Genomic DNA, 57,671 nt, shown 5'->3' with positions numbered 1-57,671 from the left:
CCTCACTATCGTACAGAGTTGCTAGAGGCCCTTGAGCAGGACTACGACGATGCTGCTTCCTGGTTAGATGAAGAAATACCGGAACACATTCCAGGCCAGTTCTTCTCGCAGGTGTTGAACACACGCGCTACGGTCACCGACTCATTGCGCTTCTGGCAAATCAGCGAGATGGTCTTGAAACAGGCCCTTGCCCAATTGGACGTACACGGACAGGGCATGTCCATCACGCTGGCGCAGTGTATGCCGCCCTCTTCCGGCGGGAAAATTCGCAGCCTGCGCGAGCGCCTTGGAAAAGGTACACCACCCTGGCCAGAAGACCTGCAACACCTGGCGGCCTTTCTCGGTATCGAATCGCTCGCGGGTTACGTTGTACAAACGCGCCGCCCGGCAAGTATTGAAGACCTGAGCAAAGAACACCTGCTTCCAGGATATCAAACCGAATTTGAGGTAAGCGCAGCTGCCTACCCCATCTGGCAAGAAGGGCGTATTGCCGGTTGCCTGCTCGCTTCAAGCACGCAGATTGGCCATTTTACCGAACAACGCCTGTCGCTCCTCGGCACATTCAGTGATATCATCTCCCTGGCATTCAACAAAGAAGATTTTTACGACCCCGATCTTATTGCATTCCGCGCTATGCCCCTGGCGCCTGAACAACGCCCATATCTGTCCTCATTCCGTCAGAAGGTGGCCCAGACGATCATCCGGGCAAGCCAGGATCACCGGCATATCGACAATTTCGAGGCCGAACGCATCGTATGGCAAGAATTGGAAGCAGGGTTTTTGTCCTTTCCCGATCACTCAATGTGATATTTGCGCATCAAGTAGCGGAGCTGGTCAACTTTCGCGAGGCCTAGAAGTTCGGCAGCCCGCGCGCGATTATAGCCGGCGGACTCTAGCGCCCGGCGCACAAAATACCGCTCTACCCGTTCGTTGACCTCTTCAAGCGAAATCTGGCCGGGGGGATGCAAACGCAGCCATTGCTCCCAGGGGTCGATCTGGCTACCACGTTCATCATCGATAGTCCCTACAATTTCACGCGGCAAGTGGGAAGGCAAAAGTTCATCACCGGCGCTAAGAATCATCGCGCGCTCGATCACATTTTTCAGTTCGCGCACGTTGCCCGGCCACCGGTAGGCAAGCAGCAGGCGCTGTGTTTCTGGCGCGATACGCCGCACATTTCTCCCCAGAGACCTGTTAAAATCGTCCACAAAACGCGAGGCGAAGAGGAGAATATCGCCGGGACGTTCGCGTAGCGGCGGAAGTGCGATACGCAATACCGCCAGGCGAAAGAAAAGATCGGCGCGAAATTTACCCTCCTGCATGGCCGCTTCAAGGTCGCGATTAGTCGCCGCCAGCACGCGCACATTGATCTTGACCTCCCTATTGCCGCCAAGACGATAAAATGACCTGGTTTCTAGCACGCGTAAGAGCTTGGCCTGCATGTCGAGCGGCATTTCGCCAATTTCGTCAAGAAAGAGCGTTCCCCCATCTGCCAGTTCGAGCAACCCACGCTTTTGCTTTTTCGCATCGGTGAAGGCGTATTGCTCGTAGCCGAATAATTCGCTTTCAAGCAGGTTATTGGCAATGGCAGCGCAATTGAGGGGATGGAATGGGCCGGAAGCACGCAAGCTCTGATCATGAATGGCACGAGCGACAACTTCTTTACCGGTGCCACTTTCGCCGGTGATCAGAACCGAGGCTGTATCGCTTCTCGCGACTCGCGCTACCAGGTCAAACACTTCGCGCATACGCTCGCTGTGCCCGACGAGATAGTTGAAGTGGTAGTTGTCGCTGCGCTCGCGCCGCAACTGGCGCAATTCACGATACATCGCGCTCATCTCCAGCGCACGCTGGACGGCCAGCAATAGTTCGTCGAGATCAAAGCCTTTGATAAGATAGTCAGAGGCTCCCAATTTCATGGCGGCTACTGCCGTTTGCACATCTCCATAGGCAGTAAGCATGATGACCGGCAACTCTTGATCGCTTTCGCGAATGCGCGTCAATACATCCAGGCCTCCGAGATGAGGCAGACGCACGTCGAGCAGTACCAGGTCAATGCTGCTTTTTTGCAATTCCGCCAGGCCTGTTTCCCCATCAGGCGCCGTATAAACCTCGTAGCCATGCTTTCTCAGGTAGCGCGCGAACTGATGCGGCAGATTAGGTTCATCATCGATAATGAGAATGGTTAAACTCACTTCCAACCCCCTATGCATGTCATTCTGAGCCAGGCATGTCATTCTGAGTGCAACGAAGAATCTCTGCCTCGTTGCACTGAGATTCTTCGCTTCGCTCAGAATGACACAGCTCGCTCGAAGGTACATTCCACGAAGAATCTATACCAACGGCAGGCGAACTATGAATGTGGCGCCATACCCATGCTGGCTCTGCACCTGAATAGACCCGCCGTGATCCTCGATGAACCGGCGCGTTATTGGCAAGCCGAGTCCAATGCCGTGGGCTTTTGTAGTAAAGAATGGTTGAAAAATTCGTTCGAGTTCACCAGGCGCTATTCCTGTACCGGTATCGCTGATAGAGATTTCAAGATTACCCTGTTGCTCGTCAGGTGAAACACCCGCTGCACCAACTCTAAGGGACTGAGTGGATACCGTGGGTACCACCTGGCAGGAAACGGTGAGTAGTCCGCCGCCGGGCATCGCGTGAATAGCGTTCAGCACCAGGTTCAGCAGGACCTGCTCCATTTGCGCCACATCTACCTGTACTGCTGGAACTTCATGAAAGGCTCGCTGGATGACTATCCCTGCCTCCTGGCATTGAGGTTGTATCACCTGCACTACGCGCTCGATCAATTCCAGCATATTGCACTCTATCCTGTGCAACTGGCGAGGGCGAGAAAAGAGCAAGAGATCATGGACAATCGCATCTAGCCGCTCGACCTCCTGAAGTACAACGGAGATCGCTTCTTGCGCTTCAGCCAGAACGAACTGCGTATCTTGATCGACACGCGAGAGATCATCCAGCAGCATTTGCATGGATGTTTTAATAGCGGCAAGGGGATTACGAACTTCATGGGCCATATTCGCGGCCATCTGTCCAAGCGCTGCCAGCCGGTCAAGGCGGCGTTTCTCTTCCTCCAGCCGGCGCATAGTCGTTACGTCGGTAAATGTTAAAAGCACGCCTACCTGCTTGCCCCGATCATCACACAAGGGCAGCAACGTGGCGTCGAGTACTATTTCCTGGCTCCTGTAATCATTTGTGACGACGGTTTCATTCTGCGCTATACCCGCCTGTACAACAGTTTGCACCGTCTGGAGAGGGAGAAACTTTTGTAAGGGTTGTCCCTCGACCTCAAATGAATGATAGCCGGTTATCTCTTGCGCGGCACGATTGAACGTGGTGATCCGGCCATCCAGGTCGATGGTGATTAAGCCGGCAGGTATGCTTTCCAGAATCAACTGCTTCAACTTCTGATCTTCTAAGACCTGGCGTAATAATTTGCGTGCCTCGTTGCGCGCCTCTATGACGGCTTCTACGAGCGCGATGTTTTCCAGAACCGCGCCGGCCTGGTCTGCTACGACTTGAAGCAAAATAAGTTCCTCACGGCGTAATTTCCACGGCCTTTGAAAGGCGCCCACGATTATCCCTAATACACGCTTTGTCTGTGGAGGCGTTGGCGCTACCGGCTGTACTGTCCTGGCGGTACCTGCCGTCTCCATGGGCACAGCAGTGAAATGTGCTGTCTCTCCATACCGGTTCAATATGCTCATGCGCGTTCCTATCTCTCTGGCGAGTAAAGGAATGGCAAAAAAGGTCTTGATCGCTTGCGGTAGCTGATCCAGGTAGCCTGCCGATTCACTATCACCGGGTCGTTCGAGAATGAGAGGCGCTGAATTGACATCGTGCTGGCTGCTAAAATGCTGCCAGAGCATAGCCTGTAAGGTTGGTGAGAGCCAGGGCAGCGTATCCGCTGGCGTAGACGAGAGCAGCAGGCCGCACATATCGGCAGCGGAAATCTCCCTGGTACGCTGCGTGACGATTGCCTGCAGGCGGTTCAGGTCGTGCATCGAACCGTTCACCTGGCTGCTAATGCTGTTAAGGAGCGAAAGTTCACGAATGCGGTCGCGCTCACGCTCGAGCAAGCGCGTATTCTCCAGTTGCATGGCAATGATATTGGCAGCCGTCTCTACAACCTGCACGTCATTTGTAGTCCAGTGTGCAGGCGACCGAGCCTGAGATGTTTCGTCAAGCACAAGCGGCTGTGTTTCCGGCGTGTTGTTGCGGATTGCGACGAGAACGCCGGTAACGCGCTGCCGGTAGACAAGAGGGACGGCGATTATCGTTGGCTGCATGCTATGCGGTGGTGAGGTGACAGCATGACGTATACGCCAGGCCTGAGCCTCAAGCGTATTCCCTTTGAGGTCGATGGGATTGATATGGGCGACTGCCAGCAAAGAGGCCGACCAGCCGGGGTGATCGTCGTAGCTACCCGCTGCGAATTGCAAGGTTTCTCCTATGCGTTGATACAGCAGCACGCAGCGGCAATGAAATAAATGAGCAAGGCGCCGGGGCAAACTATCGCGCAGCGTGCGATAATCTGTAATGGCGCTGAATTCTTGAAGGATGGCGTTAAATACTTGAGTAGCGTGCAGATGAGAGACCTGTTGCTCCACTTCCATCATTCCAAACACTCCCCCACGATGTTGAACGACCGCAAAGATCATCCAACGTTGGCTTACCTGCAAATGTTGATGATGCTGTACTATACCAGAAGCAGGGCATTTTTGCACGTTACAAGCTCTTTTGTGAGAAGATTGTAATCTTTGAGAAGAGGGCGACCTCAAGGGTACACCCTTACTAAAACCACGACACGATTCCAGAGATAAGCCAGCTTGTATTTTCCAGTACCGGTGAGTACAATAGAGCAATGGATCGCGCGGATAGAGAAAAATGGGCAAGACATATGAGCCAGGTGAATAAAACACAAGAAACGAGTACGAACGAGACTGGCGATTTCTCTAAAAAGAAGTTGATGCGGGCACATATGTTGCCCCGATGGACAGCCTTGATTGGGATCTTAGCGACAGGTGTGATCTACCTGTTTCTACCAGAAAAGCTGATTATCGGGCCAAGCTGGTTGCTGCTGGCGATTGAGGGGGTGCTGATAGCGCCTTTCGCTGTAGCATGGCTGGCGGGCTATCATCTGCCGCACTTTACTATCCGGCTGCTGGCTTTAGTCTTGCTGGGCGTGGTAACGATTGTGCTGGCGATAGGGCTGGCACTATTGATACAGACGCTGCCTGAGAACAATCATGCGATCAACTTGTTGCAGTCGGCCGGGCTGCTGTGGGGATTAAATGTGCTGGTGTTTGCTTTGTGGTATTTTGAAATTGATGGCGGCGGGCCTTTAAAACGCCACCTGGCCGGGTATAAGCCGGTCGATTTCGTGTTTCCACAACAGCAGGACCAACCATTCAACACAGATGAACACTGGTGCCCGCTCTTCTTTGATTATCTTTTTCTGGCGTTTACCGGGGCTACAGCTCTCAGCCCGGCGGACACGTTTCCATTGACGCGCAGGGCTAAAATGCTGATGATGGTCGAGGCGCTGCTCTCGATGACGATCATTATATTGTTAGCGGCGCGCGCAGTGAATATTTTGTAGGGACGACTATAGGTGCCCACACAATGGAAACGGGGGAACTACCAGGGCGACCGGTAGAGAGCCGATTGATCGCGCTCGTGGTCGCCCCTACCCTATGCGAGCCGGCGATAGTATCCCATCACGGGCGATAGGTGACCTCTTTTCCTTCCTCATCTCCTGTTCTCTTGACAATGCTCCGGGCGGGAGTGGTGAATGCGACTTCGCGACCATTTTTGAAGACGTGCAGGCGGGCCGGGATGAGTCGCAGGCTTTCGAAGGCCGAGGGTGCATCGAGGATAAGGAAGCTGGCCGGTTTGTCCTCTTCGATGCCATAGCCATCCTGGATGCGCAATGTTCTGGCGGCATTGGTGGTAATCAGGTCAAGTACGTCGTTGATCTCTTCGTAACCGCTCATGTGGCAGAGGAAGAGCGCAAGCTGGGCGGCGGCGAGCATATCGCCCCTGCCGAGCGGGAACCAGGGGTCCATGATCGAATCGTGCCCAAGGGCGACGTTGACGCCGGCGGCGAGTAATTCTTTAACACGCGCGATGCCGCGGCGCCTGGGATAGGTGTCGAAGCGACCTTGCAGGACGACATTATCGAACGGGTTGGCGACGATGTTGACCTGGGCGCGGGCCAGCAGGCGAATGAGCTTGAAGGCGTAGGCATTGTCATAGGAGTGCATGGCGGTGCAGTGACTGGACGTGACACGTCCCTGCCAGCTCTGCTCAAGGGTATCGGCAGCCATTACCTCGGTGAAACGCGAATGGGGGTCATCGGTTTCGTCGCAATGGCAGTCGATGTCGCGATTGAACTCCCTGGCCAGTTGAAAAACATAATGAACATCCTCGACGCCCATATCACGCGTCCACTCGTAGTGCGGAATGCCCCCTACTACATCACAGCCGAGTTCCATAGCCTTGCGCATCAATTCGCGCCCGTTGGGGAACGAGAGAATGCCATCCTGGGGAAAGGCGACGAGCTGCAGGTCGCAGATATCGCGCACCTCTTCACGCACCTCGAGCAAGGCACGCAGGGCAGTCAGATTGGGGTCGCAGACATCGACGTGGCTGCGAATGTGCAATGTGCCCTGTGCAACCTCCCAGCGAATCTCTTCAAGGGCGCGTTTCCTGGTATCCTCGACGGTCAGGCTCGGCTTGCGCTCGCTCCAGATCTGAATACCTTCCAGCAGCGTGCCGGTCGAATTATAGCGGGGTTGCCCGACCGTGAGTACCGCATCGAGATGCACATGAGCATCGATAAACGGGGGTGAGACGAGTCGACCTCCGGCATCGATCTCGCGGGTAGCGGTAGCTGTGGAAAGGTCGTTGGCGATACTGGCAAAGAGTCCATCCTTGACGGCGATATCGACGAGGCCCTGACGGCGATGAAGTTGTGCGTGACGCACGAGAAGATCATATTGCATGAAACGTTCCTCTTTTTTATGTTGAAAAGTAAAGGAAGCAGGCAGTCGATGGCGACTGCCTGCTTCTGTTCCTACTGCTTAGCGGCAAAACTACTTACCGCCAACTGCTGCCGCCTCGTCTAAACCGACTCTATCGCGTGCAGTCCGCACATCGATGGCGCGCAGGATGAGGTAGGAGATACCGGCAAGCACCAGGCCCAGTTCGAAGCCTATATCCATGCCACCATTGACCAGACCTCCTAACACACCTGTAATCCCAAACGTACAGACACCACCGGAACAACCGAACGGCGTTACGGTGACGCCGGGGATCGCACCCAGAGTGTTCGAGGTAAGAACCAGGGCTTGAGAAAACCCGAGATAGGCGCCTACCAGACCGATGATCATCGCCACGATAGCGGCCCAGCCCGTTGGTAGCAGGCTGGCCGTGTTCCAACCATCGACATTATAGCGCCCCCTGCGGAACACAAAGTGTTCGATGACGAGAATAATCGCGTAGGGTCCCAGCCAGTAGGCTACAAGCAGCATGAAACTGTTCAGCGTGTCGTTAAAGCTGCTGGTGAACGTGACAAGCAGAATCGCGACGACGATGTACACCACTGCTCCGATGAGCGTCCAGACGTAGCGCGGAACTCGCATGAATGCTTTGCCGAGAACCTGCATGGAAAGGCCCAGGCTATAGTCGTTCGGAATATTGTTAGCGACCGTGCTGAGCGCGAGCAACGCTACAAGGATGCTTCCAAAGGTACCTAACGGCGCGGCAACACCGGCGAGCAAAGCGCCACCACTACTATTTGATATCCAGCTCGTAAAGGCCATCCCCAGTGTCTCTAACAGCACACAGGGGATGAACACTCCCAGGAAGGTGAGCCAGAAGACACGAGCAGCCGCTGTGTTCTCCGGCTGGTTGACGTTATAGTCTGCCGCGTAAGAGCTCCACCCGGTCGCGAAGCCGTAGATCGCGCCACCAAACGAGATGAATCCGGCGATTTCAGCGGCTCCGAATACAGGCGTTGGAATAATTTTCATGTGCGGCACGGCGACAATGAACAGGATCAGGAAAATGATGGCCATCGGTATCCAGGAATAGCGTTCGTAGCGATGTACATACCTGTAGCCATAAATACTGACCAGGGTGGTGAGAATTGCGATCACAAGAATGCCTGCCCAGACGGGAATAGCGCCATTAGACAAGGAATTTACCAGCTGGCCACCAATGATGACGTTGACAGTAGACCAGCCAAGACAGGCGGCGACATTGAAAAGCGCCATGATAATGCCACCTACCCAGCCGAAAGCGAAACGTGTAATCGTCATCTGGCGCAAGCCGAGCTTGGGACCGAGCGTCGAGAAAAATGCGACCGGCAAAACACCAAGGGCATTGAAGATGATGATAACCGCCAGACCATCCCAGAAACCGAGGCGAAAAATCGGGTTGGCTATCGCTCCGAGCGCGACGGTTGAAATGACCAGATTGGCGGAAAGCCACATGGTGAAATTGTCGACGATACGAATATGACTACGGGTAGAGGGGGAGACGCGTTCTATACCATGCGTCTCTATTCCACGTTCTTCAGGGATTGCCACAACATCGGAAGCCATGGTGTTGTACTCCTACTCCTTCAGAAAACTACTAAAAACCAATAATTACGATGTACTGTACGAGCAACCTTTGTGAGCAGTCCATCGACCGGCCTGTCTCACCTTATCAGGGATGCCTGCCTCCAGAAGTTCTCCATGCCCCTGAGAATTTCCCTGATAATACGTTTCCAATCCGGCAAATGACGACTCATGCTGCATGTTCTGAGAACAACGCACACAACACATAAATGCCGGGAAATATTTTACGCCTCAAGTATATCAGAATCAAGGTGATCTTACCAGTAGTTTTCTCTGGTTGGAACAGCTTGATGATAAATTTTATGGAATTTTTATTGTTTAGTATCCGGGGCAGGCACAAGACCTGTCCCTAATGAATTTTTCCAATCGAAGCGGGGAATCTCGGTCTCGTTGCACTCAGATTCTTCGCTGCGCTCAGAATGACACGGCCTGGGTCGCTCAGATTACCAAAGGTTTGCGATGAATGTTGATCTATAGGCATTATGTTACGAAGTAGCACTTAAAAACCGTCGATAAGCAAGGAAAATCGCAGTATAGAGACGAACATTGGTAGGAATTAGCAAAAGGGGAGGGCAAAACCCTAGACGCGAGGGAGGAAAACAGGTACAATGCCCATCATATATGGTGTATGCAGGAAAAGATCAGGAGGTCGGCATGTCTTCCAAACTGGTTTCGCCGGAAGATGGTGCAGGTCATGTGCCTGAGCGCACAATCGATGAGCTTCTGCGAGAAATTGCTGAGCTGCGGGCGGCACTTGATGCGCGCACACAGGAAAACACCTTGCTGAACGAGGTAATCTCAACAGTAGGATCGACTCTGAAGCTTGATGTAGTACTGCGCCACCTGGTGGACACGCTTGTGCGCGCCATTTCCTGTCACGCTGCTTTCATTTACCTCTTTAATCGGGATAAAGAACGCCTGATTCTGGCCAGTACGAGCGAGCCATACTCGCACCTGGTGGGCAAGATCGAACTGGCTCTCGGCGAGGGGATTACGGGCTGGGTTGGCATGACATTGCAACCGGTGATCCTGAAAGAAGAGGCCATGAACGACCCACGCTTCCGCTATTTTCCAGAATTAGAGGAAGAGAAGTTCCAGTCAACAATGACCGTGCCTATCGTTGCCAAAGATCGCCACCTGATCGGCATCATTACGATGCACACTGCCGCGCCATACGAGTTTACTGAACAACACCAGGTGTTTGTGAGCAATACGGCGGCTCTGGCTGCCAGAGCCATTGAGAATGCACAGCTGTACGAAAGTACACAGAGGAAGCTGAACATTTTAACGAATCTCTCAGTGTTGAGCCAGACGATCAGTTCGGGCCAATATCTCGATGATATGCTGCGCTCGCTTGCAACCCTGACGGCGCAGATCATAGAAGTTGATCTTTGTGTGATCATGTTGCTCGACTCGACTCGCGGGCGCCTGACGGTACGCGCCTCATCGCCTCATCTAAGCGATCGCGCGCTAAGCTTTCGAACAATTGACATTGATCGACAGGCCTGGGATAAGTTGCGAGTAGCCCCGGTCCAGGGCGCGATAGAATTGAAAGGTGCTCCGCAAGCTTCACTCGCGGCCTCTACATCCCCCCAGGGACAACTATCCGAGACGAGCACGCACGTACTGGAACACCTGAATCCCGTAAAAGATTCGCATTATAAGTCGTTGCTCTCCCTGCCATTAATCGCCGGGACTGAACATCTCGGGCTGATCAATTGTTATTCGAGTAAGGCACGACGCTATACAGCAGAAGATTCGACGCTGTTAAGCACCATCGCCAACCAGGTAGCGCTGGCAATTAAGAACAGCCACCTGGTGGATTTGCTGGCGCAGAAGAATCTCATCAAGGGCTTCTTTGATGATCTGGCGCAAGGGACATATGATTCAGAAGATACGCTACGCCAGCGCGCAAACTTTCTCGGCTGTGATCTATCCAGGCCTCATGCTATTGTGACGATTGAAATCGCGCATGTTGATGCCGGTGATGGCGAAGAGTATGGATACAGTACAGCACAACATACACAGTCGCGGGAATCAAGCGGGCGGGGAGTTCACCTGGAAGAACAGCGGGGCGCGAGAGAATGGAAAGGCGCTCCGCAAGCTCCACATCTCAGAGCGGAGCAGGCTTCCCAGGTCGGAGCAAGCTCCTCTACCCGCCAGGTTCCCACTCCCGCCACTACTGATCGGCTCGAGACGCACAAACGTATTAGCGGGCAGATACGGCGGCGGCTTCTGGATAATTTTCCTGGATCATTAGTGTATGAGCGGGAGAATCTGCTTACCTGCATCGTTTGCCTCAGTAAGGATCCATCAGGTTCGCGTTTGAAAACGTGGCTGCGCGACTTGTTCCAGCAGATGCGCAACGAGCATAAAGTACATCTCTCGGCAGGCATCGGCAATATATGCCGCAATGCGAGCGACTACCGGCGCGGCTTCGCCGAGGCTGGCGAGGCGTTGCAAATGGGGCAGAGTCTGAACCGCGAAGGAGACGTAACGCATTTCAACGATTTAGGGGTCTATCGCTACCTGTATAAGATCGCGCGCATGGATGACTTACGCGATATGTATCAGGACCAGGTCGGGCGCATCGCCAACTACGACGCACGCAAGGGAACTGATTTGTTGGATACGCTGGAAACCTACCTCGAGTGCGCCGGAAATCTCACACGCACCTCCAACCGGTTGTATGTCCATCGCAATACGCTCATCCAGCGCCTGGATCGCCTGCAATCGTTATGTGATATCGATCTGCAAGAACGCAGCAACTGGCTCACCCTGCAAGTTGCTATCAAAGTGTACAAACTGCGCAATGGAGCGTAGGGGCCGATAATGAATTTTTATCATCACAATCGGGAAGCGCCCCATGCCGTGTCATTCTGAGCGCAGCGAAGAATCCGTGTCCAGCGCGCCAGGGATTCTTCGCTGCGCTCAGAATGACACGGCTAAGACCACTTAGATTATCGGTTTTGTTCGTGAAAATTCATCACCGGCCTGGGGCCAGACCCGCTAACGTAGCCCGGCAAAGCGGTAGCCGATCATCTTATAGACCAGTTTGGCGGCCAGGAAATCGGCTCGTACCTGTCCCGGCATCGGACAGAGTTCAACTACATCCATACCAACTATGGTAGTGCGGCGGCAGATTTCTCGGAAGAGATCAAGGAGTTGATACCAGTGCAGGCCGCCAGGTTCGGGGGTTCCAACGGCGGGCATTTCTGAGGGATCGAGCGCGTCGAGGTCAATGGTGACATAGGTGTGCTTGCTCAGGCGCTCCCAGGGGATAATTGCCGTTCCATTAGCCATCTGGTAGCCCCAGACAATCGCCACATTGGGCCGCGTCTTCATGAACTCGGCCTCTTCAGGGCTGAAACTGCGAATACCGATTTCTGTCAGAGGAATGCCCATATCTACCACACGTCTTTCAATCGAGGCATGAGAAAGAGGTGTGCCTTCATACTGATCGCGCAAATCACCATGGGCATCGATGTGAACAACCATGAGATCAGGGAAATAATTATGTACGGCGGCAATAACAGGCGCGGAGAGAGAATGCTCGCCGCCGATCGTCAATGGAAGCTGCCCGCGCTGCAAGACTTCACGCGCGGCATCGCCGGTCGCTTTCAGGGCAGCGCTATGATCCATGCCGCTGTAATCGAGGGATGGGCGAGTATAAATACCAGCTTCGATGGGACACCAATCAAGTTCCTCATCGTATAATTCCATCTGGCTTGAGGCATTAAGAATCGCCTGTGGCCCGTGTTCGGTCCCTTTTATGTAGCATACGCTATATTCCAGCGGAGCCGGAATGATCGTCACATGGGCGGTAGCCGGGTCGCAATAGGGCGCATCAGGGGCACCAAACTGGGTCACAAGCGGTTCATTCATAGCATCAATGTCCTTCTTTTTAGCGCACCGCCATTTTCGCCATGCGAGCGGCCATGGCAGCTTCATAGCGCTCTGGATCGGGCGTTTCCGGTCGCAGAGAGCGGTTGCCGCGTACAACGAAATGCGACTCTACGTCGTCGGTCTGAAACATCTCTTTCGCGAAAGCAATAGCGTCTTCCTGGCTGAACTCCTTGCACGAACAGATGTCGATATCGACTTCACCGTACTCGGGCCAGGCATGCAGGCTGATATGGCTCTGCGCGATCACCACGAAACCGGATAAACCGGCATCCAGCGGGTTAGACGTTTCAATCTGATACAGGTGTACAGGGCTGACCTTCTCCATCTGTACGCGCTCTGGATACTCATCCAGTACGCGCCTCACGAGGAGTTCGTTGGTCAGGAGTTCCCGATCACACCCATAGAGTTCCAGCATCAAATGCACAAGCATCGAACAAACCTCCATTGTTACTAGACTATAAGCTGGTTTGCCATTCTGCTACTCCACCGTTCCTACAGGTTCCCCACCAGTAGCATTGTCCATGTACGACATAGGCAAATTTTCGCACACCAGGGTATTATACATTAGATTGTCAAGCTAATGCAAATTAACGTATGCGCATCTTGTATCTAATAACCAGGCTGCCTCCATCTAATGGCAATCTGTTAATCCACCTAATGTCGGAGATCGGTTCGATCTAATCGCAACAGTAGTTACAAGCCATCAATCCCTTTCACGCTCTTACCCGGTAATGTGGTTGCGCAAAGTAAGATGGCCAGGCTGTCAATCCGATGTATTGGCGGTGGGCGCGAAGGATTGATATGGACTTCACTTCGTTACGCTCAGCTCCTACGGCCTCATCTCTTTTCCCTTCATATACGCCTCATGCAACTCTTGTAAGAGTTTTTCTCGCTGCACAAACAATTCTTTGCGCGGGCGCCGTTGGGCTTTACTTACCGCGTAAGCTGTGAGGAGAGGTAAAGCAATAGTGGAATCACCATAGATGACAACCGTGCTATTGAGCTGATCCGGCTTGATCTTGCCCCATGAGACAGCTTCGGATGGTGTCGCGCCGGAGAGACCACCCCAATGGGGTGCGTCAGCCGTGATCTGAATAAAGAAGTCATGCCCACCTTTCTGGATGCCCAGGACTTCCCACAATTGAGGCTGTGTTTGCAGGTAGAAGTTCTTGGGGCTGCCGCCACCGAGAATGATAACACCGTTCCGCGTGGCATGATGCACAATTGCCGTCGTCTCATTAACGTCGGCCAGGGGATCGAGCGTCAGCCGGCTTCCGTCAAGGGCGTTACGCGCTACATTCATGCCAATAGACGAATCGCCCGGCGATGAGGTGTAGATCGGAACATTCCAGGCCGCGGCCTGGGCCAGCACCGAATACTCAGGGTTCACACCGGCCTTGAGCAATTGTGTACCGAGGTGATAATGCAGTTCCGACGTTGAGATGGGTCGATTGGGCAAACTTTTTAAGGATTCGCGCACGAACGCATCGGTATCGAGCAATACCCGGTCTGAGAAGAGGATATCATAAATGCGAATCACCCCCTCTTCCTGTAATTTCGTATCATCCAGGCGAAAATCTCCACGGTGCAGTGCCATGGCGAGCGCGTAATGCATATCGTGGTACAGATTCGCACCCGTGCTGATGATGAAATCAACGAATCCATAGTCCATCAAGGTCAGGATGCATCCACCCAGACCGGCGGGAGTAAGCGCGCCGGCCATAGTGAGGCCGATGGTGACATCATTTTCAAGCGCCAGCATTTGCTCGACATAGAGCCGCGCAGCTTCATTGAGCCGGGCGGCGTTATATGCCTGGTACTGTTGATCAATCAGTTCGGCAACGGTCATATTGGGATGAACGCGCCGTGGCAGTATTTGCGGCCCGCTCAGGTAGTCACTCTGGGTAGGTTGATGGTGATCCGGCATATGATCGTGATGGTCATGAGCCATGGATGGTTGTCCTTTCTGGGAAAATGTGATCGGCAGGTGCCAGCAACTACTATTGTACCATCTGGTGTATTTTCTGGTAGCCTGAGTACTCTGGTGATTCCCCATAAGTCCCTCGGTTCAGCTGAGGTGGCTCAGCTGCATGAAAGGGACGAGAGATTCTTCGTTGCACTCAGAATGACATGTCCACCATGTCATTCTGAGTGCAACGAAGAATCTCTCGTCCGCTTATAGGGAATCACCAGTGAGTACTTTCGTTCGCCCGAAAAGCAAATTCTCCTGCTAGACTGCCTGAGATCACTTTAAAACCTAAGCCCTGGATGGTACAATACTGCGAAGTAAGGATCTGTATCGATTGAAAGACGACACTGGAGAGTATCTCATGCAATCCCAACCCACCCACACAATCCAGGTCGAGCGCAATGTACCCATCCCCATGCGTGATGGCACCGTCCTGCGCGCGGATGTGTACCGGCCACAGCTAGAGGGGCGCTATCCCGTCATTCTTGAGCGCGTTGCCTATGAATTGACGCAGCGCTGCCAGTATAAAGGTGAATATTTCGCCAGTCGTGGATATGTATTCATTGGGCAAAATGTGCGCGGGCGCTACGCATCAGAGGGAAAATTCGAGGTGTTTCGCGATGATGCCTGGGGCGAACACCAGGATGGCTATGATACCATCGAATGGGCCGGGACACAGCCGTGGTCGAATGGCAACGTAGGAATGGTCGATGGCTCCTACTCTGGCTTCACACAATACCTGGTCGCGCCAACACGCCCGCCACACTTAAAGGCGCTCTTTGTCCGCGAAGGTGGCTCAGATCATTATCGTGATTTTCTCTACCGCTATGGCGCATTCCAACTCGCTCTCAATCTTGGTTGGACGCTGCAAGAGATACTGGCCGGCTTGAAGCATGAAACAGCTCCTCCAGGTATGGAGGCACAGCGAGAAGGTCTCGAGGATGCCGTGGCGAATATGGATGACTGGTTTCGTCACCTGCCCCTCAAATCCTGCCCACCATTGGAAGAGCTTGCCGGCTGGTATTTCGAGGACTTGAACCACCCGGAAGATGGACTGTACTGGTGGCCTATGAACCTCTCGCTCAAGTATTCAGAGGTGGATGTACCAATTCTGCATTTAGGAGGCTGGTTCGATTGCTTTCTCGATGGCACATTGCGCAGTTTCCAGGGCATCCGGGCGCATGGGAGAACACCAGAATGCCGTGCCAACCAGCGGCTGATCATCGGCCCCTGGATTCATGGCCCCACTAACATCGGTAAAAGTGAGGTGGGTGAACTGGATTTCGGGCCGGAAGCCGCTTTCGACCTGTATGACTATCGATTGCGCTGGTACGACTACTGGCTCAAGGGCATAGAGAACGGCATCATGAATGATCCGCCGGTGCGTATCTTCCTGATGGGCGCGAACCGCTGGCTGGAGATGCAAGCATGGCCGCCGGAGAACATAACCTATCGCCCGTTATACTTCCGCGGAGGCGCAGGCAAAAGCGAAACCTCACTGAACAGCGGCCACCTCTCTTTTGAGCCGCCGGAGCATTCCGAGGCGGAAGATAGCTACGAATATGACCCTGAAGACCCGGTACCCAGCCTGCTCACCTATCCTGAACTGGGACCCAAGGACCATCGCCCGGTTGAGGGCCGGATGCTCACCTACACGACCCAGCCACTCAAACAGGATTTAACCATCATTGGCCCCGTAAAAGCCGTCCTTTACGGCATGTCAACTGCTCCTGATACAGACTGGGTCGTGCGCCTATGCGATGTCTGGCCGGATGGCCGCTCGATGTCCGTCTGCGATGGTATTCTACGCGCCAGATTTCGCAATTCGTTGGAACGAACCGAGCTGATGGTGCCGGGAGAGGTCTATACGTTTGAGATAGATTTGTGGTCGACGGCTCAGGTGTTTCAGGCCGGACACCGCCTGCGGGTAGAGGTGACGAGCAGCGATTTCCCGCGCTATGACCGCAACCTGAATACTGGTGGTATGTTTGGAGAGGAAACCCAGGGACAGGTCGCAACAAATACTGTGCTACATAATGAGATACATGCTTCGCATATCTTGCTGCCAATTATTGAATAGTCTTGCTGAGGGAGAAGTTGCACTCATGCCACAGAGCGGCCATCTTTACAGTTACATCAGCCCATATTGGCGCGCGAGATACCTTGCTGCTCATGGGATTGTTAGGGGTGCTGATGACTGTCACTGGCATCTTCACTCCCGCGCGTCACCGCTCTCTTGAAAGAACTGCTCGAAGTTTACACACGCAGGCACAGCCTACTCAACATGAAGAAATTATAGAGATGCCCAGGCCTTGATAAATTCTTTCACACCCTCTGGCCCGCGGATGTCCAGAAGGATTCTCTATTCGACCATGGCCCGCCGGATCTCAATAATCTGGTCGCGCAGTTGTGCCGCCTTCTCAAATTCTAGCTGCTTGGCCGCGTTACGCATCTGTGATTCCAGGTCCCGAATCAAGCGCAGCGCCTCTTCCTTCGGAATGGTCGCGAGAACCGTTGCCACTGCCTTACTATCGGCAGCTTCGGCATTCGCGCCGCTCATCGCCTTGATGCGCTCGGATAGGGTCTTCACGTCCTTCTTGATGCCACGAGGCGTAATATTGTTGCGCTCATTGAAAGCAGTCTGAATTTTGCGACGGCGGTTCGTCTCGTCGATAGCGCGCTGCATCGACTTTGTGACCGTATCGGCATACATGATTACGCTGCCCTCGACGTGGCGCGCGGCACGCCCAATCATCTGAATCAGCGAACCCTCCGAACGCAAGAAGCCCTCTTTATCGGCATCGAGAATGGCCACCAGCGAGACCTCGGGTAGATCCAATCCCTCGCGCAGCAGGTTGATGCCGACAACCACGTCGTAAACGCCCAGTCGCAGGTCGCGCAAAATCTCAACACGCTCAATCGTATCGATTTCAGAGTGCAGGTAATGTACCTTGATGCTTAGCTCTTGCAGGTAGTCCGCGAGGTCCTCGGCCATCTTCTTGGTCAAGGTCGTTACCAGGACGCGCTGTCCCTTGGAGACACGGTTGCGTATCTCTACGATCAGATCATCGATCTGGCCCCGGGTCGGGCGCACGCTGATCTGCGGGTCGAGCAGGCCCGTCGGGCGAATGACCTGTTCCACGACTGCCTGGCTATGCTCGTACTCGTATGGCCCAGGCGTGGCCGAGACGAAGAGCGCCTGGTTGATCTGGCGCTCGAACTCGGCAAAGGTCAGTGGGCGGTTATCCAGGGCCGAGGGCAGGCGGAAACCGTAATCGACCAGCACCTGCTTGCGCGAGCGGTCGCCGGCATACATACCGCGCACCTGCGGCAGTGCCACGTGCGACTCGTCTACGACCAGCAGGTAATCGTCCGGCAGGTAGTCCATCAGCGTCCAGGGCTGCTCGCCCGCCGCACGGCCCGCCAGGTGGCGCGAATAGTTCTCAACGCCCGAACAGAAGCCGGTTTCGCGCAACATTTCGATATCGAAGTTGGTACGCTGCTTCAAACGCGCCGCCTCAAGCACTTTGCCCTCGGCTTCCAGTTGCGCCAGGCGTTCTTCTAATTCGGCCTCGATCAGTTCAATGGCGTGATTCAATCGTTCCTGCGTCGTCACCCAGTGTTTGGCGGGGTAGATATCCAGGCGCTGCCTCTTGCCCAGCACCTCGCCGGTCAGTGGGTCGATCTCGGTCATGCGCTCGATCTCATCGCCAAAAAACTCGATACGCACGGCGACATCCTCGTAGGCCGGGAAGATTTCAAGCACATCGCCGCGCACGCGGAAGCGCCCGCGAATGAAGTTGGAGTCGTTGCGCTCGTATTGGATGTCCGTCAGGTGGCGCAGTATTTTGTCTCTACGACGTTCCTCACCCACCTTCAGCGTCAGCACGACCTCTCCATATTCCTCTGGACTGCCCAGGCCGTAGATGCAGGAGACCGAGGCGACTATCAGAACATCCCTACGTTCGAACAGGCTGCGCGTCGTCGAAAGGCGCAGTTTTTCGATCTCCTCGTTCAGCATGCTCTCTTTTTCGACATAGGTGTCTGTGCGCGGGATGTATGCTTCTGGCTGGTAGTAGTCGTAGTAAGAGACGAAATACTCTACCGCGTTGTTGGGGAAAAACTCCTTGAATTCGCTGTATAGCTGCGCCGCGAGCGTCTTATTCGGCGCCAGTACCAGCGTTGGCTTCTGCACCTGCTCGATGATTTTCGCGACTGTATACGTTTTGCCGCTGCCCGTCACGCCCAGCAGCGTCTGCATCTTATACCCCTTGCGAATTCCCTCGGCCAGTTGCTCAATGGCTTCCGGCTGATCGCCCGTCGGATAAAATGGTGCCTCCACCTTGAATTCTGGCATGCCGTTCCGTCCTTTAACATGCTTTTCATAGAATATTCTTTCCAATAACCTTACTATTATACCACGAAATTGGCACAGCAGCATCAGTTTCGTCCCGGTGATTCCTCAGAAGTAGGCTGAGCGACACAAGTCGGAGCGGCTGCACAGCTTCTTGCCAGAGATTCTTCGCTGCGCTCAGAATGACAGGCCCGGAGTGTCATTCTGAGCGCAGCGAAGAATCTCTCGTGCCCCTTCATGCAGCCAGGTCATCACATATGAGCTGATGAACTTCTGGACAACCACCTGTTTCATCACGAAATTCATGCATTTTCCCCTTGATAAGGCCCAAAAATTGGGCTATAATTGTGCCAAATAGAGGAGGTGAACGTAAATTGGACGAGAAGCAAACAACACAACACCGGCAGCACTTTAATCTCAGCGAATCAGCCAAGCAAAAACTCGAAGAATTGACGGCCAGGCGCTACCCTGGCAAGCAGCGGCGGCAGAGCCAGCTGGTTGAAGACCTGATTACGGAAGCTTTCATGAAGGAGCAAGGAATGAATAATGTGACAACGGGCATGCAAGAACCCGACCCTGATTGGCTCTTACCGGTGCGCAACGTATTGCGCTTCGCGGAACTGGCCGCGCTGGATATGGGCGCGAGAGCAGTATCTCCAGAGCATCTCTTACTGAGCCTTCTCCGCTCAAACGACGATGGAGTAAACAGGATATTGGGCGTATTAGGATTGGATGCAGAGGCTATACTCGCGCGTGCAGCCGAGGTTTTCGATACTCGTACGTTTGTAGATGCTCCCAATAGCCCTTTACCACTTACTATTGAGGCGCAGGAGTGTATCGATTGGGCCATTACCGGCGCGATGCTCTACCAGATACCATCTGTCAATCCCGACCACCTGCTTTTGAGCGTTTTAAGCCATCACCGCGTGCAGGCGTTCCTTGGCTCGCTGCTGCCATCACCCGACGTTCTGCTGTCCCGCCTCATGGAAGGCATGGGGCCTGTTTACGCTGGTTACATGGATCAGTTGCTGCTGAATGGCATGCGCAGTCCCAGCATCGTCACCGTGCAGTTTGGGAATTCCAGGCGCATTCTCAAAACGTTCGAGCGTCCCACTATGACCTTCGCAGATCTCCCTGGATTGGACGAGGTCAAAAGCAATCTGCAAGACGTGGTCGATTTTCTGAAGCTGCCACGGGATACGGAGGCTACAAATCGTCTAGCGCCATCCGGCGTGCTGCTGATCGGGCCGCGCACAAGCGAAAGGACCCTGCTTGTACGGGCACTGGCGGGAGAGGCGAATGTGCCTTTGCTCACACTCTCCGCGCAGACGATGCTTGAGATTATTCGCGAAGTCGAACGGGACAACAGGCGTATCGAAGACTTCAATCTTCCCGTTCGAGATTACAACTCCCTGAAAAGCGGGCGCGGCCTGATACGCGGGCTCTTCGACCAGACAAAATCTTCACCATGTGTCATCCTGATCGACGACCTGGATACTTTTGTTCCAACGATGAATCGGGAGACGGGAGAACATTTGCTGAAACCACTGTTTGAGGAGATGTCGAGGCTCAACGCGAGCCAGCAAAAAGTGGTGGTTATAACAGCCAATGAACTGAATGATCGCGGTCGCTGGATGCTGGCTCCGAACCGCATGGGAGGGCGTTTGAAAGTAGTTTACCTCGATTCGGCCGCTCGACCACAAACTACCGTATCGGGACGATTACATGTACAGCCGATTGCTACTCCCAGCATCAACATTACTGCGCAAGCAAGCCTGTGTCCGGCCTGCAAGCGTCCCGTTCAGCTCAATTGGAAGCATTGCGTCTTCTGTGGGGCATCGTTAGCGAGAGCCTGTCCCAAATGTGGCGCTCCGCGCCCACAAATCGAGGGGGCACGGTTCTGCTTCGAGTGTGGAAGCTCATTGGAGGAACAGTAATATGAGCGACAGCGTCAATTGGATGCAACAGATTCCTGAGCCTGGTAAATTAGCTCTCACAACCCGTTACGCGCTGCTAGCGGCTCAATCGAACGCCGCGATTATGCGAGCAAAAGAAATTTTGCCGGAACATATCTTGATGGGGCTTATTAAACAGAATGACGCCAGAGTAGTACACATGTCGGCTTCTCTCAACCTGGATTTAACCGCGATCCACATGCATTCTTATCTATACGCTCAATATCCGTTTCTTGAGAAGAGGTCCCAACCTGATTTTTTTCAGTATTATCTCGTGGCAGAACGGAGAGCTTATCAAGAGTGGCAACTACAACGTCGCGAAAAACTCATAGCAGAATTACAGCCCGGTGAAATCCGTCGCGGTGTGGTTAGCAATATCGCCAGCTTTGGTCTCTTTGTAGACCTGGGAGGAGTAGAGGGTCTGATGCATGTCAGCCAGCTATCCTGGAATCCTGTTAATCACCCTGGTGAACTGTTCAAGATTGGGCAGGAGGTGGAAGTACAGGTATTGAGCGTCGATAAGGAGAAAAAGAAAATCGCGCTGTCGATTAAACGCGCGCAGGCGAATCCCTGGAAAACGGTAGAGCAGCGCTATAAAGTTGGCCAGGTCGTCACCGGCACCATTACCAGAATTGCTCCTTTTGGTGTATTTGCCCGCATCGAGGACGGCATCGAGGGGCTTATTCACTTATCAGAGCTGGCTCCCGACATGGTTCCTGGAAACAACTTGCACGAGGGACAGCAGCTCCGCATGCGTATCCTGCGCCTTGATCCGGCTCGTCGACGCCTGGGTTTGAGCCTCAGACAGGTCGATGAGGTGGATATTGAAGATGAACCAGGAGAGGAAGATGAGAAAAATCGTATCGAAGATGATGTCTCATCTCCATTTGACGAAACCCTCAATGCTTCGGGGTTCACAACAGTATCTGGCAGCAAAGAAACAGATCAGATGCGGCCATTTTCACAAGAATCGCTGGAATGCCTTGATTGGGCGATATCCTTTGCAAATCAAATCCACTCAACGCTTGTCTATCCAGACCACTTACTTTTGAGCATCTTGCTACGCAACCGCATTCAATCGTACCTGGCACCGCTTTTACCATCATCTGAGGCACTATTAGCATACTTTACCGGCGAAAAACGGTATGACGAGGAGATGGCACCAGGGCAGGCTAGCACATGTCCCGCGTGCAAACAATCAATCTTACCCGGCTGGAAACATTGCGTCTATTGTGGGGCATCTTTAATGAAGGCCTGTCCAAAGTGCGGCGCTCCTTATCCAGAGATTGAAGGGGCACGGTTCTGTTTTGAATGTGGTGAGGAATTGGAGTAGTATTATTATATCTCGGATAACCTCGCTGGGATCAGGAATTTGAATAGTGATTACGACATCCTCATTCAGATAAAAGGAAGATTCTATGAACATGGTCATAACTGAGATTCGTTTCCCCATCACGCTTGACATAGATCGACTGGCAACCTCTACCCGCGAAGCAATCCAGCTGGCACAACAAGAAGCTGTACGCATGCAGGCCCCGGAGGTCTATCCAGAACATCTCTTGCTCGGCGCTCTCAGGCAAGGCGATGGCGAAGCCAGGAAGATACTGCGGGAACTGGGCATAGACCCCCGGGCGGCTAGCGCCGGGTTATCCATCGTTCTCGCATCAGATGGTTATTATGGGCCGGATGATGTCAACTGGCCGCTCTCAGTTGATGCGCTGGCATGCCTGAATTGGGCTTCTACCTTCGCTATGTATATAGGCTCGGAGCAAATACTGCCCGCCCATCTCTTGTTGAGTACGATGCGCCATCCATCGACCCATGCGCTTATGGTGTTGCTCTTATCTACCGATGCTCTGCAGACAACGCCGATACTTACCGTAACGGGCGCCGACTACACCGTTTTCATGGACCAGCTTATTTACTCTCGCATCCGCGAACAGGTCATAGTCAGCTTCAGCACAGGCGCTGCCCGGCGCGTGCTTACCGCGTTTGAGCGTCCTACCATCACCTATGCCGATATACAGGGCATGGATGCAGCGAAGGCACAATTGCGCGAAGTTGCCTCTTATCTAAGACATCCAGTGCTATATAACAGGACGAAAAGAGAATACCTGTTCGGAACATTGCTGGTTGGTCATCCCTGCACTGACCGGACGCTGCTCGTCAAGGCCACGGCATCCGAAGCAGCAGTCGCGCTGATCTCTTTATCTATGGCGACTCTCGTTGCTATGCTCAACGCGCTCGACTCCGGCGCGATGACTCTTGAGGATTTTGATCTGCCGCTCCATGAGTACAACTTGCTCAAGGACAGCAAAGCCGACCAGGTAGGGCGCAAAGTGATTCATCGTAGCTTCGAACAGCTAAGGGCTGTCTCTCCGCGCATCCTTTTCATCGATGATCTGGATGCCCTGGCAGAAATCCGCAACCCTGAAGTGCGCGCCCAGTGCTGGAAACAGGTGCTGGTTGAGATGGATGCTTTCGACTACAATCCAACAGTCACCGTTATCGCCACAACGAAAAGTATCGAGGGGATTAACAGGGAAGCGCTCTATCCTACCCGTTTCAGCCGGCAGGTGCGTATTGGTGATGGTTTCTTTGCCGATCTCGCAGCGCAAAGCAGGCTCTGCCTCTCATGCAAACGCGAGGGGCTGCCTGGCTGGCGCTATTGCATATATTGTGGCACAGAGTTAACGCAGTTGTGTGCTGTTTGCGGCTCGCCGAGCATACAGGCCTCTGGAGAGCGCTTCTGCTATCAATGCGGAAGCGCAAGAGCGCCTGAACCATAAGCTGTTCAGACCTCCTCTTCAGCAGCATCTTGCTTTTGAACTGATTTTCATGCTTGCACCGTGATAGAAGAAGAAACTTCTACGAGTGTTTGCTTCATTTCAGCATCACTAGTATGACTGCTTTGGAGGTTGAATTCGTGAATGCAGGGACGCATCGAAATACATTGTTCCACAATAGACCCGGTCATCTCGTAATGGCCGGGCTGGTCTTGCTCTTTTTGCTGGTTCCCTTTTTAGCCAGCTGCGGCCCAACGGCTATTGAGATGGTGCCGGTAGATTTAGGGATACCACAGGCGGCTCTCAACTCGCCGGTAGCAGGGCCCTTGCCCGATAATACGCAGTTGCATGTTCGGGTCACGTTCAAGGTGAATCAGAGCATCATCAATAAACTGGAAGGACAGAAAGGCCGCCCGGGACAACCTTCGCACCTGGAAAACCTGGCCAATCAAATCGGCATCAGTGACAGCACGTATCAGAAAATTAAAGACTTCTTTAACCTGCAAGGGATCGCGCTCAGCCTGAGCAAGCTGCGCACGAACCTTTCTATTAATGCCAAAGCCAGCACCTTTGCGAAGCTCTTGCAGACTCACTTTGTTGTGCATAAGTATAACGGTCGCACCTTCTACGCGCCTGCCACAGCGCCAAAACTGCCGAAGTTTATTGTGGACTCGATGGTGGCTATCACCGGGTTGGATAACTACAGCCCGCAACCACAGCACGATATGATTCTGTCGGGTTTCAATCTGCCGCGGCCCAACAACCACTCCAGGCAGGATTGTTATCCACTCGATCAAACATTGCTGCCGAAAGATGTGGCGCATGCTTATGGCTACGATCAGCTCTGGGCGCATGGATGGCACGGCGAAAATATGACGGTGAACCTTGTTGAGATAGACGGATTTTATGGTTCCGATGTTCAGAACTACTTCGACTGCATCAACTTCCAGGGGCACTTGAGCATTGTCAACGTGGATGGCGCTCCTACCGATGCCCTGGGAGAAACGACGCTGGATATCGAAATGATAGCAGGACTCGCGCGCTCGATCAATATCGTTGACTATCAAACGGATGGCAACGCCGATTATGACATCTGGTCGCAGGTCAACGACGAGCTCCAGCAAATCATCAGTGATAACACGAATAATGCGAATGCGGGTAGTTTAGTGAGCATCAGCCTTGGCTCAACCGAGACCGATCTGACAGGCAACGACCGTGCCGCAATTGATCAGAGCCTGCAATTGCTCACGAACGTGGAGCACATGCGAGTTTTTATTGCCAGTGGCGACTGTGGAGCCTTTACAGATGGAATTTACAGGAGCCTCTCAGTAAGTTTCCCTGCCAGCGATCCCTGGGCAACGGCGGTCGGTGGCACAATGCTTAGCATCTACCAGAATCAGACCCGCGCCAATGAAATTGCCTGGTCCGATTCTTCGAATCTTTCCCGCTGTAAAAACCAGTGGGGTACCGGCGGCGGCAACAGCGAGATGTATGCTCGCCCGGGCTGGCAGAGCGCGGCAGGAGTCAATAATCAGTATTCGGATGGCAACCATCGCCAGATTCCAGATATCGCCGCGGCCGCCTACGCGCTGGCCGTGTACTTTCAGGGACAATGGGGAGCAGTTGGTGGTACCAGTGCTGCCGCGCCAATCTGGTCGGCGGGCCTGGCGCTGGTCAATGAAGGCTTGATGCAGCAAATTGAGAAATTTACTGCATCCCCACAGATGTTCTATGTCGTTGCTGATAATGCCGGCAGCCTGCATCCCTACTTCGATGTGACGCGTGGCAATAACCTCTATTATCCCGCGACTCCGGGCTGGGATTATACAACTGGGCTTGGCACGCCGAACCTGTGGGATTTCTACCAGGTACTCTACGGTCAACTGGCGGGTCGATGAATCGGCCCCTGGCAAATTATGCCGTCTGTGAGTTAGTTCACAGTCACCTGCGCCAACTGTGCTACAATCAAAATAAAACAATCATTCAGAGAGGCTTGTATTCTGGAAAGGTCGCACGTCGAAGCATGACACAGGTTCTTCCGCGCAATTGCCCGCGTTGCGGTGTGCCAATAGTCCCAGGCCAGCGATTCTGTGCCAACTGTGGTCTTAGTAGTGAATCAATGCAGGCCGGACAACCGCCGCTCAAGAATCAGCAAGCCACTTCACAGTACCCAGAGCCTCCACAGTCAAAGGTGACACACGACTTTTCGCAGAAGCGAGCGCCACGAAAGAGGCCGCGCGGAATCGCAATGCTATTACTTGCCCTTTCATTGGTGCTGATTGTAGTAGCTATCCTGGTGGTCGTCCTGCCATCCGGCCTGCATCTGCCCAGCATGGGTGGCAGTGCATCGCAGTCTCCTATCACCACCATGCCTCTCGATGCAACTGTTACCTATGCCGGAGTTGAAGTTACTGTTGTGAATGCGCAGCAGTCGCAGAGTTTTCTCGACGATCCGAAGACGAGTACAGATGGCATGGTACGCCTGAACCTGCAAGAACAAAATAAGACTGGCGTAAAGGTGAGTTGGAGCTACTATACGATCGCGCAATTGCTCTTGCCCGGAAAAAGCAGCATCGGACCCAGCTATGTCAAAGAGCAGCCAGCTATTGCTCCTGGCGCGACACAGAGCGCCGTCATTGATTTTGCCGTACCCGCCAGCGATAAAATCAGCCAGCTGACGCTACAATTGGGCGCGGCAAACCAGGCCCAGATGGATATTCCTTTAACGGGCAAAGCAGACTTGAGCAAGTATGCGCCTAAAACGACGAAACTGAATGGGCAGATGGTCTATTTTGGGCTGAATTACACCCTTACAAGTGCGACCAGTAGCTTGAGCATCAGCGGCCAGCAGGCCAGTAAGGGGAAGCGCTATCTCACGCTGACGCTGTCGGTGGATAATACGCTCTCTCAAGAGGCGATTGCAGGTTCTCCCTATGACTACATACGCTTACAGTCCGGCAACACCACCTTTTCCCCCATTGCTTCGACGCTGCCGGTCTCTTTTGCCACGGGAGAGAGTGGCAAAACCGGAATGGTGACATTCCTCGTACCGCAAAATAGTACGAACTTCACCCTGATCCTCTTAGCACAGGCGCAAAACCCTGGGGATCAAGCTTCTACGGATTTTCAAATAGCAAACTAAAGCCAACAACCAGGGGCGACCACAAGGGTAGGGGCGCCCCTACCCTTGTGGTCGCCCCTGGTTCTTTATTCCAGCAAAAAACTGCCCATTAGTTCACGCCGCAGCATTGCTTTTTCTGCTTCGTCTATCTCAGTCGCTCTGGATGCCGGACCTGACCAGGCGGCCATCTGATCACCGGCTGCCGAGGTAAACTCTTCGAGCAGCATATCTTCCAACATGATCGGAGAGGCCGCGGGAGTTGAGGGGGAAGTATCTTCAGGCGATTCTTCTATAACCGCGTCTATATCAGGTATCGGAGTCTCTGGCATGGCAGGCATAACCGTCTCGACGGTAGATATATTTGGAATAGCCGATGTTTCCATTGAAGAAAGATCGCTCTGTGGACCTGGCACATCTTTCTGGGAGACAATCACAGGCTCTCCGACCAACGAAAAGCGCTGGCCTTCAATTTCTAGCACGATACCTCGCCCGGCGCGCAAATCGGCAAGCTGGCGATGCAGCTCTTTATTTTCCGCTTCCAAATCTTCCAGAATTTGTTTTTGTTTGAGCAATTCCTCCATGATCTGCTCAAAACCACTGCCGCTGGATTTCATGAGTCCTCCTTAGTATATTCACACTTGACCTTTTCGGTTTTGATGTGTATCCTCTCGCTCTGGGAGCGGCAGGCGTCACATCCTTTCATGACCCGAAGAGGACAGGGACAGGTCGCTGTCCCTACACAGGGCTTACAAAATCGTGAGCCATCGGCCCCCCATTACCAACCGGCCATTGGCATGCGAGTGTACCATTATATAGAAGAACGATGATTGTCTCCATCTTTGTGTGAAAAACGTACCAACCTGTCTGAAGTAACAATAGTTGTGTTCTCCACTGCTTGTATAGCAGCCAAATTTTTGAGAAAAACCAGGGGCAACGCGCATAAGGCTCTATGAGCAAGCCATTTTTCTTGCTACTACCATATCGCTATGCTAAACTATTTGCAGGTTGAACTGACTCTTAATGGTCAGTTCCGACCGTGTTATATTAAGGAAATATGCCTATCATGGCCCTATCATAGAAAAGGAACGCTATGGCACAGGAATCTGTGGCGCAGGAATCATCGCATTCGACGAAAGGGGACGAGCATAGCTCAGATAGAAATCTGCTCGGTCCCATTCTTTGTTGGGCAGTAGTCTTTGCGGATATAGGTACTTCCGTTTACTATACCCCTGGTATCCTCTATGGAACAGTAGGGAGACTGGCCGGTTTTTTTGTTTTCCTGACGATGACCGTATTTGTATTGCTCACTTTAAAGTATGCAGAGGTCACCGAGCGTTTCCCACAGGGTGGCGGTGTGGTGACAGTAGCGGCTCAGGCCATTAATCACTGGGTTGGCGCCCTGGGTGGCATGTTCATCCTGGTTGATTACTTCCTGACTGCCGCTATCAGCAGCCTTTCAGGAATGTTGTACTTGAGCGTAGTAATACCGGCCATGGGTCCATTCGCGCTGGAGATTACCATTGTTATTCTGGTTTTATTAGGTATTCTCAACTGGGTGGGGGTGAGCGAGAGCGCGAAAGTGAGCCTGGTTGGTGCTATCATAGCCTTCTTAAGTGATATCGCAATCCTTGTCACAGTGTTTACTCATATTTCTCTACCGGAGTTTTTCGCGCTATTCGGTTCGATGTTTGCACATGATGCGCTCACGCCGGTCTCTCTCCTGACCGGATTTGCGGGTTCGTTCCTCGCGTTTTCAGGTCTTGAGAGTATTTCGCAGCTTTCCCCGGTCATGAAGACTCCTCGCAAGAGGGTGGCAGGAATCGCACTCCTGCTCGTTGTTTTGACCATCGGGTTGACCAGCCCACTGCTGACTATGCTCTCAACGTTGTTATTGCCGAAGAGCGTCGTTGATAGTCCAGTACTATCCGCGCAAGTCATCTCTTTGCTTGGCGGCAAATGGGGAGGAATCATCCTACAGACGGAAGTGGCTATTAGCGCGAGTGCGCTCCTGGTTTTTGCCAGCAATACGGCCATTATTGGCTCCTATCACGTGTTTATGGCCCTTTCGCGCATGGAATTCTTTCCAGCATTTGTACTCAAACGTAATAAGTTACGCGGTACTCCTCACTACTCCATTGCCCTGGCCACAGGCGTTCCTATCGCGGTACTCATCATCGTGAGAGGCAATATTAACATCCTGGGTGACATGTATGCTTTTGGTCTGCTTGGGGCTTTCACTCTTACCTGTCTCGGCCTGGATATTGTACGCCGGCGCGAACGCAAGATGGCGCGGGAAATAGCCAGGCACTTACCCCCCACTGATGGGAATACACAGGCATCCACCGAAGACGTAGTCAACAAGGCCAGGAAATTAAGTGAGGAATATACACATTCTAATGGTTCCGAAGCCGCGAAAGGAGTTGAGCCGGATACTATCGCGATTATGGCCGCTCCAACACGTTCGTGGCGAATAAGGCTGCATAATCTCTGGTACAATCTCGATTTCTGGCTAGGCGTGCTCACCACGCTGCTGGTAGCCACAGCATGGTGTACCAATTTAGTCGCAAAACCGCTTGCGACGGCATTTGGCGGGACTGTAGCAGGTATAGGAATGCTTGTGGCCTACATCAACTATTCGCAGCATAGGAGGGCCGGGCGTTTGCCTGTTGTTACCACCGGTATCGAGGGCCGTTTGCCGGGTTCTATTATGGCTGTGCTGACGGCAAACAATGGGCAAAATGAGGCAGTGATACGGACGGCCCTTAACGAAGCGGATGGTCATCCTGTCGTCTTCCTGTATGTCGGCAAGAGCAGGCCAGGTCGAATGCCCAGCATGTTCGAGGTGTACGACCCTTATCTTGATGACCAGCAGGCGAAAGAATATTTCGGTAAAGCCGAACACCTGGCGCAACGCGCGAAAGTTCCAACTCGTTATGTGTACCGGCAGGAGGAGCCGGGCACTGTTGCCAGTGTCTGGCAGATAGTTCATCCTCACGATACAGTCGTCGCGGCCAAAAATACGTCGGAAATTGAGGATGTCAATCCTGACCGTATCCGCTACGATGTCACGCCCGATGGCAAAGTTGCACACCTTTTGAAGTCCTGGTGAGATTCTTCCCCGTTCCTGCGCTCAGGGCTTCGGCTTCTTTCGCTCAGAATGACATGGCCAGGTGATACAATACAAAGAGATCAGGCAATTGGATCTCCTGTCATATTGCCAGGTGAAGATAGGACAAGGCTCAAGAAAAGAGAAAGAAAGGAACAAGAGAGATGAACGACCGGGTTCGTGAAATTTTAAGCTGGTACGCCAGCGAAAATCCAGGTGTGCGAGCCAATCTCGCGCGTATGCTGAATCATGGCCGGCTGGCAGGCACCGGAAAAATGGTCATCCTGCCTGTAGACCAGGGCTTTGAACATGGCCCGGCGCGTAGTTTCGCGCCCAACCCCGCCGGTTATGACCCGCGCTATTTTTTCCAGCTTGCTATTGAAGCGGGCTGCAATGCCTATGCCGCTCCACTGGGTTTGTTGGAAGCCGGTGTCTCCGATTACGTCGGCGAAGTGCCCTTGATTCTGAAGTGCAACAACCACGACCTGTTGCACGATGACAAAGACCCCATTTCAGCGATTACTGCCGGTGTTGGCGATGCGCTGCGCCTGGGCTGTGCCGCCGTCGGTTTCACCATCTACCCCGGCTCCGCCCAGGCTACCACCATGTACGAGGAACTGCGCGAACTGGCCGAGGAAGCCAAGGCCAGCGGACTCGCGGTCGTCGTCTGGTCGTACCCGCGCGGCAGCGGCCTGAGCAAAGAGGGCGAGACGGCGGTTGATGTCGTAGCCTATGCCGCCCAGATCGCGGCCCAACTGGGCGCGGATATCATCAAGGTCAAACTGCCCAGCGCGAAAGTGGAACTGGCGGAAGCGCAAAAAGTCTACCAGAAGTATGAAATCCCCATTTCGACCCTGGCCGAGCGAGTCCACCATGTCGTGCAGAGCGCGTTCGACGGGCGCAGGATCGTCATTTTCTCCGGCGGGACGTATGCCGCCGACGAGGAGTTCTTCGAGGAAGCCCGAGCCATTCGCGATGGCGGCGGTTTCGGCTCCATCATTGGCCGCAACTCGTTCCAGCGCAAGAAGGACGACGCGATCAAGTTCCTCAGCACCGTTATGGGCATCTACGAGGGGTCAATTAAGTAATGTTTGAAGAGCATGCGATATAACGAAAGAGGGGCGCAGGCCTGCGCCCCTCTTTCGTTATATCGCATGCTCTTCAAACGTAAAAGTAAAAGCTATAGAAAGGTTCCCCATGACAGCAACCCGCAAACTTTCTTACGATGATCTCTGGCAATTTAAAGAAATGGGCAATATTGCACTTTCCCCGGATGGCAGGCGTGTCGCATTCGTGATGCAGAGCAAGGATAAAGCAAAAGATAGCAGGCAGAATGCCATCTGGCTGCTCCATCTCGATGAGCATGGATATGCAGTGGGAACGGCGCGCCAGCTGACAAGCGGCAGCAAAAATGACCTGAATCCCACCTGGGCACCCGATAGCCTGCGTCTGCTGTTCATTTCCAACCGCGAAGAAGAAAAGAAGCAATTATGGGTGATTAATACAGATGGCGGCGAGGCATGCAAACTCACGAATATGCTGCATGGAATCAACGAGGCTGCCTGGTCGCCTGATGGGCAGTGGATCGCTTTCACTGCCATTGCTGCTCCAGACGATGACGATGAGATTCTAATGGGGCGTAAAACGCTGGAGGGGGCCGATAAGAAGAAATACGAGGATGCGGAACGTTATCGCCAACGTATCATCAACAAAATCTGGTATCGCCTCGATGGACGCGGTATCTTTGAAAATTTCTCCCAGCTTTTTGTGATACCCGCGCCCACTGCTGACGATATTACGCTTGATGCGGCTGCCGTTCGACGCCTCACCTCCGGCGACTATGACCATGCCCTGCCGTGCTGGCTGCCCGATAGCAAAGAAATATCTGTATTATGCAACCGGAATGAAGATCGAGACCGCTCGCTGGTCACTGACGTGTGGCTAATCAACCGCGAGACGGGAGACGCTCATTGCATTACTGATGGTGCATTGCAGATAGCCAGCTATGCGTGGTCACCCGACGGTCAGCGCGTGATCCTGGTTGCCGATCAAGATATGCGCAAAGGAGAGGTTTGTAACGAGCGCCTGTATCTTGTGGCGCGCGAAGGCGGCAAGATCGAGACGCTGGCGGATGAAATTGATAATAACGCCTTTCCTCCAACCGTCTCCAATTTCGGACTGCCCGGCCCATACCGTCCACAATGGAGCAGGGATGGAAAATATGTCTATTTTCTCGTCAATGAACGTGGTTCTGCCAATGTCTATTGCCTGGATATGGCGCAAAATGCATCTACTCGCCTCACGAATGACGACTATCTGACCACCCACCTGTCTTTGCTGCCCAATGAGCAGGGGTTATTGTTGGCGCAGTCGCATCTGCTTCATCCATGGGAAATCTACCTGTTACCTCTAAAGGGCGAAGATGACGAAGTACGCGTATCCGGGGAGATAGAGCCTTTGACGCATCTTCACGACCGCCAGCTGGAGCAGTTTGTCTGGAGCATACCGGAGCGCATTACCTATGCGGGAGCCAATGGAGATGAAATCGATGGCTGGATTGTACGGCCAATCGGGGCGCGAGAGGGCGTGCGCTACCCTCTACTGGTGAGCATTCATGGCGGTCCACACAGCACATTCACTACAGGCATGAGTCCGTTCTTCCAGTACCTTGCTGCGCAGGGCTTTGCCAGTTTCTACTGTAACCCGCACGGCAGTAGCGGGCGCGGGCAGGACTTTATGCGCCAGGTGGTGGGCGACTGGGGCGGTTGGGATTTTCAAGATATCATGCTTGGCGTTGACGCATGTATTGCGCGCGGCATTGCGGACCCGGAGCGCCTTGTGGTAACCGGTTATAGCTACGGTGGCTACATGACCATGTATGTCATCGGACAGACTGACCGCTTCAAGGCCGCCGTTCCTATGGCCGGTATCTCCAACCTGTCCAGTTTCGTCGGCACCTCAGATATCGGCTTCTGGATGGTAAAGGAAGCGCAGGGCTATCCCTGGAACCCCGAACGCGAAGCCTATTACCGCGAGCGCTCGCCCCTCACTTACGCCGCGCGCGTCACCACGCCCACGTGTATCATCCATCCCGAAAATGACCTGCGCTGTCCCATCGAGCAGTCGGAACAGTTCTATATGGCGCTCAAGATGATGGGCAGGGTTCCCGTCGAGTTCGTGCGCGGCCCGGCCTCGTGGCACATGAATACCACAAAGCAAAGCCAGTTCTACGGACGGTGGCAAACGATGCTGGAATGGTTCTTGAAATATGTGGAGATTCGACCGGAGGAGTACGATTAAACGAAGTAGCAAGAAGCCCGGCACCTCGCGCGAGGTGCCGGGCTTCTTGCTACTTCACGCCTTTCACCTGGTAAATCACCAGCGTTCCCAGCGCAAAGTACACAATCGTCACCAGGAAAAGCGAGGTGTAGCCGAAGTGATTGGGCAGACTGCGCAAGGCTTGCAGGATGAGCGCGCCGATAGTAATGCCGATAACCTGTGGTAGAATGCCCATCGCCGACCAGATGCCCAGGAATTTACCCGCCTCATCGGTTGGTGGTAAGGCGTCGGCCGCCAGCGCCCAGTCTACACTGGTATACGCCCCATAGCCAATACCGAAGAAGATACCGGCGATTAATGCTCCATATTGACTTTGAAAGAGGATAAAGATGAGGCAGACAACCGTCATCATCGTGCCCGAAAGGTAGACCAGCCCTTTGCGTCCTATACGATCGGAGATCCAACCTGCGATAATCGAGGTGGGCAGCGCAGCTACGAGCAGGATGGGCAGGAACAACGTGCCGGAGAATTGCTCGCCGGAGAATTGCGAGCCGAAGATGATAGTCTTCACCCCAGGCCCTCCCAGCACGTCATCGAAATAATACTGGAGAAAGTAGAAGACACCCCAGATTCCCATCATCACCAGCAGGCGCGCGAGCAACACCCACGAGAGGTCTGGATAGCGCGAAGGTTTGAAGAAAAACCTCTTAAGGGCAGTGCTCAGTTGAAACGTTCTGCCCTCCCTTAAAGGCAATGGCGTCTCTTTGACGGTGAGCGCTGTATAGGCAACAAAAACGATTTGCACAACCGCGATGAGCAAGAAGATTTCTACGATTCCGTTGCGATACACAGGGAGGGGATTGTTCTTGTTGACGATAATACCGGCCACTACCGAGCCCAGAATCGTGCCAAGCAGAGTGAAGAGGCCAAAGAGTCCGGCTGTTACGCCGCGTTGATTCTGCGGGACTTTGTCGGCGATGATCGCTCCCCAGGGAGCATTGGCGAAGTTGTTGCTAAACTGTAACAATAAGAACAGGAGAATAAAGGTAACAAGAAGCCCCGTAGACGAAAACCAGAATGGGGAGAACGCGAACAATACCAGTACGATGACGTTGAGAATAGTACCGATAATTAAAAAGGGACGGCGGCGCCCGATGCGGAAGGTGGCATAGTCGGAGATGGCTCCGACCAGCGGGTTGACGACGAAAGCAACAAGCGTGCCCCACACGACGACCAGCGCCAGGTTGATGTCCTTGTTGGCATTGCCCAGGAAGTAGACCACCATACTGGGAATGACGATGGCGAGCAATGCCTGCCAGTGAAAATTGTTGGCAATCCAGAAGACATTGATGTTGATCTGGTCGAAGAGGGAAACGCGCCGCTGCGTTGCGGTTCCGGGAGGGCTAATCGCAACCCCGCCTGGATTCTCGGTAACATCCATGTGTATCGACCCCCTCTCATAAAAACCGGGAGCTTACATTTTATCGCCTATAAATCAGGCTTGAGGTAAATTATACTGGTATACGATTCCTATGACAAGTACCGGTTTGAGAAGCGGAACCGAAAATGCCAGGGAAACAACGCTTGTGGTTGTTTCCCTGGCATTTTCGGTTCCGCTTCTCAAATTAAAATTTAGTTCCAGTTTTCTACGCCGACATCCTCGCCCTGGCTTTCGAGCCAGCGTTCCAGATCGATGGCGGCGCGACAACCATCACCCGCGGCGGTAACTGCCTGGCGATAGCGGTGGTCGGTGACATCACCGGCGGCAAAGACACCGGGAATATTCGTCATTGTATACTCAGCGGGAACAATATAGCCCTTTTCATCCATGTCGATGAAGCCCTTGAACAGGCCGGTATTCGGCTCGTGTCCAATCGCCAGGAACAGCCCCTGCGCTGGCAGGACATTTTCCTCGCCATTTTTCACATTGCGCAGTCGTACCCCGTTCACGGCATCATCGCCCAGGACCTCAACCACTTCCGTATCCCAGATAAAGCTGATCTTTGGATTCTTGAAGGCGCGGTCCTGCATAATCTTGCTGGCGCGCAGGCTATCGCGTCGATGTATGACCGTGACATGGCTGGCATAGCGCGTCAGGAACGTCGCCTCTTCCAGCGCCGTATCGCCGCCGCCGACGACTACTACATCCTTGTTGCGGAAGAAAAATCCATCACAGGTCGCGCAGGCGCTGACGCCGCGTCCCTGCAAGCGAGTCTCGCTTGGCAGGCCCAACCATTTCGCGCTCGCTCCAGTGGCAATAATGATGGCGCGAGCTGCATAATCGCCCGAATCGGCAGTAACTTTAAATGGCCGCTTACTGAAGTCGACCGCGCTCACATCTTCGGGGATCATCTCGGTACCGAAGCGCCTGGCCTGCATCTCGAATTTTTCCATCATCGGCGGTCCCAGAATGCCCTCTTCAAAGCCCGGATAATTCTCTACCTCGCTGGTCAGCATCAACTGCCCGCCTACCTGGTAGCCCTGAAACATCAACACCGACAGGTTAGCGCGCGCGGCATAAATCCCCGCGGTATAGCCAGCCGGCCCAGAACCAATAATGATAACGTCATATATTTTTGCCATAGTAGGATGACCTCTTTTCTCTCCCCATATATCCGCTCTGCTTATAGTAACAGGAACGGGCAAAGGATTATTCCTTTTGGGCAACTTGCCTCATCTTCCCGGTTACCGCGTTGTAAATCAGGAGCAGGATAAGCAGTGGTATCAGGCTTACTATAGTATTCAGAGTGAGGCCGACTAATTCGGGTCCAAAGCTGCTTTGGAGGTATGAATAGATTCTACTGTCGCCGAAAATACCTATAAGGAAATAAAGAAATATGGCGACTGCGCTCATAAACAGGGCAATAAAAAAACTACTGAGTTTGTTGTAGCGGCCCCGAGTGATGGCCAGAGAGAGCCCCGCGACGAAACCCAGAACAGCAATCGCCACGTACCAGTACCACTGCAGGCCAAAGTAGTCGCGGTAGGTAGAGATAGTATCGGCAAGCCAGCTCCCACCTGCTGCTACAATGATTCCAACCCACGGGCCAAACTCTACAGCAAAGAACAGGGGAATGACGAAAATCAGTCCATTCAGGAGACCACCCAGGGTTAAGTAGCCCAAAAAGCTTCCCGATAATGATGGGAAAATAGGATTGAACAGTGTGGATGACGAACTTGAGCCAGTATGGACATAAAGGGTGTCGATAGCATAGCCGGCGACAGTAAAGAGCGCTGTTCCTATGAGCATTGCAATAACCTGTCGCAAGCCAATGCTCCATATTTTCACCTTCTGAGCAGGTGACTGCCGGGTTGGCCTCTGCGCATCCTGCTGCGGATAGGATGCATATTGCTGAGGTGAATAAGAAGGATAAGATGGGTAGGAATAACCCGATACCGGTGGTGGAGGTGGTGGAATAGGGGTGGATTGCTGCGGGGGAATAGAGGATTGTAGCGACGCTGAGGGAGATGCGGCTAAGGTTGGTGGAACAGATGATACTGGCTTAGGAGGGGGTGGCGGAGTTGGAGCTTTCACATATGTTTCGCTTGATTGCTCTATTTTGCTCGCCTGCTCCAGCGCATTGGCAAACGCCTGCACGCTCCCAAAGCGCTGCTTGTAGTCTTTTGCGAGTGCCATAGATACGACCTGCTCAACGAGTGGATGAATTGCCGGAACCTTCTCCCGCAACGGTGGGGGCGCGGCAAACATATGCTGCGTGCATAACTCGGTAAATGAGCCATGAAAGGGACGGTCTCCACTCAGCCATTCGTAGACGACAACGCCCAGGGAATACTGATCGCTCGCCGGTCGCGGTTTCCCCTGAATCTGTTCTGGAGACATGTAGGCGACTGTTCCCACTACATCCTGCGTATTCTGGTAACGCGAACTTTGAGCGACCAGGGCCACACCAAAATCACTCAACAAAATTTCGTTTTTTCGCCCAAGCAGCATGTTTTCTGGTTTTATATCGCGATGGATCAGCTTTTCGTCATGCGCGTATTGCAGGGCTACTGCTACCTGTTTCACATAGGTTACAATCGTGGGCAGCGGCAGAACCGAGCCTTTTGGGTGGCGCTGGCGTAACGTGCCATTGGACGCATAGTCCATAACGAGATAGGGTGTTTCACCATCCACACCGAAGTCGGTGACGCGCACGATATTGGGATGAATCAGGCGAGCAATGGTCTGGGCCTCTTGAAGGAAGCCTTTCATATCGTCTTCGCTCGATACCCGCGTCTGTAGTAGCTTGATGGCGACCTGCGTTTTGAGGTAGATATGCTCGGCGAGATAGACTTCGGCGAATCCACCGCGCCCGATGAGGCGAACGATGTGGTAGTTGCCAAGCCGCTGGTTTGTCCGGTCCGCCATCATTGCACCTCTTTCGGGAAAAGATGTATTCGAACATGGTACTTTGTTTTAATGGATTTATTGTAGAGGCTTGTAGAGGATATGTCAAGGGGATAAACCGCTGATCCTTCAGATGTTGGCCGGGGGATTCTTCGTTGCACTCAGAATGACATCGCTGACTGGCTAAGGCTATCATTAGACAGAACCACCTCTCAGAAATGAGGGGTGAGGGTATAGAATGACATCGCTGACTGATTAAGGCTATCATCAGGCGCTGACCGGGGGATTCTTTGCTGCGCTCAGAATGACATGCCCCGGACACACCTGGATGTGTCTGGGGCATGTCATTCTGAGCGCAGCGAAGAATCCCCCCCTCGCATTATGGATAATCATCAAGGAAAGTGAAAGCAACAAAAAGTAAGACAAGGGCATTAAGCTCGCCTGCTCCCTCTCGTCAGCAGATTGTAAATCGCCAGCAGGATCGGTAAAAGGATGAGACTACAGACCAGTTCAAGCAGGGTGAAGATGACAAAGTTTATGGCGGCGCTTTTCATATTGGCATTCGAGACCCAGATACTACCGCAATCAACGATTCCCTCGCCAACAATGATGCCGAAAATGCTGAACAATATGGCGGTCGCAATAGCTCGAAATTTCCCATAATACCCACCCGTCCTGAGCATGGCCAGACCGGCGATGAGGCCTGTCAGCGCGATTCCAAGGCCATTATTCCAGTAAGCAGGATTACCACTCAGGTAATGTCCCATCAAGTAACCGCCGCCGCCGCTGACAAGACCAACCAGGGGACCAAATACCACGCCAAAGAAAATCGGAATAACCACCGTCAAACTGAACAGGGCATACCCCGCCAGTTCGTTGTTATGGCCCGCCAGCGTCCCAATGAATGTATACGCGCACCCGTAAAGCACAAGACCGATGACCATACCGGCTATTTGACGCGAAACACTGCTCTTCCTTGTCGTTCCCTGCAAATCTCCTGAAGGAACGAGCTTGCTATGAGGCAACTCGCTTGCAGGTTTACTCTTCCTCACAACATGATTATTCGCCTGTTGCTGAGAAGCCATACTGGATTGCCATTGCTGAGGAGCGGGAGATGTTCTTGTTGGGCCTGGGGATGGTAAGAACATGGCAGGCTGCGTTGAATAAGCTTGAGGTTGGGGCGGCGAAACCGGCCGCAATACCCTTTCAGGATATTTTCTTGCCTGGGTGGATTGCTCAAGGGCATTGGCGAAAGCCTCTACCGTGGCAAAGCGGTCGTGCGGATTCTTTGCCAGCGCCATCATCACGGCTTCTTCAAGGTCAGGTGAAATCTCAGGGACTTTGGCTCGTAACGACGGCGGCGGGGTCGATAGCTGCTGCGTGACGACTTCGGTGAGCGACCCGTTAAATGGACGTTCTCCGCATAGCCATTCGTAGACAGTTATACCTAATGCATACTGGTCGCTGGCCGGGCGGGGCTTGCCTTCTATTTGCTCAGGAGCCATATATGCGGCGGTGCCGACGGTATCCTGGGTATCTTGTGAAGAAGAGTTTTGAGCAACGAGCGCAATGCCAAAATCGCTCAACAGGATTTCATCATGCGCTCCTATCAGCATATTGCCCGGTTTGACATCCCGGTGTACGAAATGTTGATCGTGCGCGTATTGCAAAGCCGAGGCAACCTGCTTCACGTAGATAAGAATGGTGGCAAGTGGCAGGCGCGTGCCGCTGGGATGGCGTTCCCGCAAGGTGCCGTTGGGCGCGTAATCCATCACCAGGAAAGGCGTGTAACCCTCTACGCCGAAATCCAGCACGCGAATGATATGGGGGTGAATTAAATGCGCGATGGTTCGTGCCTCATTGAGGAAATTATTGCGCTGCTCATTGTCCACCTCCATTTTGAGAACTTTAATAGCTGCCTGCGTTTTGAGATAGACATGCTCGCCAAGATATACATCGGCAAAGCCGCCATGTCCAAGCAGTTTGACCAGCTGATAATTGCCGAGTTGTTGTCCCACCCGCTCAGGCATCTCCATACCCTTTCCAGGCATCACGCGCTATTCCTCTAGCCTGCTCGATAAATCACGTGTGGGAGCATACCTTTTAGAACCTTTTGTATGCCCTTTATCTAACACGCTAGAGGAACATATTATGGTGCCAGAAAGTGCGGGATTCCCTGGGTATGTAAAACGTGCAAAAATCCATAGGTATAGAAACTGCCAAGGATGTTAAGAGCAGTAATGACAAGGAAGGCGACAATCGCGAAGGTGATGAGTATGCGATCAACCGGCTTTGCATGCAACTTTACGAGCCAGCTACGCTTGCCAACACCAAAGCAGCGCAGTTCCATTGCGCTGATGATATCTTCCGCCCCCACCACGGAGCCAATGACAACAGGCACAACCATAGGCGCCAGACGCGCAATCTTGCTGAAAATTCCCCCTTGCAGCTTGTCAATTTCAAAGCCACGGGCACGCTGCGCATCGAGCGTCGTGCCGAAGTCGCGCGCTACTGTCGGTAAAAAACGGAATGAGAGGTCGATGGCATAGGCAAATCTATCCGGCAGGCCCAATCCCTTGAAAGCCACGCCGATATGTCCAGGATTGGTGGTATACGGTATGGGTACGGCTAGCAGCGCGATGCTGAAATTTCGCAACCCTTGCGTAATCATAAATGTAACGCTTTCGACACTGAAGACTAATGGTCCCAGCCCAATAAAGGGGAAATGCCCTTTTAGCGCCAGAAATGGCAGGGTAAAGAGAATATGCGGGTGCGTAAGGTCTACTCCCTGAACGACATTGCCCCCTGAAAGAAAATAGTTCACGAAAATGATCATCACATTGAGGGCAATAATAAGATACCAGGCCCGTTTTGTCTCTGACCACTTCAGGTGAGCCTGCCTATAGTAGAAAGCCGCGCCAATAAATCCCGCCAAAATGACCCAGAAATTAGAAGTCTGCGCCACCGCGAAACCAAGGGCCAGCAATAACACGAACTTGGTTCGCGGGTCCAGGCGATGAATGGGTGTATCACGTTGGATATAAGGAAAATTAATGAGCATCGATGATCTCTTTCATCCAGCAGGGACAGGTGAGAAGCATAGATAAATCATGCTTCTCACCTTATTTTTGCCAGATTACTGACAAGGGACTTACCCGCGCCCGGCGCGTCTCATTGCTGCATTGTACGCAACGAGCAGGATGGGAAGCAGGATCAATCCATTGACCAGGTCGGACAGGGTTGCCGGTACGAAGTTGCCGGTCGATGCGGCAACCGTATACTTTGAAACCCAGATATCGCTATAGGCGGCAAAGCCGATGCCAACCACAACGCCAACAGCGGCGAAGATCTCCGCAATGATAATCTTCATCGAGGTATTGTAGCGTCCCCACGTCAGATACATAGCAAGCCCGGCAATAAAGCCGATCAAGGCGTTACCAAGGTCCCAGTTCCAGTAAACCCCATAGCCTGAAATATAGTCTCCAAGGAAGTTGCCGACACCGCCGGTGAAGAGGCCAACCCAGGGACCAAAGACGGCTCCAAAGAACAAAGGAATAACAATAGCCGGACGAAATGAAACGTTACTGGTAGCGGGAAGCTGCAAGATATTGGTGAGATAGCTCAAGCCACCATAAAGCGCCGCGCCAAGCGCCATGAACACGATATGGCGCACGCCGACGCTCCAGATCTTTGTATTGAGACTCTCTCGTTTTTCTGCGACTGCCATGTGTGGAACTCCTTTCTGACAGCTAAACAACCGGCGTCAGGGAAAAAGATGAATATAAAGGAACTAAAAACTGAGAAGTGCGCAAACCTCCTTTCGTAGCTATCGTCGTTTATGCGACGGCATTCCGTTCGGCAAGCAAGAAATGCAGCAGAGAGGTCGGGCGCAGATTGCATGCATCCAGCAGCGCCGGATCAGCCAGCACCTGCAACGGCGGACCATCTGCCACCAGGTTGCCTTCTTTTAGCAGCAAAACACGTTGTGTGAAACGCAGCGCGAGGTCGAGATCATGCGTGATGAAGAGCAGCGCGTCCAGTTCCGGCAGGCTGCGCAAATATTCCATGAAAGAGATATAGGAGCGGTAATCCTGACCCGCCGTTGGCTCATCGAGCAGCAGGATTTTGCTCTGCATCGAAAGCACGGAAGCAATGGCCGTCCTTTTCTGCTGGCCGAAGCTCAGGGAAAACGGCGAACGCGCATCGAACTGCTCTAAATTCATGGCTTTTTCCGCCTCCTGCACGACCGTCGCAATACGCTCACGCGGAAAGCGCAGGTTCTCAGGCCCGAAGCTCAATTCCTTGCGCACTGTGGGAGCAAAGAGCATGGCGCTGGGACTCTGAAAAACATAGCCGATGCGCGAGGCGAGTTGCGCAACACTCAAATCGCGCGTATCCTCTCCATAGAGCCGTACCGTGCCTGAGTTGGGCCTCAGCAAGCCAAGCGCCTGCTTCACCAGTGTCGTCTTGCCCGAACCATTGGGTCCCAGCAGCGCAATCGTCTCGCCGCGATGTATTTCAAAGGAGATGCCATGCAGGATTTCCTCGGAGAATGAGTTGTAGCGAAAATGCACATTCTCGAAAGCAAGGATGGTCTCACCGGCTTCTTTCTGGCGGCTGTGTGCAGTGATAATTGGTCTGACAAGCAGGTTGAAAGCTTCCCGCGGGTCATTTAAAGTGCGCAGCATGGATTCGACAGGCAGTTTGACCTGTGTAGGATCGGCAATCTTTAGAAATTCCTCTGTATCGCCGAAGAAGACCTGGCGTCCATCGCGCATGAGCAATACTTTGTTCGGCTGCAATCGCAGCGCCTCCTCGACACGATGCTCGACGATAATGACGGTACGTCCTTTTGCCAGCAGGCCTTTAATCAGTTGCTCTAGTTCGTCTACCGCCCTGGCATCGAGGTTCGCGAATGGCTCGTCGAAGAGGAAAATAGACGGCTGCATGACCAGGATACCGGCGGCGGCGACCTGCTGCCGCTGACCGCCAGAGAGCGCGAATGTTGGCTGCCCCACATAGTGTTCCAGGTGCAGCTGCTCCAGCACATCTGCGATGCGGCGCTGCATTTCTTCCCGCGGCGTGTTCATATTCTCCAGGCCGAAGGCGATTTCCTGCTCGACGGTGCTGCCCAGTATCTGTTTGTCGGGATCTTGCAGCATGGTGCCGACCTGTTGCGCGAGGTCACGCAGCGACAGGCCGGGAATCGAACGGCCCTCGAGTTGTATCTCGCCGCTCAGTGTTCCCTTATAGCTATTGGGAATAAGCCCGTTCAGGCATTTCAGCAGGGTGCTTTTGCCGCAGCCGCTTGGACCGGCAATCAGCAATAATTGACCGGCGGGCAGGGAAAAGGAAATATCCTCAATGGCATTCGCCTGCTCGGGTGGCTGTTGATCTGGACGGTTCGGCTTCCTGCGGGCTTCCGGCTCCTCGTCGAGCGTGCGATAGCGAAAGCTCAATCCATGAACAAATACGGCTGGCGCAGGCGTTGTGTTGGGATGTGTGGTCATAGATAGTTCTATACCTCTCGCACCCGGCAACTATGGGCAAGGATGAAAATAGGGTTTGTTGTTATGTTAATTCTAATGGGACAGGTAGGGGTTTGTCAATGCTGAGTGAGCTGGTGATTATCCATAAGCGGGCCAGAGATTCTTCGCTGCACTCAGAATGACAGGGCCTGAACCAATCGGATGGCCGATTTTGCTCGTGGAAGTTCATAATCGGCCCCTATGCGGCTTTGCCACAATATTTTACGCGCCTAGCGCTTCGCGGCTAATTCCAGCACTTTCAATGTATCCTCCACTACCTGCTCTAATGGAGCCAGGGCAACATACTCCTCTGTCGAATGCTCATTGACCACGCCGGTTGAAATCGTAAAGGCCTTGACGCGAGGGCGGAATGCGCTGGTGTCGCTGCCGATGAATGTTGGACGCATCTGCATCTCAACTCCGCGCTGGGCCAGCACCTGGCGATAGAGCGCGAGCAAGGGTTCGTCTTCGCCGACTTCGTAGCTGGTACAATGGGGATCGTAGGTTATCTCAACGCTTCCGCCCAGGCGTTCTGCCGCCCGCTGGAATGCTTCTCGAATGGCCTCTTTGTAGCGTTGTCGCGCCTCCACCGGTTCAAAGCTGCGCATTTCCCCTTCGAGGTGAACGCTGTCCGGTACGGCATTGCGCGCGCTGCCTCCAGCAATACGCCCGATCAGGATGCGCGTTTGATCGTTTGCCAGCGAGCCATGTGGGTAGTTAGCTTCGTGAAAGATTTCGATAGCGTTTACCGTCCGCGATAAATCTTTGCCAGGATGCCCGGTGCGACCTCGAATCTCCACGTCGAACGCCTCATACATAGCCCCTCGCGAGACGACGACGCCTGCCTCGAATGCATTGTCGAAGACAATGCCATCAGTAACATGCCAGGGTGCCGGATCGAAGGCGTTTGCTCCTTTCAATCCTACCTCTTCCTGCACGGTGAAGACGACCACGATAGGTGGATGGGGCAACCGGCGCTCGATGACGCGCTTCAGCACCTCCAAAATAATCGTGATGCCGGCAGCGTCATCTGCCCCCAGATTGGTCGTTCCGTCGCTGTAAAGTATGCCGTCTCGCAGCACTGGTTGGTGACCGAGACCGGGCGGAACGCGATCCATATGCGCGTTGAGCAGCACTGCCTTACCCTCGCCGGCAAGCGTACCTATCAGATTGCCAGCTTCATCAGTCTGAGACGAAATCCCAAGCTTGTTTAATTGGTGCTCCAGGTAAGCGCGAATAGATTCTTCGTGGCCCGATGTGCTGGGAATGGCGGCGAGTTGTATCAATGTATTGCAAAGACGGTCAAAAGACATGGGATAGAGCCTCCTTTGTTCGCGATTATGAAAGGCATTTTTTAGCAATTATACCAGCCAGAGAGCCAGGGGTAATTCGAGGACAATTGCCGATTGCTAGTTTCCCCAGGTTCAGGTATAATGCGTTAATGTGAGAATCACGCGCAAAGAACGATTTACCTGAGACATAACAGGTAGCTCACAGATGCGTGCATTCGAAACAATTTGCGGATAGGGGGAATTCGTGCATGTCTCGCAATTCCATCGAAGAGCTGATGGGCACACCTGATGAATTATTTAACTGGGTCACGGGCGAAATGGTGGTAGTGGTTCGCCTGCACAGGCGTCCCGCGGATGAAGTCATCGATATTCTGATCGAACAGGTACGCAACCAGCTGAACGCGCTCCTTTCACCATATGAAATTTTTCTGGAACCGTATGGCACACAGGGCCGGTGGCGCGATGTTCCAGGAATGCCGCCCATACGTCGCCGCGCCTTCTTGTTTGGCCTTCACAGGCAGCAACCTCTGATCGCTATCTTTTATCATGTGCGACAAGATAATTCCGCGCTGCAGGACCCGGTACCGATGGCTCTTGCTCATATACAGGGACAGCTTGAACAACTGGCACAGGCCGGGTTGCACGTGGTTTCCGCTATGCCGAACTGGTTGGTAACCGCGGCTCCATTGTATTATAGCGATGGTGGGCCTGCAGCGCCCCCCCGTCCTGCACCGAGGGTCGATATCCCGACTTCCGGCGGCGTTCCACTCGGTTGGCATACCTCGTTCGTCGACCAGGGCTTACTGCTAGACCCTAACGGGGCCGAAGATGTGATGGTGGCCGTGCTCGATACGGCTTATCCTCCCGATAGAATTCTCAATGCCGCTGTGCGACCAGAGTTTCGCCGCAACGCACTATTACAGCGTATCGCTGCCGACCTGCGCAGCGAAAATGGCAGCTTCGAGATCGAATATGATCGCTACCCGGTCACCAACGAAGTACGCACCGGTCGCACAAACAACGGTGAATCGCGCTACTACTTTATGCCGGACCACGGCATATTCGTCGCCGGACTTATTCGTGATATCGCCCCCGGCGCGCGGATTCGCCTTATTCGCATACTGAACGATTTCGGCGGCTGCGACCTGTATAATCTCTTCGCCGCGCTGACGGACCTGGAGCTGGATATGGTATCGGGCGCAATTCACCGCCTCGTTATCAACCTGAGCCTGACCGTCATGCCCGATATCCGGCGGCTCCCCTACGTCTGGTTTGATCACCGGCAATGGCCTACTACGCAACTCGCCGGCGCTTTCCGTGTCCTCACACATATCGAGGATGGCCTGCGCCTGCTCTTCGAAAGCCTGTATGCTCACGGCGCGCTGGTTGTAGCAGCCGCGGGCAATGATTCGACCTCTTTTTTAAGGCAGGGGCAGAAACCGCGCCCTCCACGCACTCCGGCGCGTTTCGATACGGTACTCAGTGTGACCTCGGTCAACAGCCGCTTCCTGCCATCACAATTCGCAAATCTGGCCTGCCTGCCGCCGGTGAATGCGGGCGTCGCTACCTTTGGCGGCGATAGCTCTGGCATAACGGATATGAATGGTTTACCGGATGCTGTGCGTGGAATCTATATCGCGCCGACCTTCCCACAAGGGGAGCAAAATATATCCGGCTGGGCAGACTGGAGCGGAACCTCGTTTGCGACCCCCATTATCAGTGGGCTGGGCGCGCACCTGCTGGCACAGGGCTGGTCGGCATCCAACGCCATCACCCGTATCGCGGCAGGCAAGGAGCGGCGTACCGAAAAACTCTTCGGTTCCAGTCCCGATGTACCGGACCTGCTTGCAAACGTTATCCGCGTGCAGCAGCGTTTTGGAACTTAAGGCAAGGTTCAATTTTGACGAAGGGTGCTTGACAGTTGCAACACGCCAGCCATGTCATGCTGAGCGCAGAAGCCGCAAGCCCTGAGCGGAGCGAATGGAGAAGAATCTCGGTGCCGGGCGAGGCAGATTCTTCGCTGCGCTCAGCATGACACGCCAGCCATGTCATGCTGAGCTGCGCTCAGCATGACATGGCTGGCGTGTCACATGCATTTGAACCATGCCTAAGAAAGAAAGGAATCCAGGGAACAACTTCACATCTCACCGGGTAAGCGCTTCATTTTGTGAAGTATTGAGTGCCGGAAGCCTTGACGCTTCACTTTTTGGAGTATATAATACTGGTGAACGGGTTTCAATCCCCAACGGGTTTGGGAGTGGGCCTGGCTCCTGCTGCTTCGCTTGTGGGGGCAATATAGCGGCCAAACCTGAAAATATCAAGCGCAAATGTATTAGAGAGGCAAAAAACATGATTGAGCAAACCCCGCAATCTGCGGTTGAGACAAGCGTCGTAACTCTGACGGCTGTCGCAGCGAACAAAGTACGCGAACTGCTACAACAGGAGAATGATCCAAGCCTTGGCCTGCGTATCTTCGTCGCAGGTGGTGGGTGTTCTGGTCTCCAGTACGGTATGACCCTTGACGAACAGCAGGAAGGCGATACCATCATCTCCCAGGGCGACTTCAACGTGCTGGTCGATGAAATGAGCCTGGGGTATATTAGCGGCAGCGAAGTTGACTATGTTGACAGCTTGATGGGCGCCGGCTTTACCGTCAATAATCCCAATGCTGTCTCCAGCTGCGGATGTGGGCATTCCTTCAGAACTGCTGATGGCGGCGGTGAGGCACGCGGCTGCGCCTGCGGTCACTAATACATCACAACATGCTGAACTGCTGCATCGATATATGCATGCACGAGAATAATTTGGTCTTTCCTACGTAATATACAGTAGGGAAGACCTCTTTTTGTCTTGTCGATTGTTCCGTCAATCATAAGGAGACTAAATGAGCAGACGCATTGCATATCGCCCGCGTTACCATCAAATGCGGCCTGTACCGCATCCCTCACTTCGTTCTCACAAAGATTTTCTTCGCAATCGTTGGACCTACCGGCATCAAACTATCCGCTATCAAAAGCACTTACCCGGGCAAGGACTCTTGCTCATTCCCTGGGGCTATCGTTTGATGCGAGGCATGCTGAGTCATTGACGCTATGCCGTATCTTCCGCGTCATCAAGGGATGATGCAGCCGGTTCGTTAATCATACGCTGTACCAATCCCGGCATATCGCTGCTAAATTTAGAATTTGCTACGACACGTCCGGCTCCTGCCTGGAGAGCTTTCGCGCGTGCCTCTAAATCCATATGCGAACCGAAAGCAAGTACGGGATAACCGGAAGCGCGCGCCTGCCGAATAGCAGTTTCCCAGTCAACGCCCTGGGTAGCGATATTCACGATCACCAGCGCGGGCTTTTCATCTCCGCCCGCCGCCAGTCCCTGCTCGAAAGCGGCCAGCGAGCGCACGGTCTTTACTTCCATGTCGTGATGGCGCAACGTATCGCGCATCTTCACGGCGAAGAAAAGGTCTTTTTCCAGCGCGAGAATATGCGTTGTCATACCTGTCCGATCCTAATCTTCCGGCGACTCGTGAACCGGCCTGCGGAAGAGGTCACCCAGTTCTTCGTTAACGATATCGATATTGGTATAGAGGTCGCGCGTCAGCACGTGGTGGGTGCCTGTGCAATAGGGTTTGTTGCATTTGCGAGCGTGGCTGGTCTCGAAGAGCAGGTTACCATCCTCTACGCTGACCCAGATGTGTTTGCGCGAATAACCATCGCCCCATTTCAGCAGCAGTCCGCCCTGGTATTCATCGAACCGCCCCTGGCCATAGAGATAATCGCGATTAAACATCTGCAAGATGATACGCACGCGGCTATCCGCGATCACCTGTTCGGCTTCGGGTGTCATATGTGTAGTAGCTTCCTGCGCCAGGTCTTCCTGCGGAATATATAGTTCGCGCGCCGAGTTCTGCTGCTCGCGAATCATCTGCTGGATCATCTGCCCTTCGAGGTCAGAGAGGCTGTGGCTTTGCCCAAGGATAGGGGCTTTCCTACGATTCTGGTTGCCACGATTGAATTTTCCGGCCACGATATGCTCCTTGCTAGTTTGTTTGAATGTATGTCTCTTCTTACTGTACCACGTTGGAAAGGGCAAATGCTAGAAGAGAACCTATTCCCCAATGACCCCTGATGATGTTAAAGTAGTTACTGATGACTAACGATGGTTCCTACTAAAACATGGAACGGGAAAATTTATGCCTCCAGCAGCATTAGGTCTATTGCTCATAGCAGCTGTATTGCACGCGACGTGGAATCTGTTTGTCAAGCGTGCCAGGGAAAAGCAGATTTTCACCGCGTGCGCGCTGTTGGTTGGAGCGATCTGTTTCGCACCCTTGCTTGCGCAGGTTGCATCGTTTCCCTTGCGCATATGGCCCTATGTTATCTTCAGCTCCATTTTTGAGTCTGCCTACTTTATCGTGCTGATACGCGCCTATGCGAACGGCGATTTTTCGCTTGTCTACCCCATGGCCCGTGGTACCGCACCGGCATTGCTGACCGTCTGGGCCGTCCTGTTTCTTGGCGAGCGACCGCGCCTCTATGGCCTGATCGGCATAGGCATCCTGGTATGCGGCCTGGTCATTGTGGGCGGTAAATCGTGGTGGACATTACGTACATTGCGAAAGCGATCAGCGTTGAGCAGCAGCGCGCTCATCCTTGCGCTTGGCGTTGCCTGCTGTATCTCCATCTATTCGGCCATCGATGGAGCGGCAGTCCAGCAGGTTGCGCCGCTGCCCTATACGGTGCTGGTTATGGGACTCACAAGTCTTCTTATTGCCCCGACTGTGATCGTGCGTTATGGGGGTCCGGCCGTTATCGCGGAATGGCGGGCAAACTGGCCGCGTATCATCCTGGTTGGCATTCTGAGCCTCTTGAGCTATATGCTCGTACTTGTGGCGTACTCTATTTCGCAGGTCAGCTATGCCGGGTCTATTCGCGAGGTCAGTGTGGTCATTGGAGCTTTTCTAGGATGGCGCTTGCTGGGAGAAGAGTTTGGCGTGATACGTGTGATCGGAGCCGCTTTTATTTTCGCGGGCATTCTCGTGATAGCTGTGGCGGGTTAGGAGGGCCGTGATATACTACCAATGATGCAAGACAAGGCTATTCCTGTCATAGTTATTGATGATACGCCCGTCAAACGGCGTGGGGTGTGCGATTTTGTGGAAGAGACGCCACAATTATGCCTGTATGCCCAGGCGGGCAACGCTGCCGGCGCCATGGAAGTGGTAGAGACTGCCGGCAAGGAAAATTCCGGCGATCCGGCGCTGACGGACTGGCTCGTGCTCTCCGATCTGCGACTCGGCAATGAGAACGGCGTGGAATTGGGGCGAGCTCTGCTCGAAATTGCCCCCGGGTTGCGCGTCGTCATCTACACCCAGGACCCCAGCTGGACGCTGGCGGCTGAGGTTTTCCGGCGTGAATATACCAGGCGCGGCATACCGAAACGCGCGGGCGGCAAACAGCAGGGCCTGCATGGCTACGCGCTTTTCAGCAACATGGAGCCTGGCTATCTCGAGCATATAGCTACTATTATTGTGCGCCGTCACGAGACGTTCGTCGATCCAGAAGTGCTGAATTACTTGCTGAAGAAGCTCCGCGGCCAGCGCCTGACGCCGCGCCAGGAAGAGTGTGCCTCACTCATTGCGATGGGCCTGAGCAATGACGAAATCGCGCTGCGTATGGGCTTTCTCAACAACAAGGGAAAACCAAACATGGGGCCGCTTGAGAACCTGGTCAGCGAACTCTATAACTTCTTCGCCATCGATGGCGCACCGAGCGATCCTGGCAGGCGCGTGCTGCTGGCTCACGCATACGAGGCGTATGCAGGGTTGCGACCGGAATAATCTCACAACTCTTCTACCATCGAAGGCGACAAAGGCCCGGAATGCTTCGGGCGCTGAGCCTCTTTCAAAGGCAAACGCAGGATCACCGTCGTGCCGTGCTGCGCCTGCGGGCGAGGAATGGAGCGAATAATAAGCGTGCCACCTGCCTCGCGCGCTTTTAGCTGCGCCTTGAACAGGCTCGTTTTCTCAGGGGAAATCGCGCTCGTCTCGAAGCCGCGCCCATCATCGATAATATAGACTTCAAGAGCATCCTGAGAGCGTACTGTGCGCACGGTCGCGTAACTTGCCCCGGCGTGGTTATAGACGTTGAGCAGTGCCTGCGTCACCGTATACGAGATAGCCTCGACGATCTTTTCTCCCTCGGCGGTCTGCTCAAAGTCCGGGTTCAACTCGTCCAATGCCCATAGATCAGACTGGACTTTCAATTGCGATTCGGGATGCAGCGAGGGCAGGTCTTCGCGAATCAACTTCTCAAGATGCAGTTTTAAGCCCAGGCTGCGGCGCTGGTACGCATCTTCTACCAGCAATTGCAATCCTCGCAGATCGCCTTCCAGCTCCTCGCTAATCTTGCGCACCTTTCCCAGCGCTTCGATGACAGGCTGCACCAGGTTCTTCACATAGGGATCACGCTCGGCTTCCACCTTCAATTTGTGCTGCCAGTGTCCTAACAGCGAGCGGATGCGCAGAGCCTGCTGCTTGGGTTGATCGTGAATGCGTTGGGAGAGCAATGAGCGCAGGTGCGCGTCGGCATGCAGCAGCAATGAGGTGGCCCGTTGCAGTTCCATGTTGGCGCGACGCAATTCGACCTCTGTTTTCTGTTGCTCGCGCAGCGCCTGCTCGCGCTGCGCAAGCGTCATTTCCAGGCGTTCGATCAAACGCAATGAGCGTATGGCGTACCACAGGAGCAAGGGATAGACGGTAGCCAGCACGTAAAAGATTTCCAGGGGCAACAAGGGCCTGCCAGTCAGCAGAATCGGCAGGATGCCCAGGCAGAAGCCCAATCCGACACCACCGATCCACAATGTCAATAGATCACCAAGGCGGCGACGAATATTTTCTGGAATGCTTGTTCCCGGCAACAAATGACTGATACGCAGCAAGGACCAGATTCCAATGATGAGGCTCAAAACGCCGCCAAGCACCGCGTAGCCGAGCGTGATGGTGAATTGAATGCGTGCCGGTACACTGCCCCTGATGAAATAGGTACCGAGATCGTAAGCAACCAGGGCTATCAATGGCAGATAGGGAAAGCCATCGATTTTGAGGTCAGGCCTGCGGTGGCTACTCAAAGCCTCCGGCCGGTATGTCAGGCTCAGATGGATGAATGCCGCACCCAGCAGAGCAAACGATGGAGCCCATAGTAGCTGGAAAATGGCATCGGGCGCATATGCATGCTGCACGTTGCCCCAATGGCTGTAGAGCAAGAAGAGCATGGCAGGCGGCAGCAGTGTGATGCCCTCGACCGCTCCTGTCCATTCCTTCGCTGTAGCTAGAAGGATACCGCCCACCACGAGCCAGCTGATACCGGCAAAAAGCGCCAGGCCATAATTCTGAAGCCACATCTGCCAGGTAAACGTCACAGCCGGTCTCGTAAACTGAATCCGTTTGCCATTCTGCTCGACTGTATACGTGATCGACTGACCTGGATGAGCGTGCGCGTAGACATTAGATAGGGCAGAAATATTCTTGCCATTGACCCCTACGAGGTGATCGCTGCCGGTAAGGGAAGCGGGCGAAGCATCTAGAGGGGGAAGCTGCGCGGGCACTGAGACAATATCCACCTGCCCATCTGTATCGATGCCCCAGAAAAACCCGCCAAAGGTCTCTCCATTCTGGCTCAATATGCGCGCATGCCCTATCGCGCTTAATACGAGCAGAAAACAGGCAACGATCAGATAGAGTATAGTCAGGCGCAGGCGTAGTTGCCGCCACCAGGTATTGTTTGTAGTCGCCAGTTGAGTTGAAATAGACACGCCTTAGTGTACCACCAGCAATGGTATCGATGCAATCGTATCTTCTAAATCAGGCTACACTTGCAATATCTGTACAACCGGCATTCCTCCCGAAACATCGCCTCCAGGAGAAACGGCCGTCACGAAATACCGGTCATCGGGCGACCATGCCAGGGCGTACATCGGCGCGGTGGGGTAAAAAGTAAAATGAGCTTCGGTGAGCGCATCCCAGGTCAAAAGCACTCCACAGTCGTCACCGCAATAGACCTGGGTGACCGCCGCAATGCGCTTGCCGTTGTGCGACCAGGCCACAGCATAAATGAGATCCGGTAAGACGCCTTTTGTGGGATTGCTGCGCGCCTGCTCTACATTATACCCACGATAGGTATAGAGAACCCTCCCTGTGGAGACATCCCAGGTTTGCACGCTTTTATCCACCGAGCCTGAGGCAATGTACCTGCTATCGGGTGACCAGCTAATCGCGGTTATCTCATCTGTGTGTCCATGATAAGTAAAGACGCGCTTGCCGGTGGCCGCATCCCAAATTTGCACGCTTTTATCTGTCGAACCTGACGCGATATATTTCCCATCGGGTGACCATGCTACTACTGTCACTCCCCCGGTATGTCCATGATAGGGAAACAGGACAGAACCGGTCAAGGCATTCCAGACCTGCACGCTTTTATCTGTCGAACCTGATGCAACGTATTTCCCATCAGAAGACCATACCACAGACATTACCTGCGCGCTATGTCCGCAATAAGTAAAGAAAGGTTCTCCCGTGGAGGCGTTCCAGACCTGCACAGTTCTGTCCCAGGAAGCGGAGGCAATGTACTTACTATCAGGGGACCATGCCACCGATGCCACAGCATTCGTATGCCCGCGATAGACTTGAGCGTGCTTGCTGCTAAATGCATCCCAGACCTGCACAGTCTTATCACGCGAGCCAGATGCAATGCGATTGCCAGCAGGCGACCATGCCACGGTCAAGACCTGATCCGAATGACCCTTATAGGTGTAAATGATGCTTCCTGGACGTAGGGGAGTAGCAGTTGGTGTGGGAGTAATAGTTGATGAAGAGCCAGATGAAGCGCATCCTGCTCCGATTATTGTCAAGGCTAATGCTGCCAATCCTTTCATCATTGTACGGCGAGACATAGGGTCGTCAAGCCGGGTATCTTGATCGGACATTCCTGGCTACTATCCTTTCTACATGCGAACATCTTTTCTCAGTCTTTCACCAGCATACCACATCTGTCATCACTTCATCCTTGCAAAACTGCCGCCAAAATGCTATATTACTAGCAGAATAGCTGCATGGATGTACAGGTATTCATAGAATGGATGGATAAGGAAATATGGCATCCCGGCCTTTAGAGCTTCCAATTGAGGTTTCACCTTCTGATAATGAACGTGAAGACGTGTGCCAGGACCGTTGCATACATCCTGAACATGTCGTGACAGTGCGGCGCAATCTGCTGCAAACCGATACCGCTACGCGGGTCGCGTCCCTCTTTGCGGTACTGAGCGATCCCACACGCCTGCAGGTGGTCTATGCCCTGTTGAACTCGCCTACCGGCGAACTGTGCGTCTGCGACCTCGCTACGGGGCTTGGTCGCGACGACACCACCATCTCGCATCAACTGCGCGTCTTGCGCAGCCACCATATTGTCGCTATGCGCAAAGTTGGCCGCGTGGTCTATTACCGGCTGGTCGATGATCATATTCGCCAGTTGCTCGAATTGGGCCTATCCCACTCAACTGAAGCGGCGGCGGGCGGCAGCGTGAAAAGAGAAGCGGTGGTGATGGTATGAGCACTATGAATGCACATGCCGGACATAACCATACTCACACTCACGATCACTCGCATGGCATGGCAAAACAGACACTGCGTGTAGCCTTTTTCCTGACCATGCTGATACTGGTGGCAGAACTGACCGGTGGCTTTTTCGCGAACTCGCTGGCCCTGCTCTCAGATGCCGGGCATGTTGTTACCGACATCTTCGCGCTTGGCCTGGCATGGTTTGCCACGGTACAGGCGGAACGACCCGCCAACGCCCGCAAAACATTCGGCTACCACCGCGTAGGTATTCTCGCCGCTTTCGTCAACGCCATGACATTGATCATCATTGCGCTGGTCATTCTATGGGAGGCCATTCAACGCTTCCAGCACCCCGAACCTGTCCAACCCTTGATTATGTTTCTGGCGGCCGGCCTTGGTATCGCCGTCAATCTCTTCATTGGCTTCGGCCTGCGTAAAGAGAGCGATAACCTCAACGCACGCGCCGCCGCCTTGCACGTCTTTGGCGATGTTGGCGCTTCAGCAGGCGTCATCGTGGCCGGTATCATCATTCTGCTGACCGGCTGGACGATTGTTGACCCTATCCTGTCAGTCGGCATCGCCGCGTTGATTGGCATCGGAGCATGGCACATCCTACGCGAAACCATCGATATCCTGATGGAGTCTGTTCCGAAGAATATCTCCATGCCGGACCTGGTCGATGACATGGTGAATATCGATGGCGTGAAGGATGTGCATGATCTGCATGTGTGGAGCATTACCAACAATATGAACGCGCTCTCGTGCCATGCCCTCATCAAGGATTTGCCGCCCAGCGGTAGCGCCCCCATCCTGCAATCCCTGAACAACATGCTGAGCGAAAAATATCACATCACGCATACCACGATTCAGTTCGAGTGCGACGATCACAAGGGGAAATGCTGCGAAATGGATGGACTGTATTGCCACATGGAGGCGGCAAAAGACAGGTGCAATGGTCACTCACATGATTCAGAGCCACAGCAGAGCGTACCCGCGCAGCCTCTCCGGCAACAGAGTGAGGCTTCGTAATGGCCCAGCAGGCGCGAGCAGCTTCCGATAACACGCAATTACAAGCTCAAGGACGCGCCCACCAGGTGCGACTCGGCACCTGGATCGAATTGATCTCCCTTTCCTGGATGGTTATCGAGGCCGGCATCGCCATCACGGCAGGTTTTCTAGCACATAGCGTCTCCCTGGAAGGGTTTGGCCTCGATAGCATCATCGAACTCATCGCTGGTAGCGTCCTGTTATGGCGCCTGCTGGTTGAGCAGCGCGGCGGCTCGACCGAAGCCATCGAACATGCAGAGCGCCGTGCCGCCTGGATCACTGCCTTTAGCCTCTTCGGACTCGGCCTTTATATTGTCGCCAGCAGCGCATTCGCGCTATTCACGCAAAGCCGGCCCCAGGTCTCCTGGTGGGGTACCGGCCTGGCCATCGCAGCCGCCATCATCATGCCATTGCTCTGGCAGGGAAAATTGCGCGTGGCAAAGCATATTCACAGTCCCGCTCTCAAAGGCGATGCCATGTGCAGCATCACCTGTGCCTACATGTCCTTCACGCTGCTGGCCGGTCTGCTGCTCAACGCCCTCTTCGGCCTATGGTGGGCCGATTCGCTCGCCGCGCTTGTCCTGGTCTACTTCATCGTGCGCGAGGGACGCGAGGCGCTGCATGAAGCTCGGACGGGGGAGGCGTGCTGTTGTGGCGAGGACGGATGCGACGATTAGGGTTCCTGCCGTGTGACTCCCTTGATACGATCAAACCCAGTATCATACGAGTAAAGAATTTGTGAATGCTCCTGCTCCATTGAGGCAATGATAAGTGTATCCCCAAAATCTAAATTTGTGGTGCCGTAGAGTTCAAGCGCCCTTAAAACACAGAAACGATTCTGGACCTCTTGTCAATCTCCAGTTTTAGCAACCCTGGCGGGCCTTGCATCGTAAGAAAGAAAGCAGTACTTTTCTTATTAGATAGAGGCCATCATAACGAAAGGACCAGCCGTGGCCGAAGCAATCCGAGAGCGGCAGGAAGAGCCTGCCCCTCTTTCCAACACGTCGTTTCCCTCGCGCAAGACCAGAACCAGAATCAACATTCCGTTGCGCCGCATCCTGTCCCTCTTGAGGCCGTACCGGTGGGCATTAATCGCGGCCTCGTTCCTGCTGGTGATAACGACCGGCCTGGGATTGCTCTTTCCACTCGTCATTCGCACGCTGCTGAATTCTATCCTGGTACAGCATAACGAGCAACTGTTGAACATAGTGGTCGTGGTGCTGCTGGGAGTTTTTCTCGTACAATCGTTGTTGGAAGCAGTGCAGAGCTACCTCATTACCTCACTGGGAGAGCGGCTCTCATTCGACTTGCGTACAAAACTATTCAAGCATTTACAGCGCCTGCCGATGAGCTTCTTTGATCACAGGCGCACAGGAGAATTGATGAGCCGGGTCACGAACGATGTGACGGTTCTGCAAACTTCGCTAACCAACAATATCCTGCCAATTGTTTCGCAGGTGGTAACACTTATTGGCAGCGTCATTATTGTCATACTCATCAACTGGCGCATCAGCCTGGTAATCCTGGTGGTTGGGCCTCTGACCGGTCTCGCTCTGTCCGTTCTGGGACGACGTATCCGCACGACGACGCGGGGCGTGCAGGAGGGCCTGGGCGATGCCGGAATAGTGCTGGAAGAGGCGCTTTCCGCGCAGCGTGTCGTCAAAGCGTTCGCGCGCGAGGATTACGAGGAACAGCGATTCAACACGCGCATGGGGCAGTCCTTACGCAAGGCCCTGAGTCGTGCCGTGGCTCAATCTCTGCTCGGACCGATCAACCAGTTCATCGGCTTTGTCGCGCTGGCCATTGTCCTGTGGGTGGGCGGGCGCGAAGTGCTGGCCGGGCACCTGACCATCGGCGACCTTATCGCATTCCTGTTCTACCTGTTCATGCTGGTTGGGCCGCTACTATCACTGAGCGGCCTCTATGCTCAGATTCAGGCAGCAATCGGAGCCTCGGAGCGCGTCTTCGCCCTGTTGGATGAGCCGGTGGAACTTGCCATCGATGACGCTTCCGCGTCTCCCCTGCCCCCTGCCAGCGGCCATATTACCTTTGAAAAGGTATCCTTTGCCTATCCCCTACTCTTGAATTCCGCCGGCAATTCGGATGGGCAAGACCATACGACATCAACCCCTGTCGAGATACTACATGATGTCACGTTCGAAGCAAAGCCAGGACAGGTCGTTGCCCTGGTCGGGCCAAGCGGCGCGGGCAAGACAACCACATTGGCACTCATATTACGGCTATATGAGATACAACATGGGACAATTCGTATAGATGGCTATGATATTCGCTCGGTGCTGGTACGCTCTTTGCGCGAGCAGATCGCCATCGTACCCCAGGAACCGGTACTTTTCGGCGATTCGATTGCCGAGAATATTCGTTATGGCCGCCTCGACGCTACGGATGAGGAGATTCGCGCGGCAGCCAGGGCAGCTAATGCCATGGGCTTCATCGAAAATTTGCCCGAAGGTATGCAAACGAAGGTAGGCGAGCGGGGTGTCAAGCTCTCGGCAGGCCAGAGACAGCGCATTGCCATCGCTCGTGCCCTGCTGCACAACCCGCGCATCCTCTTACTCGATGAAGCGACCGCCTCGCTGGATAACGAATCCGAGGCCCTGGTTCAGGACGCGCTCAACCGCCTGATGCAGGGACGCACCACCATTGTCGTCGCCCACCGTCTCACGACCGTCGAACGCGCCGACCAGATTCTGGTGCTGAACGA

Annotated in this window: 43 protein-coding genes (2 of these 43 cut by a window edge); 21 read left to right on the top strand and 22 right to left on the bottom strand. The window is 53.7% G+C overall.

Annotated features, from left to right (window positions below; genetic code table 11):
- Positions 1–807, top strand: the 3' portion of a protein-coding gene (locus VFA09_22815; GenBank protein HZU70122.1) for a GAF domain-containing protein. 216 nt of this gene lie to the left of the window's left edge; the window shows 807 of its 1,023 coding nt (coding positions 217–1,023); the start codon falls outside the window, past its left edge; it ends in the stop codon at positions 805–807.
- Here the strand turns inward: VFA09_22815 and VFA09_22810 are convergent.
- Together VFA09_22810 and VFA09_22805 are read right to left on the bottom strand one after the other, a co-directional pair.
- Positions 795–2,195, bottom strand: a complete 1,401-nt coding sequence (locus VFA09_22810) for a sigma-54 dependent transcriptional regulator (GenBank protein ID HZU70121.1) — start codon at positions 2,193–2,195, stop codon at positions 795–797. The two genes, VFA09_22815 and VFA09_22810, sit on opposite strands and share 13 nt — an antisense overlap.
- Positions 2,196–2,333: 138 nt before the next feature.
- Entirely contained in the window at positions 2,334–4,637 is a 2,304-nt protein-coding gene (locus VFA09_22805) for an ATP-binding protein (protein ID HZU70120.1), read from the bottom strand.
- Between the two features lie 281 nt (positions 4,638–4,918).
- Here VFA09_22805 and VFA09_22800 point away from each other — a divergent pair, with 281 nt between their 5' ends.
- Complete coding sequence (locus tag VFA09_22800; protein HZU70119.1) at positions 4,919–5,620, top strand: hypothetical protein; 702 nt, start codon at positions 4,919–4,921, stop codon at positions 5,618–5,620.
- A 118-nt stretch (positions 5,621–5,738) separates the two neighbouring features.
- Here VFA09_22800 and codA read toward each other — a convergent pair whose 3' ends face one another.
- Together codA and VFA09_22790 are read right to left on the bottom strand one after the other, a co-directional pair.
- Entirely contained in the window at positions 5,739–7,025 is a 1,287-nt protein-coding gene (codA, locus tag VFA09_22795) for a cytosine deaminase (GenBank protein HZU70118.1), read from the bottom strand.
- A 90-nt stretch (positions 7,026–7,115) separates the two neighbouring features.
- A complete protein-coding gene (locus VFA09_22790) occupies positions 7,116–8,627 on the bottom strand; it encodes a cytosine permease (protein HZU70117.1) in 1,512 nt (503 codons plus the stop codon).
- Between the two features lie 672 nt (positions 8,628–9,299).
- On the opposite strand from VFA09_22790, the gene VFA09_22785 reads away from it, so the two are divergent.
- On the top strand, positions 9,300–11,468 hold the full coding sequence (locus VFA09_22785; protein ID HZU70116.1) for a GAF domain-containing protein: 2,169 nt from the start codon (positions 9,300–9,302) through the stop codon (positions 11,466–11,468).
- Positions 11,469–11,654: 186 nt separating this feature from the next.
- Here VFA09_22785 and speB read toward each other — a convergent pair whose 3' ends face one another.
- From speB to speY, 3 genes are all read right to left on the bottom strand, one after another.
- Positions 11,655–12,530 carry an agmatinase gene (gene speB, locus VFA09_22780; GenBank protein ID HZU70115.1) on the bottom strand — a complete coding sequence of 292 codons (876 nt, stop codon included), beginning with the start codon at positions 12,528–12,530 and terminating at the stop codon, positions 11,655–11,657.
- Between the two features lie 19 nt (positions 12,531–12,549).
- Positions 12,550–12,981 (bottom strand): S-adenosylmethionine decarboxylase, encoded by a 432-nt coding sequence (locus VFA09_22775; protein ID HZU70114.1) that lies wholly within the window; start codon positions 12,979–12,981, stop codon positions 12,550–12,552.
- A 399-nt stretch (positions 12,982–13,380) separates the two neighbouring features.
- Positions 13,381–14,502 carry a deoxyhypusine synthase gene (speY, locus tag VFA09_22770; protein HZU70113.1) on the bottom strand — a complete coding sequence of 374 codons (1,122 nt, stop codon included), beginning with the start codon at positions 14,500–14,502 and terminating at the stop codon, positions 13,381–13,383.
- Between the two features lie 379 nt (positions 14,503–14,881).
- Between speY and VFA09_22765 the strand changes: the two genes are divergently transcribed.
- Complete coding sequence (locus tag VFA09_22765; protein ID HZU70112.1) at positions 14,882–16,600, top strand: CocE/NonD family hydrolase; 1,719 nt, start codon at positions 14,882–14,884, stop codon at positions 16,598–16,600.
- Between the two features lie 282 nt (positions 16,601–16,882).
- Here VFA09_22765 and uvrB read toward each other — a convergent pair whose 3' ends face one another.
- Together uvrB and VFA09_22755 are read right to left on the bottom strand one after the other, a co-directional pair.
- The gene (uvrB, locus tag VFA09_22760; GenBank protein ID HZU70111.1) at positions 16,883–18,877 is read right to left on the bottom strand and encodes an excinuclease ABC subunit UvrB; all 1,995 of its coding nucleotides are present in this window, start codon (positions 18,875–18,877) and stop codon (positions 16,883–16,885) included.
- A gap of 174 nt (positions 18,878–19,051) precedes the next feature.
- Positions 19,052–19,180 carry a hypothetical protein gene (locus tag VFA09_22755; protein ID HZU70110.1) on the bottom strand — a complete coding sequence of 43 codons (129 nt, stop codon included), beginning with the start codon at positions 19,178–19,180 and terminating at the stop codon, positions 19,052–19,054.
- Between the two features lie 68 nt (positions 19,181–19,248).
- Between VFA09_22755 and VFA09_22750 the strand changes: the two genes are divergently transcribed.
- The 5 genes from VFA09_22750 to VFA09_22730 all read left to right on the top strand — a co-directional run bounded on the left by VFA09_22750 (position 19,249) and on the right by VFA09_22730 (position 26,757).
- Positions 19,249–20,811 (top strand): AAA family ATPase, encoded by a 1,563-nt coding sequence (locus VFA09_22750; protein HZU70109.1) that lies wholly within the window; start codon positions 19,249–19,251, stop codon positions 20,809–20,811.
- A gap of 1 nt (position 20,812) precedes the next feature.
- Positions 20,813–22,162 carry a S1 RNA-binding domain-containing protein gene (locus VFA09_22745; GenBank protein HZU70108.1) on the top strand — a complete coding sequence of 450 codons (1,350 nt, stop codon included), beginning with the start codon at positions 20,813–20,815 and terminating at the stop codon, positions 22,160–22,162.
- Between the two features lie 85 nt (positions 22,163–22,247).
- Positions 22,248–23,618, top strand: a complete 1,371-nt coding sequence (locus VFA09_22740; GenBank protein HZU70107.1) for an AAA family ATPase — start codon at positions 22,248–22,250, stop codon at positions 23,616–23,618.
- Positions 23,619–23,731: 113 nt separating this feature from the next.
- Positions 23,732–25,513: a S53 family peptidase gene (locus VFA09_22735; GenBank protein HZU70106.1), complete on the top strand. Its 1,782-nt coding sequence runs from the start codon at positions 23,732–23,734 to the stop codon at positions 25,511–25,513.
- 125 nt (positions 25,514–25,638) lie between these two features.
- Positions 25,639–26,757, top strand: a complete 1,119-nt coding sequence (locus VFA09_22730) for a hypothetical protein (protein HZU70105.1) — start codon at positions 25,639–25,641, stop codon at positions 26,755–26,757.
- 65 nt (positions 26,758–26,822) lie between these two features.
- Here the strand turns inward: VFA09_22730 and VFA09_22725 are convergent, their stop codons facing one another.
- Positions 26,823–27,350, bottom strand: coding sequence for a hypothetical protein (locus tag VFA09_22725; GenBank protein HZU70104.1), 528 nt, complete (start codon positions 27,348–27,350; stop codon positions 26,823–26,825).
- Between the two features lie 476 nt (positions 27,351–27,826).
- Here VFA09_22725 and VFA09_22720 point away from each other — a divergent pair, with 476 nt between their 5' ends.
- The 3 genes from VFA09_22720 (at position 27,827) to VFA09_22710 (ending at position 33,142) form a co-directional block, all read left to right on the top strand.
- Positions 27,827–29,845 carry an APC family permease gene (locus VFA09_22720; protein HZU70103.1) on the top strand — a complete coding sequence of 673 codons (2,019 nt, stop codon included), beginning with the start codon at positions 27,827–27,829 and terminating at the stop codon, positions 29,843–29,845.
- Between the two features lie 161 nt (positions 29,846–30,006).
- Complete coding sequence (locus VFA09_22715; protein HZU70102.1) at positions 30,007–30,930, top strand: class I fructose-bisphosphate aldolase; 924 nt, start codon at positions 30,007–30,009, stop codon at positions 30,928–30,930.
- A 109-nt stretch (positions 30,931–31,039) separates the two neighbouring features.
- A complete protein-coding gene (locus VFA09_22710; protein HZU70101.1) occupies positions 31,040–33,142 on the top strand; it encodes a S9 family peptidase in 2,103 nt (700 codons plus the stop codon).
- A 49-nt stretch (positions 33,143–33,191) separates the two neighbouring features.
- Here the strand turns inward: VFA09_22710 and VFA09_22705 are convergent, their stop codons facing one another.
- The 8 genes from VFA09_22705 to VFA09_22670 form a co-directional block, all read right to left on the bottom strand.
- Positions 33,192–34,562, bottom strand: coding sequence for an MFS transporter (locus tag VFA09_22705; GenBank protein ID HZU70100.1), 1,371 nt, complete (start codon positions 34,560–34,562; stop codon positions 33,192–33,194).
- Between the two features lie 191 nt (positions 34,563–34,753).
- Positions 34,754–35,704 (bottom strand): thioredoxin-disulfide reductase, encoded by a 951-nt coding sequence (gene trxB / locus VFA09_22700; protein ID HZU70099.1) that lies wholly within the window; start codon positions 35,702–35,704, stop codon positions 34,754–34,756.
- Positions 35,705–35,771: 67 nt separating this feature from the next.
- On the bottom strand, positions 35,772–37,490 hold the full coding sequence (locus VFA09_22695; GenBank protein ID HZU70098.1) for a protein kinase: 1,719 nt from the start codon (positions 37,488–37,490) through the stop codon (positions 35,772–35,774).
- Between the two features lie 410 nt (positions 37,491–37,900).
- Positions 37,901–39,520 carry a serine/threonine-protein kinase gene (locus tag VFA09_22690; GenBank protein ID HZU70097.1) on the bottom strand — a complete coding sequence of 540 codons (1,620 nt, stop codon included), beginning with the start codon at positions 39,518–39,520 and terminating at the stop codon, positions 37,901–37,903.
- A gap of 98 nt (positions 39,521–39,618) precedes the next feature.
- Positions 39,619–40,530, bottom strand: a complete 912-nt coding sequence (locus VFA09_22685; protein ID HZU70096.1) for an energy-coupling factor transporter transmembrane component T — start codon at positions 40,528–40,530, stop codon at positions 39,619–39,621.
- A gap of 90 nt (positions 40,531–40,620) precedes the next feature.
- Positions 40,621–41,196, bottom strand: coding sequence for an ECF transporter S component (locus VFA09_22680; GenBank protein HZU70095.1), 576 nt, complete (start codon positions 41,194–41,196; stop codon positions 40,621–40,623).
- A gap of 109 nt (positions 41,197–41,305) precedes the next feature.
- Positions 41,306–42,979 (bottom strand): ABC transporter ATP-binding protein, encoded by a 1,674-nt coding sequence (locus tag VFA09_22675; protein HZU70094.1) that lies wholly within the window; start codon positions 42,977–42,979, stop codon positions 41,306–41,308.
- Positions 42,980–43,227: 248 nt separating this feature from the next.
- On the bottom strand, positions 43,228–44,310 hold the full coding sequence (locus tag VFA09_22670; GenBank protein HZU70093.1) for a M20/M25/M40 family metallo-hydrolase: 1,083 nt from the start codon (positions 44,308–44,310) through the stop codon (positions 43,228–43,230).
- A 227-nt stretch (positions 44,311–44,537) separates the two neighbouring features.
- Here VFA09_22670 and VFA09_22665 point away from each other — a divergent pair, with 227 nt between their 5' ends.
- The 3 genes from VFA09_22665 (at position 44,538) to VFA09_22655 (ending at position 47,377) form a co-directional block, all read left to right on the top strand.
- Complete coding sequence (locus tag VFA09_22665; GenBank protein HZU70092.1) at positions 44,538–46,175, top strand: S8/S53 family peptidase; 1,638 nt, start codon at positions 44,538–44,540, stop codon at positions 46,173–46,175.
- Positions 46,176–46,638: 463 nt separating this feature from the next.
- Entirely contained in the window at positions 46,639–47,040 is a 402-nt protein-coding gene (erpA, locus tag VFA09_22660) for an iron-sulfur cluster insertion protein ErpA (protein HZU70091.1), read from the top strand.
- Between the two features lie 133 nt (positions 47,041–47,173).
- Positions 47,174–47,377: a hypothetical protein gene (locus VFA09_22655; protein HZU70090.1), complete on the top strand. Its 204-nt coding sequence runs from the start codon at positions 47,174–47,176 to the stop codon at positions 47,375–47,377.
- A 2-nt stretch (positions 47,378–47,379) separates the two neighbouring features.
- Here VFA09_22655 and VFA09_22650 read toward each other — a convergent pair whose 3' ends face one another.
- Both VFA09_22650 and VFA09_22645 read right to left on the bottom strand, forming a co-directional pair.
- On the bottom strand, positions 47,380–47,784 hold the full coding sequence (locus VFA09_22650) for a hypothetical protein (protein ID HZU70089.1): 405 nt from the start codon (positions 47,782–47,784) through the stop codon (positions 47,380–47,382).
- A 12-nt stretch (positions 47,785–47,796) separates the two neighbouring features.
- Complete coding sequence (locus VFA09_22645) at positions 47,797–48,315, bottom strand: hypothetical protein (protein ID HZU70088.1); 519 nt, start codon at positions 48,313–48,315, stop codon at positions 47,797–47,799.
- A 166-nt stretch (positions 48,316–48,481) separates the two neighbouring features.
- Here VFA09_22645 and VFA09_22640 point away from each other — a divergent pair, with 166 nt between their 5' ends.
- Both VFA09_22640 and VFA09_22635 read left to right on the top strand, forming a co-directional pair.
- Positions 48,482–49,348, top strand: a complete 867-nt coding sequence (locus tag VFA09_22640; protein HZU70087.1) for a DMT family transporter — start codon at positions 48,482–48,484, stop codon at positions 49,346–49,348.
- Positions 49,349–49,369: 21 nt separating this feature from the next.
- On the top strand, positions 49,370–50,128 hold the full coding sequence (locus VFA09_22635) for a hypothetical protein (protein ID HZU70086.1): 759 nt from the start codon (positions 49,370–49,372) through the stop codon (positions 50,126–50,128).
- A gap of 2 nt (positions 50,129–50,130) precedes the next feature.
- Here the strand turns inward: VFA09_22635 and VFA09_22630 are convergent, their stop codons facing one another.
- Complete coding sequence (locus tag VFA09_22630; GenBank protein HZU70085.1) at positions 50,131–52,101, bottom strand: hypothetical protein; 1,971 nt, start codon at positions 52,099–52,101, stop codon at positions 50,131–50,133.
- A gap of 54 nt (positions 52,102–52,155) precedes the next feature.
- A complete protein-coding gene (locus tag VFA09_22625; protein HZU70084.1) occupies positions 52,156–53,271 on the bottom strand; it encodes a WD40 repeat domain-containing protein in 1,116 nt (371 codons plus the stop codon).
- 167 nt (positions 53,272–53,438) lie between these two features.
- On the opposite strand from VFA09_22625, the gene VFA09_22620 reads away from it, so the two are divergent.
- The 4 genes from VFA09_22620 to VFA09_22605 form a co-directional block, all read left to right on the top strand.
- Positions 53,439–53,894, top strand: coding sequence for a metalloregulator ArsR/SmtB family transcription factor (locus VFA09_22620; GenBank protein ID HZU70083.1), 456 nt, complete (start codon positions 53,439–53,441; stop codon positions 53,892–53,894).
- Positions 53,891–54,931: a cation diffusion facilitator family transporter gene (locus VFA09_22615; protein ID HZU70082.1), complete on the top strand. Its 1,041-nt coding sequence runs from the start codon at positions 53,891–53,893 to the stop codon at positions 54,929–54,931. The genes VFA09_22620 and VFA09_22615 overlap by 4 nt, the downstream gene beginning before the upstream one ends.
- The gene (locus VFA09_22610) at positions 54,931–55,626 is read left to right on the top strand and encodes a cation transporter (GenBank protein ID HZU70081.1); all 696 of its coding nucleotides are present in this window, start codon (positions 54,931–54,933) and stop codon (positions 55,624–55,626) included. Before VFA09_22615 ends, VFA09_22610 begins: the two co-directional genes overlap by 1 nt.
- Positions 55,627–55,899: 273 nt before the next feature.
- Positions 55,900–57,671: the 5' portion of an ABC transporter ATP-binding protein gene (locus tag VFA09_22605; GenBank protein HZU70080.1), read on the top strand. It continues 130 nt past the right edge of the window; 1,772 of the gene's 1,902 nt are visible here — the first part of the coding sequence; its start codon is at positions 55,900–55,902; the stop codon falls past the right edge of the window.

This window comes from Ktedonobacteraceae bacterium, assembly GCA_035653615.1.
Taxonomy (GTDB): Bacteria; Chloroflexota; Ktedonobacteria; order Ktedonobacterales; family Ktedonobacteraceae; genus DASRBN01.
This window is presented reverse-complemented; position numbering and strand designations above follow the sequence as displayed.

Coding starts and splice junctions, on each gene's coding strand:
- VFA09_22790 (HZU70117.1), bottom strand. CDS start 8,627: ATGGCTTCCGATGTTGTGGCAATCCCTGAAGAACGTGGAATAGAGACG.
- VFA09_22620 (HZU70083.1), top strand. CDS start 53,439: ATGGCATCCCGGCCTTTAGAGCTTCCAATTGAGGTTTCACCTTCTGAT.
- VFA09_22670 (HZU70093.1), bottom strand. CDS start 44,310: ATGTCTTTTGACCGTCTTTGCAATACATTGATACAACTCGCCGCCATT.
- VFA09_22685 (HZU70096.1), bottom strand. CDS start 40,530: ATGCTCATTAATTTTCCTTATATCCAACGTGATACACCCATTCATCGC.
- VFA09_22720 (HZU70103.1), top strand. CDS start 27,827: ATGGCACAGGAATCTGTGGCGCAGGAATCATCGCATTCGACGAAAGGG.
- VFA09_22705 (HZU70100.1), bottom strand. CDS start 34,562: ATGGATGTTACCGAGAATCCAGGCGGGGTTGCGATTAGCCCTCCCGGA.
- VFA09_22740 (HZU70107.1), top strand. CDS start 22,248: ATGAACATGGTCATAACTGAGATTCGTTTCCCCATCACGCTTGACATA.
- VFA09_22615 (HZU70082.1), top strand. CDS start 53,891: ATGAGCACTATGAATGCACATGCCGGACATAACCATACTCACACTCAC.
- speY (HZU70113.1), bottom strand. CDS start 14,502: ATGGCTCATGACCATCACGATCATATGCCGGATCACCATCAACCTACC.
- VFA09_22785 (HZU70116.1), top strand. CDS start 9,300: ATGTCTTCCAAACTGGTTTCGCCGGAAGATGGTGCAGGTCATGTGCCT.
- codA (HZU70118.1), bottom strand. CDS start 7,025: ATGCAATATGATCTTCTCGTGCGTCACGCACAACTTCATCGCCGTCAG.
- VFA09_22800 (HZU70119.1), top strand. CDS start 4,919: ATGAGCCAGGTGAATAAAACACAAGAAACGAGTACGAACGAGACTGGC.
- erpA (HZU70091.1), top strand. CDS start 46,639: ATGATTGAGCAAACCCCGCAATCTGCGGTTGAGACAAGCGTCGTAACT.
- VFA09_22690 (HZU70097.1), bottom strand. CDS start 39,520: ATGCCTGGAAAGGGTATGGAGATGCCTGAGCGGGTGGGACAACAACTC.
- VFA09_22665 (HZU70092.1), top strand. CDS start 44,538: ATGTCTCGCAATTCCATCGAAGAGCTGATGGGCACACCTGATGAATTA.
- VFA09_22765 (HZU70112.1), top strand. CDS start 14,882: ATGCAATCCCAACCCACCCACACAATCCAGGTCGAGCGCAATGTACCC.
- VFA09_22610 (HZU70081.1), top strand. CDS start 54,931: ATGGCCCAGCAGGCGCGAGCAGCTTCCGATAACACGCAATTACAAGCT.
- speB (HZU70115.1), bottom strand. CDS start 12,530: ATGAATGAACCGCTTGTGACCCAGTTTGGTGCCCCTGATGCGCCCTAT.
- VFA09_22730 (HZU70105.1), top strand. CDS start 25,639: ATGACACAGGTTCTTCCGCGCAATTGCCCGCGTTGCGGTGTGCCAATA.
- VFA09_22675 (HZU70094.1), bottom strand. CDS start 42,979: ATGACCACACATCCCAACACAACGCCTGCGCCAGCCGTATTTGTTCAT.
- VFA09_22735 (HZU70106.1), top strand. CDS start 23,732: ATGACTGCTTTGGAGGTTGAATTCGTGAATGCAGGGACGCATCGAAAT.
- VFA09_22695 (HZU70098.1), bottom strand. CDS start 37,490: ATGGCGGACCGGACAAACCAGCGGCTTGGCAACTACCACATCGTTCGC.
- VFA09_22805 (HZU70120.1), bottom strand. CDS start 4,637: ATGATGGAAGTGGAGCAACAGGTCTCTCATCTGCACGCTACTCAAGTA.
- VFA09_22725 (HZU70104.1), bottom strand. CDS start 27,350: ATGAAATCCAGCGGCAGTGGTTTTGAGCAGATCATGGAGGAATTGCTC.
- VFA09_22655 (HZU70090.1), top strand. CDS start 47,174: ATGAGCAGACGCATTGCATATCGCCCGCGTTACCATCAAATGCGGCCT.
- VFA09_22635 (HZU70086.1), top strand. CDS start 49,370: ATGATGCAAGACAAGGCTATTCCTGTCATAGTTATTGATGATACGCCC.
- VFA09_22715 (HZU70102.1), top strand. CDS start 30,007: ATGAACGACCGGGTTCGTGAAATTTTAAGCTGGTACGCCAGCGAAAAT.
- trxB (HZU70099.1), bottom strand. CDS start 35,704: ATGGCAAAAATATATGACGTTATCATTATTGGTTCTGGGCCGGCTGGC.
- VFA09_22640 (HZU70087.1), top strand. CDS start 48,482: ATGCCTCCAGCAGCATTAGGTCTATTGCTCATAGCAGCTGTATTGCAC.
- uvrB (HZU70111.1), bottom strand. CDS start 18,877: ATGCCAGAATTCAAGGTGGAGGCACCATTTTATCCGACGGGCGATCAG.
- VFA09_22775 (HZU70114.1), bottom strand. CDS start 12,981: ATGCTTGTGCATTTGATGCTGGAACTCTATGGGTGTGATCGGGAACTC.
- VFA09_22680 (HZU70095.1), bottom strand. CDS start 41,196: ATGGCAGTCGCAGAAAAACGAGAGAGTCTCAATACAAAGATCTGGAGC.
- VFA09_22650 (HZU70089.1), bottom strand. CDS start 47,784: ATGACAACGCATATTCTCGCGCTGGAAAAAGACCTTTTCTTCGCCGTG.
- VFA09_22710 (HZU70101.1), top strand. CDS start 31,040: ATGACAGCAACCCGCAAACTTTCTTACGATGATCTCTGGCAATTTAAA.
- VFA09_22745 (HZU70108.1), top strand. CDS start 20,813: ATGAGCGACAGCGTCAATTGGATGCAACAGATTCCTGAGCCTGGTAAA.
- VFA09_22755 (HZU70110.1), bottom strand. CDS start 19,180: ATGAATTTCGTGATGAAACAGGTGGTTGTCCAGAAGTTCATCAGCTCA.
- VFA09_22625 (HZU70084.1), bottom strand. CDS start 53,271: ATGTCCGATCAAGATACCCGGCTTGACGACCCTATGTCTCGCCGTACA.